This is a genomic window from Mycolicibacterium sp. CBM1, from assembly GCF_054073305.1.
Window position 1 is genome coordinate 285681 of the sequence record NZ_JBSXPP010000003.1, and the last position, 57671, is coordinate 343351.

Annotated in this window: 48 protein-coding genes, 1 tRNA gene and 1 pseudogene (2 of these 50 cut by a window edge); 33 read left to right on the plus strand and 17 right to left on the minus strand. The window is 68.0% G+C overall.

Annotated elements, in window-relative coordinates; translation table 11 throughout:
- Both ACXDF8_RS05875 and ACXDF8_RS05880 read right to left on the minus strand, forming a co-directional pair.
- Window positions 1–98 carry the beginning of a lipid-transfer protein gene (locus ACXDF8_RS05875; RefSeq protein ID WP_457222302.1) on the minus strand. The gene continues 1105 nt to the left of window position 1, outside the view, so 98 of the gene's 1203 nt are visible here — the first part of the coding sequence; its start codon is at window positions 96–98; its stop codon lies beyond the left edge, outside the window.
- Window positions 95–547: a Zn-ribbon domain-containing OB-fold protein gene (locus tag ACXDF8_RS05880; RefSeq protein WP_457222303.1), complete on the minus strand. Its 453-nt coding sequence runs from the start codon at window positions 545–547 to the stop codon at window positions 95–97. Before ACXDF8_RS05880 ends, ACXDF8_RS05875 begins: the two co-directional genes overlap by 4 nt.
- A gap of 217 nt (window positions 548–764) precedes the next feature.
- Between ACXDF8_RS05880 and polA the strand changes: the two genes are divergently transcribed.
- Window positions 765–3428 carry a DNA polymerase I gene (gene polA / locus ACXDF8_RS05885; protein WP_457222380.1) on the plus strand — a complete coding sequence of 888 codons (2664 nt, stop codon included), beginning with the start codon at window positions 765–767 and terminating at the stop codon, window positions 3426–3428.
- Window positions 3429–4103: 675 nt separating this feature from the next.
- Here the strand turns inward: polA and ACXDF8_RS05890 are convergent.
- The gene (locus ACXDF8_RS05890; protein ID WP_457222304.1) at window positions 4104–4817 is read right to left on the minus strand and encodes a trimeric intracellular cation channel family protein; all 714 of its coding nucleotides are present in this window, start codon (window positions 4815–4817) and stop codon (window positions 4104–4106) included.
- Between the two features lie 44 nt (window positions 4818–4861).
- A complete protein-coding gene (locus ACXDF8_RS05895) occupies window positions 4862–6004 on the minus strand; it encodes a PrsW family intramembrane metalloprotease (protein ID WP_457222305.1) in 1143 nt (380 codons plus the stop codon).
- A gap of 201 nt (window positions 6005–6205) precedes the next feature.
- On the opposite strand from ACXDF8_RS05895, the gene rpsA reads away from it, so the two are divergent.
- Window positions 6206–7657: a 30S ribosomal protein S1 gene (gene rpsA, locus ACXDF8_RS05900; protein WP_457222306.1), complete on the plus strand. Its 1452-nt coding sequence runs from the start codon at window positions 6206–6208 to the stop codon at window positions 7655–7657.
- A 74-nt stretch (window positions 7658–7731) separates the two neighbouring features.
- A complete protein-coding gene (gene coaE / locus ACXDF8_RS05905) occupies window positions 7732–8907 on the plus strand; it encodes a dephospho-CoA kinase (protein WP_457222307.1) in 1176 nt (391 codons plus the stop codon).
- 3 nt (window positions 8908–8910) lie between these two features.
- Here coaE and ACXDF8_RS05910 read toward each other — a convergent pair whose 3' ends face one another.
- Both ACXDF8_RS05910 and ACXDF8_RS05915 read right to left on the minus strand, forming a co-directional pair.
- A complete protein-coding gene (locus ACXDF8_RS05910; protein ID WP_457222308.1) occupies window positions 8911–9489 on the minus strand; it encodes a hypothetical protein in 579 nt (192 codons plus the stop codon).
- Between the two features lie 59 nt (window positions 9490–9548).
- Entirely contained in the window at window positions 9549–10019 is a 471-nt protein-coding gene (locus tag ACXDF8_RS05915; protein WP_457222381.1) for a ribonuclease FAU-1 family protein, read from the minus strand.
- A gap of 128 nt (window positions 10020–10147) precedes the next feature.
- Here ACXDF8_RS05915 and uvrB point away from each other — a divergent pair, with 128 nt between their 5' ends.
- From uvrB to ACXDF8_RS05940, 5 genes are all read left to right on the plus strand, one after another.
- A complete protein-coding gene (uvrB, locus tag ACXDF8_RS05920; RefSeq protein ID WP_457222309.1) occupies window positions 10148–12322 on the plus strand; it encodes an excinuclease ABC subunit UvrB in 2175 nt (724 codons plus the stop codon).
- A 48-nt stretch (window positions 12323–12370) separates the two neighbouring features.
- On the plus strand, window positions 12371–13774 hold the full coding sequence (locus ACXDF8_RS05925; protein ID WP_457222310.1) for an MFS transporter: 1404 nt from the start codon (window positions 12371–12373) through the stop codon (window positions 13772–13774).
- Between the two features lie 235 nt (window positions 13775–14009).
- Window positions 14010–14080, plus strand: a tRNA-Cys gene (locus ACXDF8_RS05930).
- Between the two features lie 306 nt (window positions 14081–14386).
- Window positions 14387–14767, plus strand: coding sequence for an STAS domain-containing protein (locus ACXDF8_RS05935; RefSeq protein ID WP_457222311.1), 381 nt, complete (start codon window positions 14387–14389; stop codon window positions 14765–14767).
- 182 nt (window positions 14768–14949) lie between these two features.
- A complete protein-coding gene (locus tag ACXDF8_RS05940; protein ID WP_457222312.1) occupies window positions 14950–15201 on the plus strand; it encodes a hypothetical protein in 252 nt (83 codons plus the stop codon).
- 275 nt (window positions 15202–15476) lie between these two features.
- On the opposite strand, the gene ACXDF8_RS05945 is transcribed toward ACXDF8_RS05940, so the two are convergent.
- Window positions 15477–15716, minus strand: coding sequence for a hypothetical protein (locus ACXDF8_RS05945; protein WP_457222313.1), 240 nt, complete (start codon window positions 15714–15716; stop codon window positions 15477–15479).
- Between the two features lie 26 nt (window positions 15717–15742).
- On the opposite strand from ACXDF8_RS05945, the gene ACXDF8_RS05950 reads away from it, so the two are divergent.
- Window positions 15743–16627 (plus strand): hypothetical protein, encoded by an 885-nt coding sequence (locus tag ACXDF8_RS05950; protein WP_457222314.1) that lies wholly within the window; start codon window positions 15743–15745, stop codon window positions 16625–16627.
- Entirely contained in the window at window positions 16624–18690 is a 2067-nt protein-coding gene (locus tag ACXDF8_RS05955) for a hypothetical protein (protein ID WP_457222315.1), read from the plus strand. The genes ACXDF8_RS05950 and ACXDF8_RS05955 overlap by 4 nt, the downstream gene beginning before the upstream one ends.
- A 60-nt stretch (window positions 18691–18750) precedes the next feature.
- Here ACXDF8_RS05955 and ACXDF8_RS05960 read toward each other — a convergent pair whose 3' ends face one another.
- A complete protein-coding gene (locus tag ACXDF8_RS05960; RefSeq protein WP_457222316.1) occupies window positions 18751–20301 on the minus strand; it encodes a glycosyltransferase family 39 protein in 1551 nt (516 codons plus the stop codon).
- 362 nt (window positions 20302–20663) lie between these two features.
- Here ACXDF8_RS05960 and ACXDF8_RS05965 point away from each other — a divergent pair, with 362 nt between their 5' ends.
- Both ACXDF8_RS05965 and ACXDF8_RS05970 read left to right on the plus strand, forming a co-directional pair.
- Window positions 20664–21110, plus strand: a complete 447-nt coding sequence (locus ACXDF8_RS05965) for a universal stress protein (protein WP_457222317.1) — start codon at window positions 20664–20666, stop codon at window positions 21108–21110.
- A gap of 49 nt (window positions 21111–21159) precedes the next feature.
- Window positions 21160–22170, plus strand: a complete 1011-nt coding sequence (locus ACXDF8_RS05970; protein WP_457222318.1) for a magnesium transporter CorA family protein — start codon at window positions 21160–21162, stop codon at window positions 22168–22170.
- Window positions 22171–22209: 39 nt separating this feature from the next.
- Here ACXDF8_RS05970 and ACXDF8_RS05975 read toward each other — a convergent pair whose 3' ends face one another.
- Complete coding sequence (locus tag ACXDF8_RS05975) at window positions 22210–22887, minus strand: MBL fold metallo-hydrolase (protein ID WP_457222319.1); 678 nt, start codon at window positions 22885–22887, stop codon at window positions 22210–22212.
- A gap of 118 nt (window positions 22888–23005) precedes the next feature.
- Between ACXDF8_RS05975 and uvrA the strand changes: the two genes are divergently transcribed.
- Together uvrA and ACXDF8_RS05985 are read left to right on the plus strand one after the other, a co-directional pair.
- Complete coding sequence (uvrA, locus tag ACXDF8_RS05980) at window positions 23006–25906, plus strand: excinuclease ABC subunit UvrA (protein ID WP_457222382.1); 2901 nt, start codon at window positions 23006–23008, stop codon at window positions 25904–25906.
- Window positions 25907–25987: 81 nt separating this feature from the next.
- Window positions 25988–26170: pseudogene (locus ACXDF8_RS05985) on the plus strand (SbtR family transcriptional regulator); the annotation flags it as partial.
- 1 nt (window position 26171) lies between these two features.
- On the opposite strand, the gene ACXDF8_RS05990 reads toward ACXDF8_RS05985, so the two are convergent.
- From ACXDF8_RS05990 to ACXDF8_RS06005, 4 genes are read right to left on the minus strand one after another with little or no spacing between them, the layout of a single operon-like run.
- Complete coding sequence (locus ACXDF8_RS05990) at window positions 26172–26417, minus strand: hypothetical protein (protein WP_457222320.1); 246 nt, start codon at window positions 26415–26417, stop codon at window positions 26172–26174.
- Window positions 26418–26422: 5 nt separating this feature from the next.
- Entirely contained in the window at window positions 26423–27910 is a 1488-nt protein-coding gene (locus ACXDF8_RS05995) for an alpha/beta hydrolase (RefSeq protein ID WP_457222321.1), read from the minus strand.
- A 52-nt stretch (window positions 27911–27962) separates the two neighbouring features.
- The gene (lysX, locus tag ACXDF8_RS06000; RefSeq protein ID WP_457222322.1) at window positions 27963–31280 is read right to left on the minus strand and encodes a bifunctional lysylphosphatidylglycerol synthetase/lysine--tRNA ligase LysX; all 3318 of its coding nucleotides are present in this window, start codon (window positions 31278–31280) and stop codon (window positions 27963–27965) included.
- Window positions 31281–31324: 44 nt separating this feature from the next.
- A complete protein-coding gene (locus ACXDF8_RS06005) occupies window positions 31325–31696 on the minus strand; it encodes a DUF1844 domain-containing protein (protein WP_457222323.1) in 372 nt (123 codons plus the stop codon).
- A 296-nt stretch (window positions 31697–31992) separates the two neighbouring features.
- Between ACXDF8_RS06005 and infC the strand changes: the two genes are divergently transcribed.
- The 4 genes from infC to ACXDF8_RS06025 are packed head-to-tail and all read left to right on the plus strand — an operon-like array spanning window position 31993 to window position 34082.
- Window positions 31993–32595, plus strand: coding sequence for a translation initiation factor IF-3 (infC, locus tag ACXDF8_RS06010; protein WP_457222383.1), 603 nt, complete (start codon window positions 31993–31995; stop codon window positions 32593–32595).
- Window positions 32596–32607: 12 nt separating this feature from the next.
- Window positions 32608–32802, plus strand: a complete 195-nt coding sequence (gene rpmI / locus ACXDF8_RS06015) for a 50S ribosomal protein L35 (RefSeq protein WP_457222324.1) — start codon at window positions 32608–32610, stop codon at window positions 32800–32802.
- Between the two features lie 48 nt (window positions 32803–32850).
- Complete coding sequence (gene rplT / locus ACXDF8_RS06020; protein WP_457222325.1) at window positions 32851–33270, plus strand: 50S ribosomal protein L20; 420 nt, start codon at window positions 32851–32853, stop codon at window positions 33268–33270.
- A complete protein-coding gene (locus tag ACXDF8_RS06025) occupies window positions 33267–34082 on the plus strand; it encodes a TrmH family RNA methyltransferase (protein ID WP_457222384.1) in 816 nt (271 codons plus the stop codon). Before rplT ends, ACXDF8_RS06025 begins: the two co-directional genes overlap by 4 nt.
- On the opposite strand, the gene ACXDF8_RS06030 is transcribed toward ACXDF8_RS06025, so the two are convergent.
- Window positions 34065–35867 (minus strand): helix-turn-helix domain-containing protein, encoded by a 1803-nt coding sequence (locus tag ACXDF8_RS06030; RefSeq protein ID WP_457222326.1) that lies wholly within the window; start codon window positions 35865–35867, stop codon window positions 34065–34067. The two genes, ACXDF8_RS06025 and ACXDF8_RS06030, sit on opposite strands and share 18 nt — an antisense overlap.
- Window positions 35868–36031: 164 nt before the next feature.
- Between ACXDF8_RS06030 and ACXDF8_RS06035 the strand changes: the two genes are divergently transcribed.
- From ACXDF8_RS06035 to ACXDF8_RS06075, 9 genes are read left to right on the plus strand one after another with little or no spacing between them, the layout of a single operon-like run.
- The gene (locus tag ACXDF8_RS06035; RefSeq protein WP_457222327.1) at window positions 36032–37531 is read left to right on the plus strand and encodes an aldehyde dehydrogenase; all 1500 of its coding nucleotides are present in this window, start codon (window positions 36032–36034) and stop codon (window positions 37529–37531) included.
- 39 nt (window positions 37532–37570) lie between these two features.
- Window positions 37571–38953, plus strand: a complete 1383-nt coding sequence (locus tag ACXDF8_RS06040; RefSeq protein ID WP_457222328.1) for an MFS transporter — start codon at window positions 37571–37573, stop codon at window positions 38951–38953.
- On the plus strand, window positions 38950–40140 hold the full coding sequence (locus tag ACXDF8_RS06045; RefSeq protein WP_457222329.1) for an FAD binding domain-containing protein: 1191 nt from the start codon (window positions 38950–38952) through the stop codon (window positions 40138–40140). Before ACXDF8_RS06040 ends, ACXDF8_RS06045 begins: the two co-directional genes overlap by 4 nt.
- A 20-nt stretch (window positions 40141–40160) precedes the next feature.
- Window positions 40161–40625, plus strand: a complete 465-nt coding sequence (locus ACXDF8_RS06050; protein WP_457222330.1) for a cupin domain-containing protein — start codon at window positions 40161–40163, stop codon at window positions 40623–40625.
- Window positions 40622–41629, plus strand: coding sequence for an amidohydrolase family protein (locus tag ACXDF8_RS06055; protein WP_457222331.1), 1008 nt, complete (start codon window positions 40622–40624; stop codon window positions 41627–41629). The genes ACXDF8_RS06050 and ACXDF8_RS06055 overlap by 4 nt, the downstream gene beginning before the upstream one ends.
- Window positions 41626–42714 carry an NADH:flavin oxidoreductase/NADH oxidase gene (locus tag ACXDF8_RS06060; RefSeq protein ID WP_457222332.1) on the plus strand — a complete coding sequence of 363 codons (1089 nt, stop codon included), beginning with the start codon at window positions 41626–41628 and terminating at the stop codon, window positions 42712–42714. The genes ACXDF8_RS06055 and ACXDF8_RS06060 overlap by 4 nt, the downstream gene beginning before the upstream one ends.
- Window positions 42714–44981, plus strand: a complete 2268-nt coding sequence (locus tag ACXDF8_RS06065) for a xanthine dehydrogenase family protein molybdopterin-binding subunit (protein WP_457222333.1) — start codon at window positions 42714–42716, stop codon at window positions 44979–44981. Before ACXDF8_RS06060 ends, ACXDF8_RS06065 begins: the two co-directional genes overlap by 1 nt.
- A complete protein-coding gene (locus tag ACXDF8_RS06070) occupies window positions 44981–45520 on the plus strand; it encodes a (2Fe-2S)-binding protein (protein ID WP_457222334.1) in 540 nt (179 codons plus the stop codon). The genes ACXDF8_RS06065 and ACXDF8_RS06070 overlap by 1 nt, the downstream gene beginning before the upstream one ends.
- The gene (locus ACXDF8_RS06075; protein WP_457222335.1) at window positions 45520–46506 is read left to right on the plus strand and encodes an FAD binding domain-containing protein; all 987 of its coding nucleotides are present in this window, start codon (window positions 45520–45522) and stop codon (window positions 46504–46506) included. Before ACXDF8_RS06070 ends, ACXDF8_RS06075 begins: the two co-directional genes overlap by 1 nt.
- A 42-nt stretch (window positions 46507–46548) precedes the next feature.
- On the opposite strand, the gene ACXDF8_RS06080 is transcribed toward ACXDF8_RS06075, so the two are convergent.
- A complete protein-coding gene (locus ACXDF8_RS06080) occupies window positions 46549–47784 on the minus strand; it encodes an acyl-CoA dehydrogenase family protein (protein WP_457222336.1) in 1236 nt (411 codons plus the stop codon).
- A 12-nt stretch (window positions 47785–47796) separates the two neighbouring features.
- On the minus strand, window positions 47797–48831 hold the full coding sequence (locus ACXDF8_RS06085; RefSeq protein WP_457222337.1) for an oxygenase MpaB family protein: 1035 nt from the start codon (window positions 48829–48831) through the stop codon (window positions 47797–47799).
- A 106-nt stretch (window positions 48832–48937) separates the two neighbouring features.
- Here ACXDF8_RS06085 and ACXDF8_RS06090 point away from each other — a divergent pair, with 106 nt between their 5' ends.
- On the plus strand, window positions 48938–49858 hold the full coding sequence (locus tag ACXDF8_RS06090; protein ID WP_457222385.1) for an adenylate/guanylate cyclase domain-containing protein: 921 nt from the start codon (window positions 48938–48940) through the stop codon (window positions 49856–49858).
- Window positions 49859–49861: 3 nt separating this feature from the next.
- Window positions 49862–50677 (plus strand): rhomboid-like protein, encoded by an 816-nt coding sequence (locus ACXDF8_RS06095; RefSeq protein WP_457222338.1) that lies wholly within the window; start codon window positions 49862–49864, stop codon window positions 50675–50677.
- On the opposite strand, the gene ACXDF8_RS06100 is transcribed toward ACXDF8_RS06095, so the two are convergent.
- The gene (locus tag ACXDF8_RS06100) at window positions 50678–52258 is read right to left on the minus strand and encodes an FMN-binding glutamate synthase family protein (protein ID WP_457222339.1); all 1581 of its coding nucleotides are present in this window, start codon (window positions 52256–52258) and stop codon (window positions 50678–50680) included. It abuts the gene before it with no gap.
- Between the two features lie 145 nt (window positions 52259–52403).
- Here ACXDF8_RS06100 and pheS point away from each other — a divergent pair, with 145 nt between their 5' ends.
- The 4 genes from pheS to argJ all read left to right on the plus strand — a co-directional run.
- Window positions 52404–53447 carry a phenylalanine--tRNA ligase subunit alpha gene (pheS, locus tag ACXDF8_RS06105; RefSeq protein ID WP_457222340.1) on the plus strand — a complete coding sequence of 348 codons (1044 nt, stop codon included), beginning with the start codon at window positions 52404–52406 and terminating at the stop codon, window positions 53445–53447.
- Window positions 53447–55942: a phenylalanine--tRNA ligase subunit beta gene (pheT, locus tag ACXDF8_RS06110; protein ID WP_457222341.1), complete on the plus strand. Its 2496-nt coding sequence runs from the start codon at window positions 53447–53449 to the stop codon at window positions 55940–55942. Before pheS ends, pheT begins: the two co-directional genes overlap by 1 nt.
- Before the next feature lie 112 nt (window positions 55943–56054).
- Window positions 56055–57104: an N-acetyl-gamma-glutamyl-phosphate reductase gene (argC, locus tag ACXDF8_RS06115; RefSeq protein WP_457222342.1), complete on the plus strand. Its 1050-nt coding sequence runs from the start codon at window positions 56055–56057 to the stop codon at window positions 57102–57104.
- A 35-nt stretch (window positions 57105–57139) separates the two neighbouring features.
- Window positions 57140–57671 carry the start of a bifunctional glutamate N-acetyltransferase/amino-acid acetyltransferase ArgJ gene (gene argJ, locus ACXDF8_RS06120; RefSeq protein WP_457222343.1) on the plus strand. 689 nt of this gene lie beyond the right edge of the window, so 532 of the gene's 1221 nt are visible here — the first part of the coding sequence; the start codon lies at window positions 57140–57142; its stop codon lies off the right edge, out of view.

Here is a 57671-nt window from a genome sequence, read left to right on the forward strand (position 1 = left end):
CGGGCGGCGACCACGCCGTACTCGGTGAAGTCGCGGCCCCACTTGCCCCAGGGGTGCATGCCGGCGCCGAGGAGGTAGACGGGGTCCGGCGTGCTCATTCAGCGACCTTCCAGGCGTAGGTGAGGCGTTCGACGCCGTCGTCGTCGGTATAGAGCGGCATCGTGGTCAGCTCGACCTCCATGCCGACCTTCAGGTCGGCGGCCAGGGTGCCTTCGACGACCTTGCCCAGCACGATGAGTCCCTCGTCGGCCAACTGCACGGCGGCGACGGCGAACGGTTCGAACGGGTCCGGAGACGGATACGGCGGCGGGGGTGCGTAGCGGTTCTCGGTGTAGCTCCACACCGTGCCGCGCCGGGAGAGCGCGACGGGCTCGAGGACGTCGCTGTCACACCCGGGGTTGGGGCAGTTGTTGGCGCGCGGCGGAAAGACGTAGGTACCGCACTGGGGGCACTTCGCGCCGATCAGATGGGGGACACCGGCATCGTCGTGGTCCCACCACCCCTCGATGGCCGGTAGTTGGGCGGGCGCGTCTGGAGAAGCTGGCACGAGGCCATCGTAAGCGATCCGCGGCGGCGAACTGAAACATGTTCCAGTTCAGTAGGACCTCGCGCCGTCACGCCGGCGAGCAGCGCGCAGATCGCCCGACCGGAGCGGGACCGCCTCGGTGTCGGGCCGGTTGCCTAGAGTTGGGTGCGTGAGCCCCACCAAGACAGTCGCAGCGGCACCCCAGGCGAAGCCCGGCGTCGACACCAAACCGACGTTGATGCTGCTGGACGGCAATTCGCTGGCTTTCCGGGCGTTCTACGCGCTGCCCGCGGAGAACTTCAAGACTAAGAACGGGCTGACCACGAACGCGGTCTACGGCTTCACCGCCATGTTGATCAACCTGCTGCGCGACGAGGGGCCCACCCACATCGCCGCGGCCTTCGACGTCTCGCGCCAGACCCATCGCTCGGAGAAGTTCCCCGAGTACAAGGCCAACCGGTCGGCCACCCCGGACGAATTCCGCGGCCAGATCGACATCACCAAGGAAGTCCTTGTCGCGCTGGGCATCACAGTGCTGGCCGAGCCGGGTTTCGAGGCCGACGACATCATCGCCACGCTGGCCACCCAGGCCGAGAACGAGGGCTACCGGGTGCTGGTCGTCACCGGGGACCGCGACTCGCTTCAGTTGGTCAGCGACGACGTCACGGTGCTCTACCCGATCAAGGGTGTCAGCGAGCTGACCCGGTTCACCCCCGAGGCGGTCGAGGCCAAGTACGGGCTGACCCCGCGGCAGTACCCGGATTTCGCGGCGCTGCGCGGCGACCCGAGCGACAACCTGCCCGGCATCCCCGGCGTGGGGGAGAAGACCGCCACCAAGTGGATCGCCGAGTACGGCTCGCTGCAGTCGCTGGTCGACAACGTCGACGCGGTGAAGGGCAAGGTCGGGGATGCTCTGCGCGCCCACCTCGGCAGTGTCGTACTCAACCGCGACCTCACCGAGCTGATCAAGGACGTGCCGCTGGCGCAGACGCCGGACACCCTGCGGATGCAGCCGTGGGACCGCGACCAGATTCACCGGCTGTTCGACGACCTGGAGTTCCGGGTACTGCGCGACCGGCTGTTCGACACGCTGGCCTCGACCAACCCCGAGGTTGACGAGGGCTTCGATGTCCGCGGTGGTGCGCTCGAACCCGGGACCGTCGCGGCCTGGCTGGCCGAACACGCATCCAGCGGGGCGCGTTCCGGGCTGGCGGTGGTCGGCACGCACCTGGCGTACGACGGTGACGCGACCGCGGTCGCGATTGCCGCTGCCGACGGTGAGGGCTGCTACATCGACACCACGACGCTGACCGCCGAGGACGAAGCGGCGCTGGGTGAGTGGCTGGCCGCGACGGATCGGCCCAAGGCGTTGCACGAGGCCAAATTGGCCATCCACGACCTGGCCGGCCGGGGCTGGTCACTGGCGGGAGTTACCTCCGACACCGCGCTGGCGGCGTACCTGGTGCGTCCCGGTCAGCGCAGCTTCACCCTCGACGATCTCTCCTTGCGGTACCTGCGCCGTGAATTGCGCGCCGATGCGCCTGAGCAGCAACAGCTTTCGTTGCTCGACGACAGTGACGGCGTCGATGACCAGGCCGTGCAGACGCTGATTCTGCGGGCCCGGGCCGTCACCGACCTGGCCGATGCGCTCGACGAGGAGCTGGCCCGCATCGATTCGGTGGCGCTGCTCGGCGAGATGGAACTGCCGGTGCAGACGGTGTTGGCTGGCCTGGAGTCGATCGGTATCGCCGTCGATCTGGACCAGCTCAAGCAGCTGCAGAGCACCTTCGGTGACGCGATCCGCGACGCCGCCGAAGCCGCTTACGGCGTCATCGGCAAGCAGATCAATCTCGGTTCGCCCAAGCAGCTGCAGGTCGTGCTGTTCGACGAGCTGGAGATGCCCAAGACGAAGCGCACCAAGACCGGCTACACCACCGACGCCGACGCGCTGCAAGGCCTCTTCGACAAGACCGGCCACCCGTTCCTGCAGCACCTGCTGACCCACCGCGACGTCACCCGCCTCAAGGTCACCGTCGACGGGCTGCTGAATTCCGTTGCCGCAGACGGCCGGATCCACACCACGTTCAACCAGACGATTGCGGCGACTGGCCGGCTTTCGTCTACCGAACCGAACCTGCAGAACATTCCCATCCGCACCGAAGCCGGTCGGGAGATCCGCGACGCGTTTGTCGTCGGGTCGGGTTACGCCGAGCTGATGACGGCCGACTATAGCCAGATCGAGATGCGGATCATGGCGCATCTGTCCAAGGACGCCGGACTCATCGAGGCGTTCAACACCGGCGAGGACCTGCATTCGTTCGTCGCGTCGCGGGCTTTCGGCGTCGAGATTTCCGAGGTCACCCCCGAGCTGCGCCGCCGGGTCAAAGCCATGTCCTACGGTCTGGCCTATGGGCTGTCCGCGTACGGGCTGGCCACCCAGCTCAAGATCTCGACCGAAGAGGCCAAAGACCAGATGGACTCGTACTTCGCCCGATTCGGTGGGGTGCGCGACTATCTGCAGTCCGTGGTCGACCAGGCCCGCAAGGACGGCTACACCTCCACGGTGCTGGGCCGACGCCGCTATCTGCCGGAGCTGGACAGCAGCAACCGCAACGTGCGGGAGGCCGCCGAGCGGGCCGCGCTCAACGCGCCGATCCAGGGCAGCGCCGCCGACATCATCAAGGTCGCCATGATCCGGGTCGACGAGGCGCTACGCGGCTCGGACTTGAAGTCCCGGATGCTGCTACAGGTGCACGACGAGCTGCTGCTGGAAGTGGCGCCCGGCGAGCGCGACGCGGTCGAGCAACTGATTCGCGAGAAGATGGGTGACGCCTACCCGCTGGACGTGCCGTTGGAGGTGTCGGTCGGTTACGGCCGCAGCTGGGACGCAGCGGCGCATTAGACACCGTCAGTGGCGGGTGCGACGTTCCTCACATCCGGCCTGTCGAGCTAATTAACGTCTGCGAACTATTTGCGCGACTGCCGCTGTGGATGCATCGCGGCTCTGTCGATCGCGAATGCCCGGTCGACAGCTATCGCCGTAGTCGGGTGGTCGTATCGCTGCAATAGACATATCCCCGTTTGCTGGCCTGTCAGCAAAATGTTTGTGTGTGCGGTATCTGATGGCCGACCGGTGCCCGACGGTGGACTCCGTCGGGCGCACGAGATTTCAGCAACGGCGTTGTTGGCAAGCTCTCGTGCCGACTTCCCGATATTTCCCACGTGCAGGTAAAGAAACTTTGCCGCAGCCCAGTTAACGTCGAAACACTTGCGGTACCAACGGCTTCGTTATTGGGGACGGTCTCATGTCAGAGCCTTTACACATCGCATCCGAATGTCGATGCGGACCTGAATGTTCGGAGGAGCAAGCCAAACAGGCGCTCCTCGGGGCGATCAGGCAATTGGCATCGAGGTGCGGCAACGTCAGCGCGCTCGCGCCACTGGTTCACGCCTACGCCGTCGTCATCGGTGCCGCACCGGGTACTTTCCCCGGTGCGGCGCCGATGACGACGTTCCGCGGTCCACGTGGCACGGCTTTCGAGGATGAGCCGAACGACGGGTCACACCTCCGGCGGGTCTAGCGAGCGCTGCGCCGGCTGCCTATCCGCTGGTTGTCGGTCGGCGACGGCCGCAGCTGGGGTGTAGCGGGGCACTGCTCTTCGCTGCCCGGGACGGGATTCGCATGCAGTTCGCGCGGGCCGGTGGGCAAACGCCAGTGGAAGGTGATCGCGGCCAGCCGCAAGAGGGTCGCCACGAGCGAACCGATCGCCACGCCCAGCCATTGGGAGCCGATCGAGTCGATCACGACATAGACGACCGCACCCAGCATCGCGGGTGCGGCATACATGTCGTCGGGACCCATCACCATCGGGACGTCACGCGCGACGATGTCGCGCATGATCGTGCCGGCGATCGCCGACACCATGCCGAGCAGCGCGGCGGCGAAGTAACTGGCACCGTGATCGACGGAGATCGCCGCGCCGGTGGTTGCGAAGAACCCCATCCCGATGGCGTCGAGGACCACGACGAGCTGGTTCAGCTTGATCACGAGCTTGGCGAACGCGGTGGTGAGCAGGGCAGCCACGAAACACACCGTGATGGGGGCCCAGCGCTGAAGCGACGCCGGTGGGAACACGCCGAGCAATACGTCACGCAGGAGGTTGCCCCCGATGCCCGTCAGCGCCGCGAGTACGGCGATGCCGAACAGGTCGAACCCTTTGCGTATGCCGACCACCGCACCGGACGTCGCGAGGACCCCGATCCCGGCGTATTCCAGGATGTGCTGGATCATGCCCGCGAAGTTAGGTCGCGAAGCTAGGAATCGGCTGGCAGGTGCTATCGCACGGACGGACGAAATCCGTCCATCCAGTGCAATGCCGGGCCGGCCGCGACACGCGCTGCGGCGAGGTTGTCGACTTCTTCCTGAAGTAGCGCTGACACCCGTGCGTCGCCGAAGCCACGATCGATCCGATCTCGTACGAAGGCCAGTTCGACGACCTGCACGGCGAACCTCTTGACGCCGCCGCCCGCGGCGCGCCCCCCGATCCGGGCGGCGGCGGCGACCGCCTGCTTACGGGTTCGCAGCGATCCCAGCCAGGCTGCCTCGGCGGGCGTCACGAGATTGGCAGTGACCATCCCGGGCAACTTCTCGGCGACGATCCGCTGCTCACGCCGGCGGCTGTGCACCGCCAGGGTGATCGCCAGGCCGAACATCGGCATCATCCACAGCACATAGATCCCGAAGTAGGCCTCGGCACCGACCAGTGCCGAGCCGTTCCACAGACCGTGCATGATCACCGCGGCCAGATAGCCGGCCAGGACCCAGCCGATCTTGGCCGATGTGGTGCGTTGCCGGAGCGCGAAATACACGCCGAGGCCGGTGAACGTCGTGAACAGCGGATGGGCGAACGGTCCCATCACCAGGCGTATCGCGGCGGTGCCCAGTGAACCGGCGAGCGAGCCGCCGTCTGCGATGTAGAAGATGTCCTCCAACCAGGCGAACCCGGCGGCTGTCACACCCGCATACACCAGGCAGTCGGTCAGCGAATTCAGCTCGTTGCGTCGTACGCCGGTCATCATCACCAGCAGGAAAAGACCCTTGGCGGCCTCTTCGATCACCGGTGCGGCGACGGCCACGGTGAAGAAGCTCGCGTTCTCCCCACCCGGATTCGCCGCCGACTCCACGGCGAGCTCGAGCACCACCGACGCCAGCACCGCCACCGACGCCCCCCAGAGGAAGGACAGCACCAGCAGCCGGGGCGGTTCCGGTTCCCAGCGATCCAGCCACAGGTAACACAGGAGCACCAGGCTCATCGCGACGGTCGACAAGACGAAGCCGATGGTGGTGCGTGCCGGATTCACCGCGGTCAGCAGGGTCAGGATCAGCCCCGACAGGGTGCCGAGGGCGATGATCACCGCCAATGGGGCACCGACCTTGCGGACCGCCCGGGGTAGCGGCGGCGTGAGGGCATAGGGCACGTCAGGAGGGTATTACGGCGACTTCGTGCGGCGGGTCTTCCTGAAGGGTCTTCCTGAAGACTCCCGACCCGGGTTTGTCCAGCGTGCGCCTGGTCGAGTACGCTCGGAAGGCACCTGTGTGCGTACCTACGGGCACACTGCGGGTGCAGCATCGCAAAACACTGTCCCTACGATTCAGCCTGTCCGGAGCAACCCAACAATATGCCAAGTCCCACCGTCACCTCGCCGCAAGTAGCCGTCAACGACATCGGCTCGGCTGAGGACTTCCTCGCCGCCATCGACAAAACCATCAAATACTTCAACGATGGCGACATCGTCGAGGGCACGATCGTCAAGGTCGACCGGGACGAGGTTCTCCTCGACATCGGCTACAAGACCGAAGGGGTCATCCCTTCCCGCGAACTTTCCATCAAGCACGACGTCGACCCCAATGAGGTTGTGTCCGTCGGCGATGAGGTGGAAGCCCTCGTCCTCACCAAGGAGGACAAGGAAGGCCGCCTGATCCTGTCCAAGAAGCGCGCTCAGTACGAGCGTGCCTGGGGCACCATCGAGGCACTCAAGGAGAAGGACGAGGCCGTCAAGGGCACCGTCATCGAGGTCGTCAAGGGCGGCCTGATCCTCGACATCGGCCTGCGTGGCTTCCTTCCCGCGTCGCTGGTCGAGATGCGTCGCGTCCGCGATCTGCAGCCGTACATCGGCAAGGAGATCGAGGCCAAGATCATCGAGCTGGACAAGAACCGCAACAACGTGGTGCTGTCGCGTCGCGCATGGCTGGAGCAGACCCAGTCCGAGGTGCGCAGCGAGTTCCTCAACCAGCTGCAGAAGGGCGCCATCCGCAAGGGTGTCGTGTCCTCGATCGTCAACTTCGGCGCGTTCGTCGACCTCGGTGGGGTCGACGGCCTCGTGCACGTCTCCGAGCTGTCCTGGAAGCACATCGATCACCCCTCCGAGGTGGTCGCGGTGGGCGACGAGGTCACCGTCGAGGTGCTCGACGTCGACATGGACCGCGAGCGGGTTTCGTTGTCGCTCAAGGCCACTCAGGAAGATCCGTGGCGTCACTTCGCCCGCACTCACGCCATCGGGCAGATCGTTCCCGGCAAGGTCACCAAGCTGGTGCCGTTCGGTGCGTTCGTCCGCGTCGAGGAGGGCATCGAGGGTCTGGTCCATATCTCCGAGCTGGCCGAGCGCCACGTCGAGGTGCCGGATCAGGTCGTGCAGGTCGGTGACGACGCCATGGTCAAGGTCATCGACATCGACCTCGAGCGTCGCCGCATCTCGCTGAGCCTCAAGCAGGCCAACGAGGACTACACCGAGGAGTTCGATCCCTCTAAGTACGGCATGGCCGACAGCTACGACGACGCGGGGAACTACATCTTCCCCGAGGGCTTCGACGCCGAGACCAACGAATGGCTCGAGGGCTTCGACAAGCAGCGCACCGAGTGGGAAGCCCGCTACGCAGAGGCCGAGCGCCGGCACAAGATGCACACCGCGCAGATGGAGAAGTTCGCCGCTGCCGAGGCGGAGGCCGCGAGCCGGCCGGCCACGGCCAACGGCTCCTCGTCTTCGTCGAGCTCGGGTGAGTCGGCCGGCGGTTCGCTGGCCAGCGACGCCCAGCTGGCTGCGCTTCGCGAGAAGCTGGCAGGCAACGCCTAACTAATTCACGACCGACGCCCCGGCTCATCCGAGCCGGGGCGTTCGTCGTCTCGGCTGCCTGAAATACTGGTGCGGTGCTGCGTATTGGACTCACCGGCGGTATCGGCGCCGGAAAGTCGACGGTGTCTGCGACATTCTCCGAATGTGGCGGCATCGTCGTCGACGGGGACGTGATCTCCCGGGAAGTCGTCGAACCCGGGACCGAGGGGCTGTCCAAGCTCGTCGACGCCTTCGGTGAGCAGATCTTGCGATCGGACGGCGCGCTGGACCGCCCGGCGCTGGCCGCCATCGCGTTCAGCGACGAGGGCAAGCGGCAAACGCTCAACGGCATCGTGCACCCGCTGGTGGCGACCCGCCGCTCGGAGCTGATCGCCGCGGCAGCCGAGGATGCGGTCATCGTTGAGGACATCCCGCTGCTGGTCGAATCCCAGATGGCCCCGATGTTCCCGCTCGTCGTCATCGTCAACGCCGACGCCGAACTCCGGGTGCAGCGGCTCATCGAGTACCGCGGCTTCACCGAGGCCGATGCCCGGGCGCGGATCGCGGCGCAGGCCACCGAGGAGCAGCGCCGGGCGGTCGCCGATGTGTGGCTGGACAACTCCGGCACCCCGGGTGAGCTCGTCGAGCAGGCTCGTGGCCTGTGGTACGAGCGCATCCTGCCGTTCGCCCACAACCTCACCGCCGGTACCCCGGTGCACACCGCACCGCGGTTGGTGCCGGCCGACCCGACCTGGCCCGACCAGGCCCGCCGGATCCTTTCCCGGCTGAACACCACCTGCGGGCACCGCGCGGTCCGCATCGACCACATCGGGTCGACGGCGGTGCCCGGCATGGACGCCAAGGATGTCATCGACGTCCAGGTCACGGTCGCCTCGCTGCAGGTTGCCGGCGAACTCGCCGAGGACTTGTTGCGCGCCGGCTATCCGAGGGTTGCGGCCATCAACACCGACGTGCCGAAGGCCGGTACCGATCCGGCGTTGTGGCACAAGCGTTTTCACGCCTCCGGCGACCCGGGGCGGCCCACCAATGTGCACCTGCGGGTGGACGGCTGGCCCAATCAGCGATTCGCGCTGTTGTTCGTCGACTGGCTGGCTGCCAACCCCGGCGTGCGGGCCGATTATCTGGCGGTCAAGCGCTCGGCGGCACAGCACGGCGACGTCGATCGCTACGCCGACGCCAAGGAGCCGTGGTTCCTGGATGCCTATCGACGGGCGTGGGCCTGGGCGGACGCCACCGGGTGGCGCCCGTAGGGCTTAGCCCTGCGCGGGTGGCGCCGGCTCTTCGGGGGCGTTCTGCGTCGCAGCGGGGGTGGCGGCCGGGTCCGACGGTGTGGGGTTCGGTACGCCGGCGACCGGCGCCTCGCAGATCAGTGCCCCGTAGTCCGGGTCGTCTTTGACGGGCAGCACGCGCGGTGCGATGAAATCGTCGGCCTGGGCGACGATCGCGTCATCGACCAGGATCTCGCAGTGCAGGTTGGCCGAGTAGGGCCACTGGATGGACACCCGCATGTCAGCCTGCGCCGTGGCGGGCAGGACGGTGTTCGCTTCAAAGACGCGCCCCGGCACCATCGTCGGGTTGGCGGTCTGGGTCTGGTTGTCCTGCGCGGAGTAGGTGATGGTCGCGCCCCGCGAGACACCGTCGATGCGGGCCCGGTAAGTGATGTTGTGCAGCACTTCCTGGGGGGCCTGCCCGGCAGCGGTCGGAGTCGGTGTCGGAGGCGGGGCCGGGTCGGCCAGCGCCGGGGCCAGCCCCGGACCCACTGTTAACTGGGAACCCGTCGCCACAGCCACCGCGGCTGCGATAGTCAACCATCCGCGCTTGATGGGGCTCATGTCTAGTGAGACTACCCTTTCGGTCGCACGGTGCCGATTCGTTGCCGGTCGGCAGCGGCTCATCGCCAGGTCAGCGTCATCCCGTCGGCGGCGAGCCAGGCGGTGAGGTCGTGGCGGTGGCCGGCGAGGCCAGCCACGGCGGCCACCGCCCGCTGCAGCGCCGACTCGGCGGTCGCGGTCGTCAGCAGTCCGTGCTGGTGTGCCTCGAGAAGTTCGTCCCCGTCGAGGAGGTCGGTGCGGTCACCGGTGTAGACCACCAGATCGAGGTAATGGTCCTCGGCCGTCCACTGGGTCTGCCCGGCGACGATGTGCGCGACGTCGAGGTAGTAGTCCTGATCCCGTTCGTAACCGGGGTTGAAGTGGAAGACGTTGGCCCGCAGCCCGCGCGACGGCAGCAGCCAGGACTCCAGGTAGTGGAACTGGGCGCGCCCCGGCGTGGGGCGGGCCATGTAGAGCCCCCAGGGGTGCACGACGTACTCGTCGACGTCGCGCACGATGCCCTTGGGATCGGTGTTGGTGTAGGAGACCAGGTCGAATGTCTCACGTTTGGGGGGATGGACCCCGGTCGTCGCGGGCGGATCGGCCACGGCGTCAGCGTACGGGCCGGCCGATTCGCGCGGGGAATGAATGTGTCGGTGGGGACGCTTAACCTGGTCGTATGGCATTCGCTACCGAACACCCGGTGATCGCGCACTCGGAGTACCGGCCCGCCGCCGACGCGGTCGACGGCCTGGTGCGTGCCGGTGCGCGGTTCGAGGTGGTCAGCCCCTACCAGCCGGCCGGCGATCAGCCTGCCGCGATCGAAGAGCTGGAACGCCGGATCCGCGCCGGGGAGCGCGACGTGGTGCTGCTCGGCGCCACAGGCACCGGCAAGTCGGCGACCACCGCCTGGCTCATCGAACGGCTGCAGCGGCCCACCCTGGTGATGGCACCCAACAAGACATTGGCCGCGCAGCTGGCCAACGAGCTGCGAGAGATGTTGCCGCACAACGCCGTCGAGTACTTCGTCTCGTACTACGACTACTACCAGCCCGAGGCGTACATCGCGCAGACCGACACCTACATCGAGAAGGACAGCTCGATCAACGACGACGTCGAGCGGTTGCGGCACTCGGCCACCTCGAGTCTGCTCTCCCGGCGCGACGTGGTGGTGGTCGCCTCGGTGTCCTGCATCTACGGCCTCGGTACTCCGCAGTCCTACCTGGACCGGTCGGTCGAACTGCAGGTCGGCAGCGAAGTGCCCCGCGACGGGCTGCTGCGGCTGCTGGTCGACGTCCAGTACACCCGCAACGACATGTCGTTCACCCGCGGCTCCTTCCGGGTGCGCGGCGACACCGTCGAGATCATCCCGTCCTACGAGGAGCTGGCCGTCCGCATCGAGTTCTTCGGCGACGAGATCGAGGCGCTCTACTACCTGCATCCGTTGACCGGTGACGTTATCCGCAAGGTCGACTCGCTGCGGATCTTCCCGGCCACCCACTACGTCGCCGGCCCGGAGCGGATGGCCCTGGCGATCTCGACCATCGAGGCCGAACTCGCCGAGCGGTTGGCCGAATTGGAGAACCAGGGCAAACTGCTCGAGGCCCAGCGGCTGCGGATGCGCACGAACTACGACATCGAGATGATGCGCCAGGTCGGCTTCTGCTCGGGCATCGAGAACTACTCGCGGCACATCGACGGCCGAGCCGCCGGCTCGGCGCCGGCGACGCTGCTGGACTACTTCCCCGAGGACTTCCTGCTGGTCATCGATGAATCCCACGTCACGGTCCCGCAGATCGGCGGGATGTACGAAGGGGACATGTCGCGCAAGCGCAACCTCGTCGAGTTCGGGTTCCGGCTACCCTCGGCCGTCGACAATCGGCCGTTGACGTGGGAGGAGTTCGCTCAGCGGATCGGCCAGACGGTGTATCTGTCGGCCACGCCGGGCCCCTACGAGCTCAGCGCGACCGGCGGCGAGTTCGTCGAGCAGGTGATCCGGCCGACCGGCCTGGTCGACCCGAAGGTGGTCGTCAAGCCGACCAAGGGTCAGATCGACGACCTGATCGGGGAGATCCGGACCCGCACCGAGCGGGACGAGCGGGTGCTGGTCACCACGCTGACCAAGAAGATGGCCGAGGACCTCACCGACTACCTGCTCGAGATGGGCATCCGGGTGCGTTACCTGCACTCCGAGGTTGACACGCTGCGCCGCGTCGAGCTGTTGCGCCAGCTGCGCCTCGGTGAGTACGACGTGCTGGTCGGCATCAACCTGCTGCGGGAGGGTCTGGACCTGCCCGAGGTCTCGCTGGTGTCGATCCTCGACGCCGACAAGGAGGGATTCCTGCGGTCGACCCGCAGTCTCATCCAGACCATCGGCCGCGCGGCCCGCAACGTCTCCGGCGAAGTGCACATGTATGCCGACAAGATCACCGACTCGATGCGAGAAGCGATCGACGAGACCGAACGCCGCCGCGCCAAGCAGGTCGAGTACAACGTGGCGCACGGCGTGGATCCGCAACCGTTGCGCAAGAAGATCGCCGACATTCTCGACCAGGTCTACAGCGAGGCTGACGATACCGACGCGACCGTTGGCGTGGGTGGTTCGGGGCGCAATGCCTCCCGCGGCCGGCGTGCGCAGGGTGAGCCGGGCCGCGCGGTCAGCGCCGGCATTATCGAGGGCCGCGACACCTCGAACATGCCGCGGGCCGAACTCGCTGACCTCATCAAGGACCTCACCGCGCAGATGATGACCGCCGCCCGCGACCTGCAGTTCGAATTGGCTGCGCGAATCCGCGACGAGATCGCCGACCTGAAGAAGGAACTGCGCGGGATGGACGCCGCCGGCCTGAAATAGCCGGGCGCGCTTGAGCTCAACCGTGGTTGAGGCTCTACGGTGATCGACATGACCGAGACGACAGCCTCCGCGGCGGGTAGCTGGCGGGAGCTGCTGGGGCAGCATCTCGGTGCCGCGGTGGTACTCGCCGGTGGCGTGGCCATCTACGCCATCAACGAGTTCATCACCATGAGCCTGCTGCCCAGTGCGGTCGCCGACATCGGCGGTCAGCGGCTCTACGCGTGGGTGACGACGGTCTATCTGGTGGCGTCGGTGACCGCGGCGACCACGGTCGGGCCGGCGCTGACCCGATTCGGGCCCCGTGCGGCCTATCTCGGCGCCCTGTTGTCGTTCGCGGTGGGCAGCGCGTTGTGCGCGCTGGCCCCGACGATGCAGCTCCTGCTCGTCGGCCGGGTGGTGCAAGGGCTGGCCGGCGGCGTGCTCGCCGGCCTTGGTTATGCCGTGATCAGTGCCGCATTGCCCGACCGGTTGTGGACGCGGGCATCGGCGGTGGTGTCAGCGATGTGGGGGATTGGCACCCTCGTGGGTCCGGCCACCGGCGGCCTGTTCGCCCAATTCGGTTTCTGGCGAGGCGGATTCGGCCTGCTTGCCGCACTGGCGATCGCCATGAGTGTGCTGGTGCCGATGGTGTTGCCGGCCCGTGCGGCGTCGGACTCGACGGACACCCCTCGCACCCGGATTCCGGTGTGGTCGCTGCTGCTGTTGGGAGTCGCGGCGCTGGCGGTCAGCGGCGCGGTGATACCGAGCAACCCCGCGGCGATCGCCGGGTTGCTGGCCGCCGGCATCGTCCTGGTGCTGGTGTTCATCGCCGTCGACCGGCGGGCAACCGCTGCGGTGTTGCCGCGCATGGCTTTCGGGCCCGGCCCGTTGAAATGGATCTACTTGAGCCTGGGCCTGCTGATGGCGGCGACGATGGTCGACATGTATGTCCCGCTGTTCGGTCAACGGCTGGGCTCGCTGGCGCCGGTGGTCGCGGGGTTCCTCGGCGCGGGGTTGTCGGTGGGCTGGACAGTCGGTGAGATCGCCAGCGCCTCGGTGACCAACGTGCGAGCCACGGTAAAGATCGTGGCGGTCGCGCCGCTGGTGATGGCCTCGGGCCTGGCTCTGGCCACGTTCAGCCAAACCGACCACGCGACAACGGGAGTCGTCGTGCTGTGGGCGATGGCGCTGGTCGTCACCGGGTCCGGCATCGGTATGGCGTGGCCGCACCTGTCGGCGTGGGCGATGGGGGCGGTCGTCGACGACTCGGCGCAGCAGGCGGTGGCGGCGGCCGCCATCAGCACTGTGCAGCTCATGTGCGGAGCGTTCGGCGCCGGCCTGGCCGGGGTGGTGGTGAACGTGCGGGCCGCACCCGACGCCTCGGCGAGCAGATTGATGTTCGGCGCGTTCGCGGTGCTGGCGCTCGTCGGCTGTGTGGCGTCGTATCGCTCCGGACGCGGACAGCTCCGCTAGCGGCTCTTCATCCTTTTCGTCGAGCCGCCGCGTTCCGGCTCGTAGGTCACCCGTGGCCGCACCGAGCCGGCCAACTGAGCGGTCAACGGCCCTGCCCGGTCCGCGGAACAGGGGCGGATCAGCCAACCAGGTCTGCATTCCGCAACGGTCGGCCATCGCAGGTGACGAGGGTTCGGGATCACGCTGAGTCAAAGGGTGTGCAGCGCGCTGTGCCGGTGGCAGTGTCGTAACTGCTGCGGGTGTGGCTGAGTGGCTAGGCACCGGCCTGCAAAGCCGTTTACACGGGTTCGAATCCCGTCACTCGCTCGTATGTTGGGTTTCGCGTCGGCTTGCATGCGAAGGCCCCACTGACTAACCATCGCCGGCATTTGCGCTGCTCCAGCGTTTGACAGGGTGCCGGTGATGGGGTGTGATGGGAAGCGCTATAAAGCTAGCCGGCCTGGGGTCGGTGTCGCCGCCCATGGGGGTCCGCGGCACGGGATTGATCACCGCCCAGAACCCTCTTCCGCCCTCGTAGTTTGCAGCCGCTCCCATGAGCGGTTTCCATTCGGATTTCAGCTCTCGCCGAGAGACTGACGTCGACGAGGTTCGAGCAATGAACAGAGCATCGTTATGACCGTTCAGCAGCTTCGGGTAGCAATCCCAGCGAATACACGTGGCCCAGAATCCCCCCGGTACCTGGAGATCGGCAATCGCCGAGGCAGCATGAGTGCGTGCTGTCGCGACGCCGAGACGGTGGTGACAATCGCTGGCGATATCGATGCCGCAAATGCGGACGAGGTACTCGACTTCGCCAACCTGTTCATGCCGCTTGCCGGCACTGCAACCCTCGATCTGAGTGGGGTGGGGTTCTTTGCCGCCCAATGCATCTCGCTGTTGAAAAATGTCGAGGAGCTGTGCCGTACCGCAGGAGTGTCGTGGGAGGTAATTCCCAGTGACGCGATCAGGCGCGTGACCCGGCTGCGCACAGCCAGCGGCGTTTCCGACGCATGACACGAGGCGTCGGAGCTCGTGCTCGCTGTCTACGCTTGATGACTAGGTGTCTCACGGGGCTCCCCGCCGGCACAAGCACAAGGTGTTGGGCCGCGCAAGCGCCCTAAGTCCAGCGCATACACGCCGACCGCACCCATCGCGTCGGTCGCTACGTCGGCAACCACGGCGTGTAGCTGTGGCCGTTGATCGCCATCGTTGAAGAAATCAAGACCTACCCCGGCGTGTGGTCCGCCAAGGTCCGAATGATCGGCGACGCAGCGAGCCCCGAACCGGCGACCGAAGCCGGCTTGGAACACACCGCCGACCCCGCCACGTTACGTCACCGTGTCGAGACCAATGCCGTCGCCCACCTCAGGCAAGCTGTGGGCGACCCTTGCCTTCCGGTAATCCTCGACGTCACCATCTGCGAGCGCGAGAGTCGCGCCCTGTCCTGACTATCGGACCAGCAATTTGTCGGCGAAGTAACTGCCGCGGCACTGCTTCGCAACAGTTCGGTAACCGCCAGAACGCCCTGCACTCCCCGTACTTACACGTCTGTAGTTTGCCCTCAGGGCCTTCACAGAAACGGGGAAATGATGTCACGGACCACCTCTCGCGTGGCGGCGGTCACCGCCATGGCGACTGCGGGGTTTTTCTGGACTGCGCCGCTGTTCAGTCCCCGCGCGGCTGCCGACTTCGGCAGCCCGGGTGTTCCGTGTGCCGACATCATTCACCAGGTCGCGTCCAACCCGCCGAGCTTCACCCCGGGCGAGCCGGGCAGCGTGACCTCGATCTTCACCAATAACCCGCCGACCGCCGGCGGGCCGGTTCCGCCTGCGACGGTACCCGGCAGCGTCCGCATTCCGCCTGCCAGCGCCCCCGGCTCGCCCGGAATGCCCGGCACCAACAGCGTCACCGTCCCGCCCGCCTCGGTTCCCGGCTCGCCCGGCACGAGCGTGGCCCGCAGCATCCCCACACCGCCCGCCGCGGTTCCGGGTGCTCCCGGTGGTGGTGGCGGTGGTGGTGTGCCGACTCCTCCTGCTGCGGTTCCGGGTGGTCCGGGTGGTGGTGGCGGTGGTGGTGTGCCGACTCCTCCTGCTGCGGTTCCGGGTGGTCCGGGTGGTGGTGGCGGTGGTGGTGTGCCGACTCCTCCTGCTGCGGTTCCGGGTGGTCCGGGTGGTGGTGGTGGCGGTGGTGTGCCGACTCCGCCCGCCGGCGTCCCCGGCGGTCCCGGTGGTGGTACTGGCGGCGGCGTGCCTGCTCCGCCTGCCGGTGTACCGAGTGCTCCCATCGCGGATGCCGCCGGCATCCCCGCCGGTGATGCCGGTGCGGCCGGTGCCCCGATCGCCGACGCGGCGGGCGCTCTGCCCGCAGACGCAGGCGCACCCGTGGCTGACGCCGCAGCAAGCCTGGCCGGTGCCGGCGGTGGCGCCGGCGCGGGTGGCGGGGCCGGTGCCGGTGCTGCGGGTGCCGTCGGTGCACCGGTGGCTGACGCCGCCGGTGCCGTGCCGCTCGCCGGACCCGACGGTGCTCCCATCTCCGATGCCAGCGGACTCGTGCCGCCGGCTGCTGCTGCTGACGTTCCCGCCGCCCCGCTGGCCGATGCGGCCGGTGCGGTACCGCCGCCCGCGGCAGCGCTGCCGAACGGCCCGATCGGCGGCGGTGGTGACACGCCACCCGGCCCGCCTGCCGGCGTCCCCGGTGGTCCCGGTGGCGGTAGCGGTGGTGGTGTGCCGACTCCTCCTGCTGAGGTCCCGGGTGGTCCTGGCGGTGGTGGCGGTGGTGGTGTGCCGACTCCTCCTGCTGAGGTCCCGGGTGGTCCTGGCGGTGGTGGCGGTGGTGGTGTGCCGACTCCTCCTGCTGAGGTCCCCGGCGGCGTGACGAACGAATCCCTCAACACCCCACCGGTTCCGCCCGCCGCTGTCCCCGGCGCGGAGATCCCCGGCTCGTCGGGCACCCCGGGCGTTCCTCCGGCAGCTGTTCCCGGCGACGTGGCGACCGATTCCGTCAGCACTCCGCCCGCCGCGGTACCGGGCGGCCCGGGCTCGTCGACCGAAACGGTCATCAGCACCCCGCCGGTTCCCCCGACCATCACACCCGGCAACGTGATCAACGACTCCGCCGCGACGCTGCCCCCGCCGGGTGCGTCGGTGCCCGGTGCGCCGGTCGGCGGCGGAACGCTCGAGGTTCCTGGTACGCCCCCTATCAACCTGGGCGGCGTTCCCAGCGCGGCGTCCATCCCCGGCGTGAGTACACCGCCCGCCGCGGTTCCGGGCACTCCGGGTGCACCGGTCAATGTGTCGGTGCCTGGAACGCCCGCAGCGGTGCCAGGCACCCCCGGCACGCCCGGTATGGAAATCCCCCCGACTCCGCCGTCGGTGGTCCCCGGCACCCCGGGCACCCCGGCGGTCGAGGAGCTGTCCACTCCGCCCGCCGCGGTTCCGGGTGCGCCCGGTGAAGGTGGCGGTAGCGGCGTTCCGACGCCTCCCGCGGCCGTCTCGGGAACACCTGGTGGCAGCACCGTCGAAACCGGCATGACGCCGCCCGCCGCGGTCCCCGGCGCTCCCGGTGCCGGCGGTGGCGAAGGTGTTCCGACTCCGCCGGCCGCGGTTCCGGGTGGTCCTGGTGCTGGCGGTGGCGAAGGTGTTCCGACTCCGCCGGCCGCGGTTCCGGGTGGTCCTGGTGCTGGCGGTGGCGAAGGTGTTCCGACTCCGCCGGCCGCCGTCCCCGGTGGTCCCGGTGCTGGCGGTGGCGAAGGTGTTCCGACTCCGCCGGCCGCCGTCCCCGGTGGTCCCGGTGGTGGCACCGGCGGTGGGGTTCCGACCCCGCCCGGCGCCGTGCCCGACGTTCCGCTCGGTGGTGGCGAGGGACTGCCCGCGCCGATCGCCGATGGTGTTCCCGCCGCGCCGATCACCGACAACTCCGGTTCCGAAGTGCCCGCCGCGGCGCTGTCGGATAGTTCCGGCACCGCGGGCGCGGCCCTGGCCGGCGTCCCCGGCGCGGGTGCCGGTGCTGGGGCTGGTGCAGGGGCCGCGGTAGGAGCACCCATCGCTGACGCCTCCGGTGTCGTCGCGCCGTCGGCCGGGGTCCCGGCCGAGGCCATTGCCTCAGCGGCAGCCGGCGTGCCCGCACCGGCGGACGCGCTGCCCGCCGCCGCACTCGGCGCAACCGGCGGCGGTGTGCCGACCCCGCCCGCAGCCGTTCCCGGCGGTCCGGGCGGTGGCACCGGTGGTGGTGTGCCGACTCCGCCGGCTGCGGTTCCGGGTGGTCCGGGCGGTGGCACCGGTGGTGGTGTGCCGACTCCGCCGGCTGCGGTTCCGGGTGGTCCGGGCGGTGGCACCGGTGGTGGTGTGCCGACTCCGCCGGCCGGCGTTCCCGGCGGTCCGGGTGGCGGTACTGGCGGCGGCGTTCCGACTCCGCCGGCTGCGGTGCCGGGAACACCGTTCACCAACAGTGTCGTCACGCCCGGCACCCCGCCGGCCGCGGTTCCGGGTGGTCCCGGTGGCGGTGGCGGCGGGGGAGTTCCGACTCCGCCGGCGGCCACTCCCGGCACACCGAGTGTGAACCGGGCGGCGACCCCGCCGACCCCGCCGACCGTGGTTCCGGGTGGTCCGGGTGCCTACATCCCGCCTTCCCCGGGCGGCCTGGGCAGCCTCATCCCCGCGGCCCCGATCTCCGACGCGGCCGGCACCCTGCCGACCCCGCCGGCGCAGCTGTTCCCCGTGATGGCTCAAGGCATTTCGACCCTGCTGTCACCGCCGCAGGTGACGATCCCCGGAATCCCGGGCTTCGGTATCCCACTGCCGTCGACGATCTCGACGCCAAAGGACCTGCTGTGCGTCGGGACCGGGTGGTCGGCCAAAGCGGGCATCGCGACCGGCGCCCCGGCAGGTGCGGTGCTCGGTGCCGAATTGCCCAGTGCGGGAAGGTGGTTCGATGACTAGGACGGTGGTCCGCCGCCCGAGCAGTCCCGCTGCGAACCCGCTCTCAGGCAGGATGGCGCCTCATCGGATGGATTTGGTGACCTGCGCGAAGCTGAACTGCCAACGCTCGACGACGTGGAACCCGAACCGGCTGGGGACCTGATAGGCCATCGTCCGGCCAAGGCGTGGTCCGGCCGGCAGCGACGAGGCACGCTGGTGGGCGGGCAGTGTCGCGTCCCGTTCGGTGACCGTCCAGACCGCCGGGCAGCCCCACAGCTTGTCCGACCAACGCCAGATCGGAATATGACTGTCCCACAGCATATTTCGCTGAATTGCTGTTTTGCCGCGGCCATAATCGTGCAGTTTTGCGAACGCGGCAGGCCGCGCGGCGAGCAGCGGGCGGATCGGTCCCGGTTTCCAGGCGGCCGTGTTGTCCATGATCAGGCAGTCGCCGGACGCCGCGTAGCGGGTGATGACGTCGGCGACCTGGCTGTAGTCCATCGCCTCTTTGGCGTACTGCCCGCGCTGAGCCAGATAGTTGGGGGTGGCGGCGAGGCCGAAAAGCAGCAGCACGACGGTGATGCCGGCGGAGGAGCGGCCGACGGCCACGATGCACAACGCCAGGAGCAGAGCGATGGCCGGAACGGTAAAGGACAGGTAGCGCGGGTAGTAAACCGGGTGGCGCAGAACCGAATAGAGCACCAGTGCCGCGGTCGGGATGACGATCCATGCTAGTGCGATGAATATCAGGTGGACCGGACCGGGCGTCCTCGGGCCCTCTGGCAGCGGGAACCGGCGCAGCAATGCCGTGGCGATCACCGCCCCGGCGAGGATCGCGAACGGCGTTGCGTGGTCGAAATATTGGTTCTGGAGCACCTCGCCGACGGTGCGGCCGCTCAGCGGTGAGATCCAGCCGACCTGGAACAGCTGACCCTGTGCAAAGACCAGAAATGGTGCGACCACCGCGGCGGCCCCTGCCGCGACAGCCGTCCACCACCGCCGCACCGATCGGGAATCCGTCAGTACAGCCACCAGCACCGCATGCGCGGCCAGCAGCAACACCAGGAACACGTTGAGTAGGACGGCGACCGCCATCAGCGCCGAATACGTCAACCACCACCGCGCGCGGTTGCGGCGCAGCGCGACCACGCACAGCACCGTCAGCCAGGCGCCGGCCACCAGCGACAGCGCATACGAGCGGGTCTCCATGCCGGCCCAGGTGACCCGGGGCAGCACTGCGAAGACCATCCCGGCGGTGACAGCGACGGCTCGGGTGGACAGCAGCCGTCCCAGCACCACCACACCGGCGGCCGCCACGCCGACCGCCAGCGAGCTCGACACGCGCGACCAGAATTCGGTGGCCGGGAACACGCTGAACCAGCCGTGCATCAGCAGGTAGTAGAGGCCGTGGACGGCGTCGATGTTGCCCAGTAACCGCCACAGATCAGGGACCGGACGGGTGGAAGCCGAGATCGTTGCCGCTTCGTCGAACCAGAACGACGGCCGCGCCGCTCCGGCGGCACTGAACGCCGTGGCGAACAACCCCACCCACACGGCGTCGAACGGTCGGGCCAGACGACCCGACGACATGCCGTCGCCGGTGACCGGCTCCACTCGAACGGTGATACTCACTTGGGCCGTCCTGTACCCGTCTCGTTTGGTGACCCAAACGGTAACCTGCAGTTCACCCTGCCGCGCGCCGTGCTAGCCGTGGCACGTGCGACCGGCCAACCCGCGCATTTGTCATCTCCAGGATTTTCGCCATTGGTCGTCTTTGCTGTGGCAGCCCCGACATTCGGAAATACGGTGCGATCTGGATTTGCAATTGAGGCGGCTGTCAGCAAGCTCACGCGGCAGCCGGCGAGGACATTGTCGCCGGTAGAGTGGCGTCGCGCGGTATTTCGGAATTACCACGTCGCGTGAATCGCGTCCCGGCGTCGTGCCGAGGCGATAGGGTTCCGGATGGCGTTGCAATTGAAGACTGGAGGGTACGAATGGGCGGTTACAAGACCGTGGTCGTCGGCACGGACGGCTCCGATTCCTCGCTGCGTGCAGTCGACCGGGCGGGTCAGCTCGCCGGCGGTGCGGATTCGAAGGTCATCGTGGCAACCGCCTACTTCCCGGCTTCGGAAGACAGCCGCGCGGCCGACCTGCTGAAGGACGAGGGCTACAAGATGGCGGGTAACGCCCCCATCTACGCGATCCTGCGCGAAGCGCGCGATCGGGCCAAGGCCGCAGGCGCCGCCAATGTCGAAGAGCGCGCCGTGGTCGGGGCTCCCGTCGACGCGCTGGTGGACCTCGCCGAAGAGGTCGGTGCCGATCTGCTGGTCGTCGGCAACCTGGGGTTGAGCACCATCGCGGGCCGTCTGCTCGGGTCGGTGCCGGCCAACGTGGCGCGCCGGTCCAAGACCGACGTGTTGATCGTCCACACGACGGGTTAGTCGGCTGGGTTAATCGGGCCTGGCGCCTTCCGTCGCGCAGAATGGACTGATGACCCACTGCCGAACACGACTGTGGGTCGACGGCGATCTCAAGGCCGAGGATTTTCCCCTGGGGGAGGTCTCCGATCATCTCGATGAGGACGGCTCACTGGTCTGGGTGGACATGTGCAACCCGGACCACCAGGTGCTCGCCGAATTGGCCGGTGAATTGGGCTTCGATCAGCACGCCGTCGAAGACACCGTCGCCAATGCCGAACGCACCAAGGCGACGCGCTACACGAGCCATACCTTCCTGACCGTGTACGCGACGGGCCTGGGTCCGCCCGGCGCCGACGACCTGGATTCGCGGCTGCTGACCACCCGGGTCTCCATTTTCGTGCTGCACGCCGGGATCGTCACGGTGCGGCACGAAAAGGACCCGCTGCGACCGGTTTTCGACATCGACGAGGTCGTGCGCCGGTGGGACGAGAACGCCGATCTGCTTCGGTTGGGCGCCCCGGCGCTGCTGCACGGGTTGCTCGACGTGATCGTCGACGGTCAGTTCGAGACGATCCAGGATCTCGACGACGCCATCGAGTCACTGGAGGACGGCCTGTTCGACGACCGCGCGCCGACGCGCACGATCCAACGCAACACCTACCGCCTGCGTAAGGAACTGGTCGAACTACGCCGCATCGTGCTGCCGATGCGGGAGGTGATCAACACGATCATGCGGCGCCGTGCCGAGCGGGGCGACACCGTCGAGTTGGACAGCTGGTACGCCGACCTCTACGACCACGTCATCCGCGCCGCGGAGTGGACGGAGTCGTTGCGCGACATGATCACCACGGTGTTCGAGACGAATCTGTCCCTGCAGGACGCTCGGCTCAACACGATCATGAAGAAGCTCACCGGTTGGGCGGCCATCATCGCGGTGCCCACCGCCGTCACCGGCTGGTACGGGCAGAACGTGCCGTACCCGGGGTTCCAGAGCGCCGGCGGGGTGGCCACCAGCGCCCTGGTGATCGTCTCGACGTCGGGTCTGCTCTATGTGACGTTCAAACGCCGCGGCTGGCTCTGAGCCTCAGCTCACCGCGAAAATTAGCGGCCAGTTCGCGGGTTACCAGCCGCGTTCGCGCCACTGGGCCAAGCTCGGCCGCTCGGCACCGAGGGTGGTGTCGTCACCGTGGCCGGGATAGACCACCGTCGCGTCGTCGTAGGCGTCGAACAGTCGCGTGCTCACATCGTCGAGCAGCTGCTCGAACGCACCCGGCTCCCATGTCTTGCCCACTCCGCCGGGGAACAGGCAGTCGCCGGTGAACAGCTGGGTCGGCGTCGAGCCGTCGGTCGGCCGCAGCGCCAACGCCACCGAGCCCGGCGTGTGGCCGCGCAGATGGATGACGTCGAACACCAGATCGCCCACGGTGACGGTGTCGCCGCCGGACAGGATCCGGTCGGGTTTAATCGGCAGCGGCTCGGCGTCGAGTTGGTGGGCGGCGGTCGGGGCCCCGGTGGCCTCGGCGACCGCTTCCAGGGCCTGCCAGTGGTCGAAGTGCTGGTGGCTCGTGACGATGAGGGCGAGCTTGGGAGCGTGCTCGCGCACCAGGTCGACCAGCAGTTCGGGGTCGTTGGCGGCGTCGATCAACAGGCTTTCCCCGGTCCGGGAACACGTCACGAGGTAGGCGTTGTTGTCCATCGGGCCCACCGACATCTTGACGATGGTCGCCCCGGGCAGCGTTCGGCGGGCGGCGGTCCGCGGCTCGACGTGGCCGGTGTAGGTGTCGTCGACGACAGTCATGGTCGCCACGTTACTTGTCGGTGGGTCGACATAGCATGGGGGTCAATGAGCCGCGCGCGAGATGACCTGTCCTCTCGGAGGCTTCGTCGTGCCCGTAAACCCGCAGGAAGGGGAGCTGGTGGCTGACCGGCTGATCGTCAAGGGCGCGCGTGAGCACAACTTACGCAGTGTCGACCTGGACCTGCCTCGCGACAGTCTGATCGTGTTCACCGGGCTGTCCGGATCGGGAAAATCCTCGCTGGCGTTCGACACCATTTTCGCCGAGGGTCAGCGTCGCTACGTCGAATCTCTGAGCGCCTATGCCCGTCAGTTCCTCGGGCAGATGGACAAACCGGATGTCGACTTCATCGAGGGACTCTCCCCGGCGGTGTCCATCGACCAGAAGTCCACCAACCGCAACCCGCGATCCACGGTGGGCACCATCACCGAGGTCTACGACTACCTGCGGCTGCTCTATGCCCGAGCCGGCACCCCGCACTGCCCAGTCTGCGGGGAGCGCATCGCGCGCCAGACCCCGCAGCAGATCGTCGACCAGGTACTGGCGATGGACGAAGGTATCCGGTTCCAGGTGCTGGCCCCGGTGGTTCGCACCCGCAAGGGGGAGTTCGTCGACCTGTTCGACAAGCTCAACAGCCAGGGCTACAGCCGGGTGCGGGTCGACGGTGTGGTGCACACCCTGACCGATCCGCCGAAGCTGAAGAAGCAGGAGAAACACGACATCGAGGTGGTGGTCGACCGGCTCACGGTCAAGGCCAGCGCCAAGCAGCGGCTGACCGATTCGGTGGAAACCGCGCTCAACCTCGCCGACGGCATCGTCGTGCTGGAGTTCGTCGACCGGGAAGACGACCACCCGCATCGCGAGCAGCGGTTCTCCGAGAAGCTGGCCTGCCCCAACGGCCACCCGCTGGCCGTCGACGATCTGGAACCGCGGTCGTTCTCGTTCAACTCGCCCTACGGCGCCTGCCCGGAGTGCAGTGGTCTGGGCATCCGTAAAGAGGTCGATCCCGAGCTCGTAGTGCCCGATCCGGACCTGACGCTGGCCGAGGGTGCGGTCGCGCCGTGGTCGATGGGGCACACTGCGGAGTACTTCACCCGGATGATGGCGGGGCTGGGTGAGTCGATGGGCTTCGACGTCGATACCCCGTGGCGCAAGCTTCCGGCCAAGGCTCGCAAGGCGATTCTCGAGGGCTGCGACGAGCAGGTGCACGTCCGTTACAAGAATCGCTACGGCCGCACGCGCTCCTACTACGCCGAGTTCGAGGGCGTGATGGCGTTTCTGCACCGGCGGATGGAGCAGACCGATTCCGAGCAGATGAAGGAGCGCTACGACGGCTTCATGCGCGACGTGCCGTGCCCGGTGTGTGACGGCACCCGCCTGAAGCCGGAGATCCTGGCGGTCACGCTGGCCGCCGGTGACCTCGGTGCCAAGTCGATCGCTCAGGTGTGTGAGCTGTCGATCGCCGACTGTTCGGAGTTCCTCAACGAGTTGACGCTCGGGCACCGCGAACAGGCGATCGCCGGGCAGGTGCTCAAGGAAGTGCAGTCGCGACTGGGCTTCCTGCTCGACGTCGGCCTCGATTACCTGTCACTGGCCCGCGCGGCCGGCACCCTGTCCGGTGGTGAGGCGCAGCGCATCCGGCTGGCCACCCAGATCGGGTCGGGTCTGGTCGGCGTCCTCTACGTCCTCGATGAGCCGTCGATCGGTCTGCACCAGCGCGACAATCGCCGGCTCATCGAAACCCTCACGCGGCTACGGGATCTGGGCAACACCCTCATCGTCGTCGAGCACGACGAGGACACCATTGCGCACTCGGACTGGGTGGTCGACATCGGACCGGCGGCCGGCGAGCACGGCGGTCAGGTCGTGCACAGCGGGCCGTACGCCGACCTGCTGCGTAACCCCGATTCGATCACCGGGGCATACCTGTCGGGCAAGCAAACCATCGACGTCCCGGCCATTCGCCGCCCGATCGACCGGCGTAAGCAGCTGACGGTGATCGGCGCGCGTGAGCACAACTTGCACGACATCGACGTCGCGTTCCCGCTCGGAGTGCTGACGGCGGTCACGGGGGTGTCCGGTTCGGGTAAGTCCACTCTGGTCAACGACATCCTGGCCTCGGTGCTGGCCAACAAGCTCAACGGGGCCCGCCAGGTCCCGGGCCGGCACACCCGGATCAACGGACTTGACCACCTCGACAAGCTGGTCCGGGTGGACCAGTCGCCGATCGGGCGCACCCCGCGCTCCAACCCGGCCACCTACACCGGGGTGTTCGACAAGATCCGCACGCTGTTCGCGGCGACCACCGAGGCCAAGGTGCGCGGCTACCAGCCGGGCAGGTTCTCCTTCAACGTCAAAGGCGGCCGCTGCGAAGCGTGTTCGGGTGACGGCACCATCAAGATCGAGATGAACTTCCTGCCCGACGTGTACGTGCCCTGCGAGGTCTGTCACGGTGCCCGCTACAACCGGGAAACCCTCGAGGTGCATTACAAGGGCAAGACCATCTCCGAGGTGCTCGACATGTCCATCGAGGACGCCTCGGAGTTCTTCGAGCCGATCAGCAGCATCCACCGCTACTTGAAGACCCTCGTCGACGTCGGACTCGGCTATGTGCGGCTCGGTCAGCCGGCGCCCACCCTGTCCGGCGGCGAGGCGCAGCGGGTCAAGCTGGCCGCCGAATTGCAGAAACGCTCGACCGGCCGGACCGTCTACATCCTCGACGAGCCGACCACCGGCTTGCACTTCGAGGACATCCGCAAGCTCCTGAAGGTCATCAACGGCCTTGTCGACAAGGGCAATTCGGTGATCGTCATCGAGCACAACCTCGATGTCATCAAGACTTCGGACTGGATCATCGACATGGGTCCCGAAGGCGGCTCTGGAGGCGGCACCGTCGTCGCCCAGGGCACACCGGAGGACGTGGCCGCGGTGCCGGAGAGCTACACCGGCAAGTTCCTCGCCGACGTGCTCAACGCCCCGGCACCCAAGCGCAGTTCTCGGCGCCGCAAGGTCAGTGCCTGAGTCAACCCTGAACCGTCGGGCGGATGGTGATGTCGCCGATCTCCACCGCCCGCGCCAGTCGTCGGGGCGCACAGCGAAGGTTCCATCGCCGCAGCGATCACCGCACTGCTGGAGGCGGGCAAGGCCGCGGGCAGCGTGCGCGCCGACGTCGACGCGCGCGACGTCGTCTTGTTACTGGGTGGGCTGATGAAGATCGACGACGATGAGTGGGACAGCCGCGTCGATCACTTGATCGCCATCATCCTGGCCGGACTGACGGCGTAACTCAGGAACCGTCCGGCTCGCGCATCGAGGCGCGGATCTCCTCAAGCCGTTGCGCCGCGGCCTTCTGGCGCTCCTCGAACTGTTGCTCGACACTGCGCCCCTCGGGCGTCTCGGCGTCCAGTTCCGCTGCGCCCAACGCCGTCCCGAACCGCGTCTCGATCTTCTCCCGCACCGACTCGAACGTCGGAACTCCCGCCGGGGTGTAACCCGTCTCGGCCGGGGGTTCGGTGGTGGGTTCGTCGGCCATGGACGTCACCGTACTCCGGGCGGACCTCCCGCGGCCGCGATCGTGACCGGTCCGAGCGGCGGGGCCGGCGGACCCGGCAGCGCCACGGTCGGGACGCCCGGGGTGCCGATCTGGCCGGCCAGCCACGGCAGTGCCGTGGTGAACGCGCGGGCCGCGAACGGCCAGTCGTGCTTGCCCTGCGCGGAGACCACCGAGCAGTTGATCCCGTTGGCGCTGCCCAGCGCACACAGTGTGTTCGCCGCCGAGGTCTGATCGCCCGGGTTCTGCGCGGCGTCCCGGCCGCCGAGGCCGGTGGCGCCGGCGGCGACGACCGCGGGTGTGCGGTGTTGCGCCGACGGATTGCCGGAGATCGCGAACCATCCTGAAACACCTTGGTAGGGGCCGTGTCTGGTGATTACGGTGGCGGGGTCGAAACTGGCGTAGGCGATGGCGTCGCCGCCGAACAATCGGTCGATCGTCTGCGTCCTGGTGCCCGAGTTGGGTGCGAGGTCACCGGCGATGTCCTCGAAGGCGCTGAACATGTCGGGGTGCATCGTGGTGAGGTCGACCGCGCAGGTGCCGCCCATCGACCAACCCACTACACCCCAGTTGGCGCGGTTGGCGCTGACCCCGAAGTTCGACTCCATGAACGGCACAACGTCTTTGGTCAGATGGTCGGCGGAGTCGCCGCGCGGGCCGTTGACGCACTCGGTGTCGTTGTTGAATGCCCCACCGGAATCGACGAACACGAACACCGGGGCGTTGCCGTGGTGGGCCGCGGCGAACTCGTCGATGGTCTTGACGGCGTTGCCGGCTCGCAGCCAGTCGGCCGGAGTGTTGAACTCGCCGCCGATCATCATCACGGTGGGCAGTGGCGGCGGCGGGTTGGTGGCGAAGTAGGCCGGTGGCAAGTAGACGAACTCACTGCGGTGCTTGAAGTGCGACGCATCCGACGGGATATTTACCGAGACAACGGTTCCGGTGGCCGGGATCGCGTGCCGGACCACCATCGCGGTCACCGTGGCGCGATCGGTCTGATCGGGCAGTGGGCCCGCGGTGAGCTGATTCCAGGCGGTGGCAACGGTGGGGAGGTAACCGACCCACAGGTTGAGCATCAGCGCCGAGGACAGTGCGCACAGCGGTACCGCCAGCACCGACACCCCGCGCCGCCACCAACGGGCGCTGCGCCAGCCGGCGATCGCCACGATCGCCGCCAACCCGGTCAGCCCGATCCACACCCACAACTGATCGGGGGCGGGGTCGCCGGCAAGGCCGTCGTCGGCGATGCGCCAGTACGTGTAGCCCGCGACGGCGGCCCCGACGTGGGCGGCCAGCGGCAGCCACAGCAGTCGCCACCGGCGGGTCCGCCAGCCTACCGCCGCGACCAGGGCAAGTCCGGCCGCGATTTGCACCGTCAGGGGCACCCAGCCGTGCGTCAACGAAATATGTTGGCTAGTGAGGCTCGTCGCGTCTGCCAGCAGCGTGTCGGCGACCATCGTCGTCGAGGATGTCACGCCCTATATCGTGACCAAGGTTCCTTGGCAGCCGCTGTGAGCCCGCTGTCAGCTAACGCGGTTTGGCCAGCGGGAAGGGCAGCGTCTCGCGGATGCTGCGACCGGTGATCAGCATGACCACCCGGTCGACACCGACGCCGAGGCCCCCGGTAGGCGGCATGGCGTATTCCATTGCCTGCAGGAAATCCTCGTCGAGTTCCATCGCCTCGGGATCGCCGCCCGCGGCGAGCAGGGACTGCTCCTGGAGTCGGCGACGCTGTTCCACCGGATCGGTGAGCTCGCTGTAGGCGGTTCCCAGCTCGACACCCCAGGCCACCAGATCCCAGCGCTCGGCGACGCCCGGCTTGCTGCGGTGCGGACGCGTCAGCGGCGACACCGACGTCGGGAAGTCGGTGTAAAACGTCGGAGCCTGCGTGCGGTCCTCGACGAGGCGCTCGTAAAGTTCGAGGATCACCGCACCAGCGTCCCAATGCGACAGGTACGGAATATGGGCGGCGTCGCACAACCGGCGCAGCGTCGCCAGATCGGTCTCGGCGTCGATCCGTTCACCGATGGCTTCGGATACCGCGTCGTGCACCGTCTTGACGGCCCAGCTTCCCGAGATGTCGACGGGTTCGAGCGTGTCGTCGTCGCCGTCGCGGGGCCGCATCACCACTGCCGAGCCGTTGGCCGCGATCGCCGCGTTCTGGATCAGCTCCCGGCATCCGTCGATCCACATCCGGTAGTCGGCGTGGGCCTGATAGGCCTCGAGCAGGGTGAACTCCGGGTTGTGGCTGAAGTCCACTCCCTCGTTGCGAAATGCCCTGCCCAGCTCGAAAACTCGCTCGACCCCGCCGACACACAACCGCTTGAGGTAGAGCTCGGGGGCGATCCGCAGATACAGGTCCAGGTCGTAGGCGTTGATGTGGGTCTTGAACGGCCGGGCGTTGGCACCGCCGTGGATCTGTTGCAAGATGGGCGTCTCGACTTCGAGGAAGTCTTTGGCGAACAATGTTTCCCGAATCGCGTGCAGCACATTGCTGCGGGCGCGGATCAGGTCCCGGGCCTCAGGGTTGATCGCCAGGTCGACGTAGCGGGCCCGCACCCGGGCTTCGGGATCCTGCAGGCCCTTCCATTTGTCCGGCAAGGGGCGCAGGCATTTTCCGAGCATGCGCCACTGCTTGACCAGCACCGAGCGGGTCCCGTTCTTGCTGTAGCCCATGTGGCCGGTGGCTTCGACGAGGTCCCCGAGGTCGACGGCCGCGAAATCCTCGGCGGCACCGTCGAGGTCGGCTTTGTCGAGCAGCAACTGGACGTCACCGGACCAGTCACGCAACTGGGCGAACACCACACCGCCATAGTCGCGGGTGCGCAGGATCCGGCCTGCGACGCTGAGCGTCACATCATCGGCGGCCACCAGTGCTTGCGCGACGGTGTGGGTCGGCGGCGTCCCCACCGGATACGCGTCGACTCCGTTGTCCTGCAGCGTCTTCAGCTTGGCCATCCGCACGCGTACCTGGTCGGGCAGCCGCGACTCGGCGGTCTTCACCGGTTCGGTAACCGGCTCGGCGCGATCCGGGGCGCTGCCGTCTGCGTGTAGGCGCCCGGTGGCGACGAGGTCGTGTGGTACCGACGAGTGGTGGCCGGTGTGCTGTTTGGTCCGCCGCGAGAACGGCAGCACGAGAAAACCTTCGGCGATGACCGAGGCGACGCCGACGCGAGGGATCAACCGGGCGTCCTCGTAGCAGGCGTAACGCGGCACCCACTGGGGCTGGTACTTCATGTTGGAGCGGTACAGCGTCTCCAGCTGCCACCATTTGGAGAAGAACACCAGCACCGCCCGCCACAGCCTGGCGACCGGTCCGGCGCCGAGCTGGGCGCCCTGCTCGAATGCCGACCGGAACATCGCGAAGTTCAACGAGATGCGGCTGACCCCGATGTCTTCGGCGTTCTGCGCGAGTTCGGTGACCATCAGTTCGATGGTTCCGTTGGGCGACTTCGGGGAGCGCCGCATCAGGTCCAGCGACAATCCGTTGGCGCCCCACGGCACCAGCGACAGCATGGCCACCACTTCGCCTGACCCCGGGGCCTGCCCGCCGCCCTGGGTGTCGACCGCTTCCACCAGCAGGCAGTCGCCGTCGGCGGCGTCCCCGAGCCGGCCGAGCGCCATCGAGAACCCGCGCTCTGTCTCGGTGTCGCGCCAGGTGTCCGCGCGCTTGACCACCTCGGCCATCTCCTCGGCGCTGAACTCGCGATGCCGGCGCATCCGCACCGTGAGCCCGGCCCGCCGGGCCCGGGTCACCGCCTGGCGGACGGCGCGCATGTCCGAGCCCGACAGGTGGAACTGGTCGGGATAGAGGATCGCCTCGTCGCCCAGCTGCAGCGCGTTGAGGCCGGCCTCCCGGTAGGCCTGCGCCCCGGTCGAACTCGCGCCCATCACCCCGGGTGCCCAGCCGTAGTCCTGGCACAGGTCTAGCCATGCGGTGATCGCCTGCTGCCAGGCGCGCGGGTCGCCCACCGGGTCGCCGCTGGCCAGGCTGACACCCACTTCGACGCGGTAGGTGATCGCGGCGCGGCCGTTGGGCGCGAACACCACGGACTTGTCGCGGCGGGTGGCGAAGTACCCCAGCGAGTCGTTCTTGCCATAGCTCTCCAGCAGCCCGCGGATCGCGGACTCGTCCTCGCCCGTCAGTGCGTTCTCGGCGCGCTGGGACTGGAACAGCACGATGGCGGCCACCATCAGAGCCAGCGCGCCGAACAGGCCGAGCGCTGCGTTGACGAGGACATGCGGATGCCCACTGAATGATTCAGCGCCGGCACCGGCGAACGCGCCGACTCGGTTCAGGGCGTACCAGAACCGGTCGTCGCGGGCCAGCGAACCGGGGAAGAACTCCAGCAGGCCCCACCCGATCAGGGTGCCGACGGCCAGTCCGGCGACCAGGGTCAGCGCGGCCTTGAGCAGCGCGCCGCGTCGGACCCTGGCCCAGAACTCCTTGTAGGCGAGCAGCAGGAGACCGATTGCGGTCACGTGGAACACCAGGCCGATGACCTCGCCGGCGTCCACCACCGCCGACGAATCGTCGGAGATCAGGTCGACGATGTTCCACACCGACGCGGCGGCCATGTAGAAGACCAGGATCCACCAGGCGATCCGCTTGCGCGCCGCCAGTGCGGCGGCCAACAGCGCCAGGACGAACGCCCAGGCGAAGCTGGTGTCGGGGAAGTTGAACAGGTAGTCGTTGATGAACTCGCGCGGGATCCGGATGACGTGCCGCAGGATCGTCGACACACTCGAGAGCAAGGACAGCGTCGCGATGACGCCGATGATCCACCCGGCGGCGGCGGGCACCCACGGGAACTTCGAAGCTGGCCGACTCGTCGTGACGGTCATAGGGGGCGAGGATATGCGTTCGGCATCTGAATTGTCTGTGCCGGCTACCAGACCGGGCCGGTGTATTTTTCGCCAGGGCCGTGGCCGGGTTCATCCGGGGCGGCGCTGGCTTCCCGGAACGCCAGTTGCAGGCTCTTGAGCCCGTCGCGGATGGGTCCGGCGTGCGGGCCGAGGAATTCGGCCGAGGCGGTCACCAGCCCGGCCAGGGCGGTGATCAGGCGGCGCGCCTCGTCGAGGTCACGGTGCTCGCTGGTGTCGGGATCGGGGGAGGACAGCCCGATCTTCTCGGCGGCGGCGCTCATCAGCATCACAGCGGCCCGGGTGATCACCTCGACAGCGGGAATGTCGGCCAGGTCGCGAGCGGGCGGTTCGGTCCGGGGGTCGGTCGGAGAAGGCGATGCTGGAGAATCCGTCATGCCTGCTAGACTGGCATGCACGACCGTCCCGGCTTACGCCAGGGACAGCAAGTGGAGTCCCACTCCCACCGTCCGCCACGGAGTCTTCCGTAGGTACGACGGTCCGGTCACAGATACCGCAAGGGTATCTGTTCTGCGGTTTCGCAGGCGGCGACAGCCGTGATCGGTCGGCACGGGCCCTGCTTCATGCAGGGCTTTTCTGTTCTTGGAACAGAACGCTGATGGCGTGGCCCCTCTTGCTGATCCCGGTGTGACACCGCGGTGGTCCGCAGAGGAAACCGAACCAGGGAGGCCCCATCAGCACTGAGACCCGCGTCAACGAGCGCATCCGCGTACCTGAAGTCCGTTTGATCGGACCGGGTGGGGAGCAGGTAGGCATCGTGCGCATCGAAGATGCCCTTCGCGTCGCCGCAGATGCCGATCTCGATCTTGTCGAAGTAGCCCCGAATGCCAGACCACCGGTCTGCAAGATCATGGACTACGGCAAGTACAAATACGAGACGGCTCTCAAGGAGCGCGAGTCTCGCAAGAACCAGCAGCAGACCGTCGTCAAGGAACAGAAGCTGCGGCCCAAGATCGACGACCACGACTATCAGACCAAGAAGGGTCACGTCATCCGCTTCCTCGAGGCGGGGTCGAAGGTCAAGGTCACGATCATGTTCCGCGGACGCGAGCAGTCCCGGCCCGAACTCGGGTATCGGTTGCTGCAGCGGCTGGGCGCCGACGTCGCCGATTACGGCTTCGTCGAGACGTCCGCCAAGCAGGACGGCCGCAATATGACGATGGTGCTGGCACCGCACCGCGGCGCGAAGACTCGTGCCAAGGCGGCTCATGACGCCGACGTGCCCGCAGGGCGCCCGGCCGAGACGCAGCCCACCGAATCGCCCGACACCACGTAGAACTGAGGACACATGCCCAAGGCGAAGACCCATAGCGGCGCCAGCAAGCGTTTCCGCAAGACCGGCACCGGCAAGATCGTGCGGCAGAAGGCGAACCGTCGCCATCTGCTCGAGCACAAGGCGTCCAAGCGCACCCGCCGGCTCGACGGCCGCACCACCGTGTCGGCCAATGACACCAAGCGTGTCAACGCGATGCTGAACGGCTGAACACCGTAGCCCCCTTTGTTTTGACCGATCGAGAATAGGAAGACCGCAATGGCACGCGTGAAGCGCGCACTCAATGCCCAGAAGAAGCGGCGCACAGTACTGAAGGCGTCGAAGGGCTACCGCGGCCAGCGCTCGCGGCTTTACCGCAAAGCCAAAGAGCAGCAGCTGCATTCGTTGACCTACGCCTACCGGGACCGTCGTGCCCGCAAGGGTGACTTCCGCAAGCTGTGGATCTCCCGCATCAACGCGGCCGCCCGCGCCAACGGCATCACCTACAACCGGCTGATCCAGGGCCTCAAGGCCGCCGGTGTGGAGGTGGACCGCAAGAACCTCGCCGAGATCGCCGTCAGTGATCCGGCTGCGTTCACCGCGCTGGTCGAGGTCGCCAGGGCCGCACTGCCGGAGGACGTCAACGCACCGTCCGGAGCCGCTGGGTCGGCGACATCCGGCAGCGGTGAAGCCGCCTGACATTTCCCTTGTCGGAGGCACTTACCGAACGATCCGCCCGGGTGGTCGCTGCAGCCAAACTGCAGCGCCACACCGGGCGTCGTCGTGCTGGGCGCTTTCTGGCTGAGGGACCCAACCTGGTCGAGGCGGCGGTACGCAGCGACCTGGTGCTCGAAGTGTTCGCCACCGAGGCGGCCGCGGATCGCCACGCCGACCTGCTGACCGGCTTGCCCGTCCACGAGGTGACCGAGCGGGCCGCGAAAGCGTTGTCCGAGACCGTGACTCCGCCGGGCCTGGTAGCGGTCTGCCGGCTGCCGGAGGCCGACCTTGCCGATGTACTGGCGGCCCGGCCGCGGCTGCTGGTCGTTGCTGTCGAGTTGTCGGAGCCCGGCAATGCCGGCACGCTGATCCGGCTCGCCGACGCCATGGGGGCGGCGGCGGTGATCTTCGCCGGGCACGGTGTGGACCCCTACAACGGCAAGTGCCTGCGATCCTCGGCGGGCAGCATCTTCACGGTCCCGGTGGTGATCGACCCGGACACCGGAGCGACGGTGTCCCGGCTGCGGTCGGCGGGTCTGCAGGTGCTGGCGACAACACTCGACGGGGAGCTGAGCCTGGACGACGCTGACGCGGTGTTGACCGGGCCGACCGCCTGGGTACTCGGCTCGGAGGCGCACGGGCTGTCCGCCGAGCTGGCTGCGTTGGCCGATCACCGTGTGAGCATCCCGATGACGGGCGGCGCTGAAAGCCTCAATGTGGCTGCAGCCGCGGCGATCTGCCTCTATCAGAGTGCACGCGCTCAGCGGTCCGGTGCTTCAGGGCATGCCGGCTAGGTCATAGACGGTCAGCGCCGCGGTGTAATGCATGATTGCCGCGGGGTCGTCGATGTCGAGCTCGCACAGCTTCTCGATCCGGCGTAACCGCTGCGCCACCGTGTTGGGGTGGATCAACAGGGCGGTGGCGGTGGCGGTTCGGTCTCGCCGGCAGGCGAGGTAGGTGCGCAGTGTCGCAACGAGTTCGGTGCGGTGTTCGGCGTCGTAATTCACGATCGGCCGCAACGCACGCAGCGCGAACTCATGCAGTCTGGCCGAGTCGTCGATCTGCAGGAGCAGTCCGACGATGCCGAGATCGGCGACGGTGACCACCGTACCGCTACGCCCGGCCCGCACGGCGATCTGCAAGGCGCCCTTGGCAATACGATAGGACTCTGCATAGGTTGCGCTGCGCTCGTCGGACACCGCCACGGTCACCTCGGCGCCGGGAACGGCCATTTCCAGGGTGCGCAGGATCGCCGTGGTGAACGGTATGGGATCGGATTTCTCGATCGGTGCCGCGGACGGCGGCCATAACACGACCACCTGTCCGGCGTGCATGGCGACCAATGGCCGGGGGTGGTAGCCCGCGGCGAACCTGGCTACCTGAGACAGCGCCCGCTCGTAGGAACGCGGCTCGGATCGCCCGGCTGGCGCGGTCACCGCGGCCACCATCGCCCGGTGCGGCACCGTGAGATCGTGGCCCAGCCGTCGCGCCCGCTCCAGCAGGGCCTCAGGTGGTGTGGCCCGGCTGGCCAGCAGGTCGGCCAGCAGCTCGCCGCGCAGTCGGTATTCGACCTCGTCGGCCGTTCGGGCCCGCAGCAACTCCAGCGCCACCACCAAGCAGGCGTGTTCGACTGCGCGTGAGTCGATCGCGCCCAGCGGCGAGTCGTTGTCGGGCAACCAGAGTCGTGCCACGATTTCGCTGCCCAGCTGAACGGCGCTGACGAACCACCGGCTACCGGTGGTGTCGTCGGCGAGGGGAACCGGTGTCGAACCGGCCGTGTCGTCGGCACCGACCGCCGCGGCCCGCCAGGCTGCGGTCGGGAAGACGGTGCTGTCGCCGGCGAGCACCCCGTGTCGGGCATCCTCGATGAGCACGGACCTGCCGAGCAGCTCTCGGAGTGTCGCCGCGATGCCGTCGAGACCGCCGGATCGCAGCGTGACGCCGAGCAGTCGTTGGTGGATCTGTTCGGAGCGGCGCAACATATCCCGCTGCTCGAGCAACGACACATTGAGGGCGCGCAACTCCTCGAGCCGGCTGGCTGAGGTCAGCGCGATGGCAGCGTGATTGGCCAGCAACGACATTCGTGCGACGGCGTGCTTGGTGAACGTGTGGACCGGGGCGTAATAGCCGTTGAGGGTGCCCAGCACCTCGTTGTGGGCGACCAGCGGAACCGCGATCACGGCCCGGTACCCCTGCTCGCGGGCGATCCCGGCCCACAGCGCGAACTCCGGCTCGGCCGTGACGTCGCGGATCGCCACTGCCGTCCCGGTGTGAAAGGCGCGGCTCGACGGCGAGGTGCTGTCCAGATCCAACTGGATCGGCCGGTCGGAGTTGACCCGCTGCACATACTCGTCGGACAGCCCGCTCCACCCGGCGATCCGCAGCCGCTGGCGGTCGTGGTCGGGGACCAGCACACCACAGAAGTCGAAACCGAGCAGCGTCCTGGCCGTATCGGCGACCAGTGTGAGCACCTGACCGACATCGGTATCGGTCGCCGCCGCCGCACTCAGCACGCCCAATGCATCGAGCCAGGTCAACAACTCCAACCCGGACCGCTGCGGGGCTGATTCCTCGACCATCCCGTCATTGTGCCCCGACTAGATGTTCTGGAGAACACTTAGTTGGCAGATTTATGTCTCAGGAGACATTGAGGGTTGGCAGGTGTGTGACCACACTCATAGTCAGTGCGCCCGGACGGCGGACGGACCACCGACCAACCGAAGCGAGCGGATGTGAGGACTTCATGAGCTACGCCAATACCCCGACGGCGACCCGCCCCCGAGCTGGCGGGCAGGACTCGCCGGCGGTCCGTGACATCGTCAACCCGTCGACCGGCGCGGTCATCGCCACCGTCACCGAAGCCGGCGCCAGTGACGTGGATGTGGCGGTCGCCCGGGCGTTGGCGGCCTTCGAGAACGGCCCGTGGCCGGCCATGGTGCGCAGTGAGCGCGCAAAGCTGTTGCTGCGCATGGCCGACGCCGTCGAAGCGGCCGCCGAGCGGCTCTACACTCTGGAAGCCCAGAACAACGGCAGGCCGATCACCGAGACTCGCGCCCAACTGTCCCGGGTGCCGGAGTGGTTCCGTTACAACGCCGGCCTGCTGGCAGCACAGCGCGCGGCCGTGCTGCCCGGCGACGGTCCGTATCTGACCTACCAGCAGCGGCTTCCGCTGGGGGTGTGCGGCATCATCACCCCGTTCAACCACCCGATGCTCATCCTGGCCCGCAGCCTCTCCGCGGCGCTGGCCAATGGAAACACCGTCGTGGTCAAGCCGTCCGAACTGACCCCGCTCACCACCATGGCACTGGCCGACATCCTCGCCGAGGCCGGACTTCCCGACGGCGTGCTCAACGTCGTCACTGGCGGCCGGCCCGCAGGCGAACGGCTCACAGGTCACCCCGACATCGCCAAGATCACCCTGACCGGCGGCACCGAGGCCGGCCGCGCGGCAGCGGTCGCGACGGCATCGCGGTTCGCCCGGATCACCGCCGAACTCGGCGGGAAAACCCCGGTTTTGGTCTTCGATGACGTCGATCCCGTTGCCGCCGCGGAGGGAGCGGCTTTCGCGGCCTTCGTCGCCGCCGGTCAATCCTGCGTCGCCGGTTCACGTTTCCTGGTCCACCGCAGGATCTACGACCGGTTCGTCGAAGCGTTGGCCGAGCGCGCGCGGGCCATCCGGCTCGGTGATCCGACCCTGCCGGCCACGCAGATGGGCCCGCTGATCAGTGCCGTTGCGCGGGACAAGGTTGCGGGGATGATCGACGCCGGCCTGCGCGAAGGAGCCCGACTGGCCGCTGGCGGCGGCACCCCGGACCTGCCGGCGCATCTGGAAGACGGCTTCTTCCTCGAACCCACCGTCCTGGCCGACGCCACCATGGACATGTCCGTCGCCACCACGGAGATCTTCGGACCGGTGGCCGTGGTGATCCCGTTCGACGACGAAGCCGAGGCCGTCCAGATGGCCAACAACAACCGCTACGGGCTGGGCGCCGGGGTGTGGACGACGGACGTCGCTCGGGCGCATCGGGTGGCCGAACGCATCGTCGCCGGGATGGTGTGGGTGAACGACCACCACCGGTTGGAGCCCTCGCTGCCGTGGGGTGGCGTCAAGGAGTCTGGCCTGGGCAAGGACGCGGGCACCGAGTCGTTCGAGGACTTCTCCTGGGTCAAAACCATCGTCGTCCGGACCGCCGCCGAACCGGTCGACTGGTACGGCGACCGGCAGAACGACCGGCTGAACTAATCCGACATGACCAAACCACAACGCAGTGAGGGGAATTCGATGGCAACCGCAAGCGGGGGACCACCCACGGCAGGCGCCGGCTGGCGGCGGGAGATCACCCGCACGCAATGGCTGGTGCTAGCCGGAACCACCCTGGGCTGGGGCCTCGACGGATTCGCCGGCAGCCTCTACGTCCTGGTGCTCGGCCCGGCCATGACCGAGCTACTGCCGCACAGCGGAATCGACGCCACCCGCGCCACGATCGGAATGTACGGCGGCCTGACGATGGCTCTGTTCCTGGCCGGCTGGGCGACCGGCGGCATCCTGTTCGGGATGCTCGCCGATTACTTCGGACGTACCCGAGTGCTCTCGGCGGGCATCTTGACCTACGCGGTGTTCAGCGCCGCGGCCGCCTTCGCCGACAACTGGTGGCAGCTGGGCATCCTGCGGTTCGTCGCCGGCCTGGGGTCGGGCGTCGAGGCGCCGGTCGGTGCCGCCCTGATCGCCGAGACCTGGCGAAACCGCTTCCGCGCCCGCGCCGGTGGCGTGATGATGTCCGGCTACGCCGCCGGGTTCTTCGCCGCCGCGGGTGCCTACGCACTGATGGGCAGCCAGGGCTGGCGCGCCATGCTGATGCTCGCCGGGCTGCCCGCGTTCGTCGTCTGGTTCATCCGGCGGTTCGTGCCCGAACCGCCGGAGATCAGCGCGCACCTGCACTCCCGGCGTCAGCGTAAAGCGCAGGGCACCAACAGCGCTCATGATCGATTCGTGCTGTGGCGGTTGTTCGCCCCGCCGCTGCGGCGACCGATGCTGGTGTGCACTGCCCTGGCGACCGGCGCGCTGATCGCCTTCTGGAGCGTGTCCACCTGGTATCCGCAGATCATCCGGCAACTGACCGCGGCGGCGAACCTGCCGTCGGCGCTGGCCGACCACCGGGTCGCGGTCGCGGCCATGGTATTCAACGCCGGCGGTGTCGTCGGCTACGCGTCGTGGGGCTTCATCGCCGACCTGATCGGCAGGCGCAAGACCTTCCTGATGAGTTTTGTCGTGTCCGCCGTCGGCATCGTCTGGACGTTCCCGTTCGAGCGCAGCTATCCCGAATTCCTCCTTGCCATGCCGATTCTGGGCTTCGGCCTCTTCGGTGCACTGTCGGGCACGTTCATCTACGCCCCGGAACTGTTCCCGCCCAGCGTGCGGGCCACCGCACTCGCGGTGTGCAACAGCGTCGGGCGCTACGTCACCGCGCTGGGGCCGTTGAGCGCCGGGGTCATCGCCACCAGCTGGTTCGGTGGGAATCTGGGCCAGGCCACCGCCTGGGTCTCGGCGCTGGGACTGATCGCCGTCGTCGGCCTGGCTTTCGCAGCCGAGACCCGAGGTGCGCCGATGCCGGCCGACCCAGTCGCCGAACACGCCGTCCGCTACGCCGAAAAGAGCCAGTCGTGAACGAATACTCCGGTGCCACAGCCGTCGTCGTCGGCGGATCCATCGGTGGCCTGACCGCGGCCCTGCTGTTGCGCGATCTCGGATTCGCAGTCGAGGTGTACGAACGGACACCGACACCGCTCGACGGGCGGGGCAGCGGCATCGTTCTCCAGCCGGACACGGTGCGCTGGTTCACCGAGCGCAGCAGCCAGAACCTCGCCGACCTGCAGACCCGTACCTCCTATGTTCAGTACCTGCAGCGCGATGGTGGGGTCGCGCACCGGGAGGAGGCCACCTGGACCTACACCTCGTGGGGGACCTTTTATCGCGCGCTGCTCGCCGACTTCGGCACCGAGCGCTACCACTACGGCGAATACGCTTGCGGATTCAGCCAGGATGCCGACCGAGCGACCGTCAGGTTCGTCAGCGGGACCACGGCCTCGGCCGACCTGGTGGTCTTCGCCGACGGCATCACCTCCACCGCGCGGGAACGTTTCGACCCGCACGCCACCCTGAGCTACGCCGGCTACATCGGGTGGCGCGGCACCGTGGCCCGCTCGGTCCTGACCCCGCAGACCCGGGCGGCGCTCGACGACGCGATCACTTACGCCGTGGTGCCGCACTCACACATCACCATGTACCCGATACCGGGCGAGCACGATCTCGACGCAGCGCATGGGCTGATGAACTACGTCTGGTACCGCAACGTGCCCGCGGGCCCGGAGTTGACCGAGATGCTGATCGACAAGCGGGGGTTCCACGGGTCGGTGTCGGTGCACCCGGGCCAGGTGCAGGATCGCTATGTCGACGAGATGTGCTGTGCCGCAGAAGAACTGTTCGCCCCTGCAGTGGCCGAGGTCGTGCTCGCCACCGAAACCCCGTACCTGCAAGTGCTCTCCGACGTCAGGTCGTCGCGCATGGCGCAGGGCCGGGTGGCCCTCATCGGCGACGCGGCATGCGCGTCACGTCCACACGCCGCAGCCGGGACCGCCAAGGCGGCCGCCGACGGCTGGGCACTGGCCGCCGCGCTGCGCGATGCCGGCGGCGGCATCCCGTCGGCGCTGACCAAGTGGGAACCGGGCCAACTCCATCTCAGCGACACCCTGCTGCGGCGGGTGGTCGACATGGGGGAGCGGTCCCAGTTCCACAACACCTGGATTCCCGGTGACCCCGATCTGCGCTTCGGCCTCTACGGCCCCGGACGCTAACCACCCCGAAAGGAAAACCCATGACCGACAACAAGTTCCTGGCCGATCTGCCGCTGGCGGGCGAACTCGTCGCCACCGACTTCGAAACCTGGCCCGACTGGCTGCGCACGGAGTTCGCCGAGCACGCCTATGACGGCAACGTCGGGTCACGGCTGCTCAGCGAGAACGATCGGGTCAGGGTGTGGGAGATCCGCCTTTCCCCGGGCGAACGCTGGCACGCGCACCGACATGTGCTGGACTACTTCTGGACCGCGGTCAACGCCGGACGAAGCCGGCAGCACACCCACGACGGGACCGTGCGTGAAGTGTCCTACCAGGCCGGCGAGACGCGCCACTTCCATTTCGGGCCGGGCGAGTTCCTTTTGCATGACATCGAGAACATCGGCGACGATGATCTGGTGTTCACCACCGTCGAGCATCTCGACAGCGCCAACACCGCGCTGGATCTCGAGGGTTCGGCCGCCGGCCGGAGCGCTGCCCGGTGATCCGTACCGCACTGGCCGACGGCGTCGTCGACGTCCATGCGCACTGGCTGCCGCGGGAGCTCTTCGGCTTGCCGCCGGGAGCACCCTACGGGGCCATGCACGACCGCGACGGGCAGCTCTATCTCGGTGAGCTGCCGCTGTCCATCGCCGCGGAGGCCATGAGCGATCATCACGTCGCGCTGACCGATATGGATCGGACCGGCGTGGGCGTGCGCGTCCTGTCGGCGCCGCCGTTCGCCTTTCCACTGGTCGATGCTCCCGGTGCCGCCGGGTACGCCGACGATTTCAACGCAGCGCTGGCGCAGCTGGTCGCCGGTTCCGGTGGCCGGCTGGCCGGCCTGGGCATGGTGGCGCTCGGCGATGCCGGCCAGATGACCCGGCAACTCGAAATGCTGGCGGACACCGAGGGCATCGCCGGCGTTGCGATCCCGCCCCTGATCGACGGGCGGTCCGTGGACAGAGATCCGTTGCGGCACGTCCTCGCCGAGGCAACCCGGCTGGATCTGGCGGTGCTGGTGCACCCCATGCAGCTGCCGCGTCCGGAGTGGTCGAGTTACTATCTGGCCAATCTGATCGGCAATCCCGTCGAATCGGCGACCGCCGTGGCCACCCTGCTGCTCAGTGGACTCGTCGACGAGCTGGCCGGCCTACGCATCTGTTTTGTGCACGGTGGTGGTTGCGCGCCGGGCCTGCTGGGGCGCTGGAACCACGCCTGGTCGGCACGTACGGACGTCAGCGCGCGCGCGGCGCGACCGCCGGTGGAGTCGTTCGGCGACCTGTACTTCGACACCGTCACGCACGGTAGTGCGCAGCTGGCGCTGCTGGGTGAGCTCACCGGCAGGGACAAGATCGTCTGCGGCAGTGACTATCCCTTCGACATGGCCGAGGCGGAGCCGGCCCGGTTCGCCACCGAGCACGGGCCGGGAGTGGGCTCGCTGGACCGCGCGGCCCGAGCGTTCCTGGGTCTGGGTTCCGACCGTCGCGTACAGCGGGTCGCGTCGTGAGCATGTTGTTCAGCCCGTTGACAGTGCGTGAGGTGACTTTTGCCCACCGGGCCTGGATGTCGCCGATGATGCAGTTCTCCGCCGTCCCGGAAGGGACGGACGTGGGCTCGCCCACCGACTGGCACCTGCAGCACCTCGGTTCCCGGGCGGTCGGTGGCGCGGCGTTGGTGATGGTCGAGGCCACTTCCGTCGACCCGGCCGGCCGCAGCAGCATCTACGATGTGGGGCTCTGGAATGACATCCAGGCCGCCAACTTTCGGCGTATCACCGGCTTCATCTCCAAGCAGGGGGCAGTGCCCGGGATTCAGCTCGTCCATGCCGGTCGCAAGGCCTCGACGGGGCGGCCGTGGCCCGACCCGCTGCGGGCCCCGCGCAGCTGGCCGACGGTGGGGCCCAGCCCGGTACCGTTCGGGCGGTTGCCCGCCCCGGTCGAACTCGACACCGCCCAGATCGGCTCGATCGTCTCATCATTCGCCGCCGCGGCACGCCGCGCAGCGGAGGCGGGGTTCCGCGTACTCGAATTGCACGGCGCCCACGGGTATCTGATCCACCAGTTCCTGTCGCCGCAGTCCAACACCCGCACCGACGGCTACGGCGGCAGTCTGGAGAACCGAATGCGGTTCGCGCTCGAGGTGGTCGCCGCGGTTCGGGGGGAGTGGCCGCAGGAACTGCCGCTGTTCTTCCGGGTCTCGGCCACCGACTGGCTCGCGGGCGATACTGATGACCCGAGACCCGGGTGGACGCTGGCGGAGACCGTGCTGTTGGCCGCGAGGCTCAAGGAGCTCGGGGTGGATGTGATGGACGTCTCCACCGGCGGGCTGGTGCCCGATGCGAAGATCCCGGTGGGTCCGGGGTATCAGGTTCCGTTCGCTGAGGCGGTGCGCACCAAGGCGCAGATCCTCGCGTCCGCGGTCGGGATGATCACCGAACCCGAGCAGGCCGAACGGGTGATCGCCGACGGGCAGGCCGACGCGGTGTTCCTGGCCAGGGCTCTGCTCCGCGAACCGATGTGGGCCCGGCGCGCCGCCGCTCGGCTCGGCGCCACGCTGGACCACCCGCCTCAGTATGCGAGAGCATTCACGTGATGACGAACGCACGCCAGATCGGCCGGCCGGTGACACGGGTCGAGGGCCGAGACAAGGTGACCGGCCGGGCCCGCTACACGGCGGACACTGCGGTCGACAATCTGACCTACGCGGTCATCGTGCAGTCCGAAGTAGCACATGGCACCGTAACCGCAGAGTCATTGCGGGACAGCAGCACTCGTGCGCAAGCCGTCGAGGGTGTGCTTCATGTCCTGACGCCGCTGAATTGCCCTGCGCTGCACAGGCTGCCGGTTGACATGACATTCGATCTGCCGATGGAGCGCCGACCTCCGCTGTCGGATCTCAGCGTGTCCCACGTCGGCCAGCACATGGCGGTGATCGTCGCGGACACCCCGGAGAACGCTACCCACGCCGCGTCCCTGTTCGGCCTGCGCTATGACACCCGGCCGGCGCAGCTGAATGTCGAGGACGTGCTCGCCGGTCCGGTTCCGCCGGACGAGAAGGACGGCGAGATCCGGTACGGCAGCTATCTTCCCGATCATTTCGTCAAGCTCGCGGAGGAGAAACTCCAGGACCGTCGCGGCCCGGCGGACGAGCCGAACCTGCCGGTGCGCGTGAAGGCGCGGTACACGACGCCCCTCAATGCGCACTACCCGATCGAGCTGTCGGCCACCATCGCCGACTGGGACGGCGATCTGCTCACGATCCACGACGCCACCCGGTGGATCACCGGGGAGCGTGCCGCGCTGGCGGCTTACCTTGGGCTCTCCGAGGCGAATGTGCGGGTGATCTCGCCACTCGTCGGCGGTGCGTTCGGCTCCAAAAGCTTCCTCTGGATGCACGTCGTGTTGTGTGCCGTCGCGGCCCGCGAGATCCGCCGGCCGGTCAAGCTCGTGCTGACTCGCAATCAGATGTTCTCCTCGACGGGGCACCGGCCGCGGACCTACCAGGACCTGACACTGGTCGCCGACGACACCGGCACGCTGGGCAGCATCGAACATCACACCCTGACCGAAACATCCACAGTGGCGCATTTCTGCGAACCGGTCGGGCTCTCCAGTAGATTCCTCTACCAGTCGCCCCGGTTGGTCGTTTCGCATCGAGTGGCCCGGATCAACGCGCCGACACCGTGTTTCATGCGTGGCCCGGGGGAGGCGCCGGGGTTGTTCGCGCTGGAGTCGGCCATCGACGAGCTCGCGGCAGGACTCGGCATGGACCCGCTCGATCTGCGCGTCCGCAACCACGCGGAGACCGACCAGGCCAGTGGCAAGCCGTGGTCGGGGAAGCACCTGCTGGAGTGCTACGAGCGTGGCGCGCAGCGGTTCGGCTGGGGTAAGCGGCCGGCCGCGCCGCGTTCGCTGTCCAGCGGTGGCGTGCAGATCGGGTGGGGCATGGCGACCGCGACGTATCCGGGCAGACGCATGCCGGCATCGTGCCGCGTCGCCACCGCTGGCGACGGTTCGGTGCGGTTCGCGTCGGCAACCCACGAGATCGGGACCGGCGTGCGCACGGCGATGAGCCAGGTGGCCGCCGACGCCAGTGGTCTGTTGCCGAACCAGGTGAGCTTCGATTCCGGTGATTCGCTTTTCCCAGACGCCCCGTACAGCGGTGCCTCGCAGACCACCGCGACGGTGGGTTCGGCGGTCTTCGCCGCGGCGTCGCAATGGGCCACCCGACTGGTCGAGCTGGTCAGTGCCGACCCGGCCTCCCCATTCCACGGGCGTGCGCGCGGGCAGATCGCGGTCACCGGCGGTGAGGTCGTCTCCGGCGACTTCCGCTCTAGCGTGGCCGAGGTGATCGCCGCAGGCGGGCGGCGCTACCTCGACGAGCTGAGCTTCACCGCGTCCGTCGACGGGGGCGCACAACGCCACCTCGTGTCCCAGTCGTTCGGCGCGCACTTCTGTGAAGTGGAAGTCGACGAGGCGATCGGGCGTGCCACGGTGACCAGATGGGTCGCGGTGATGGACTGCGGACGGGTGCTCAACCCGGCGCTGGCCCGCAATCAGGTGATGGGCGGCATCACTTTCGGGGTCGGGATGGCGTTGCTGGAGCAGGTGCCCTACGACAGTCGCAGTGCCCAGTTGATCGGCGAGTATTACGTGCCCACCCATGCCGACCGTCCGGACTACGACATCACGTTCATCGACGAGCCGGACTACGGCTTGGACCCGATCGGTGTGCGCGGCATCGGGGAGATCGGTGCGTGTGGCGTGGCGGCCGCGGTCGCCAACGCGATCTTCCACGCTACCGGCCGCCGATTTCGGGACTTGCCCATCACCGTCGAACAACTGATGCAGGAGCAGTGATGGGCACCGGCCGCCATCGCGGTATCACGTTGATTATCAATGGAACCGAACACCAGCTGATGGTCGACGTGCGGACCACTCTGCTCGATCTGCTGCGGGAGCGCCTCGGGTTGACCGGCACCAAGAAGGGCTGCGATCACGGCTTGTGCGGTGCCTGCACAGTGGCTGTCGACGGCGAGCGGATCGTCAGCTGCCTGGCGCTGGCGGTATCGATCGACGGGTCGACGGTGACGACCATCGAGGGCCTTTCCTGCGGTGACGACTTATCGCAGCTGCAGGAGGCCTTCCTCGAGCACGACGCGTTTCAGTGCGGGTATTGCACGCCGGGGCAGATATCCTCGGCACACGCCATGTTGCGTGAGCATGCCCGCGGGGATCTGTCGGCGGCTTCGTTCGACCGCGATCGGCGGTCCGCCCTCGACGGATGTCCGGCCCTGACGCACAACGAGATACGCGAGCGGATGGCCGGCAACATCTGCCGCTGCGGGGCCTATGCCAACATCGTCGACGCCATCGCCGCGGCCGCCGAAGGGGAGTAGTGAGGGCCTTCGAGTTCGGGCATGCGCTGTCGGTGGCCGAGGCGATTCGCTCGGTGGCCGATAGTGGGGGTGCCTACCTGGCGGGCGGCACGAATCTGGTCGACCTGATGAAAAATGGTGTGCTGCAGCCGCCGGCACTCGTCGACATCCGCCGGCTCGGGTTGACCACGGTCACCGTCACCGCCTCGGGTGGGGTGCGCATCGGGTCAGGGGTTACCAACAGTGCGTTGGCCAACCATCCGCTGATCCGCAGTCAGTACCCGGTGCTGTCGCAGGCCACTCTCAGCGGCGCGACCACCCAGTTGCGCAACATGGCGACCGTCGGTGGGAACCTCGTGCAGCGCACGCGGTGCCCGTACTTCATGCAGCCGGAGTTCGATCAATGCAACAAACGACTGCCTGGTTCGGGATGTGCCGCACGCGAGGGATTCAACCGCGAGCACGCGATCTTCGGCGCCAGCGAGAACTGCGTGGCGACCAACCCGTCGGACATGGCGGTGGCCTTGGCGGCGCTCGACGCCAGTGTTCACCTTCAGGGGCCCGACGGGTCCCGGGAGGTTCCGCTGGCCGAGTTCTTCGTTCTGCCTGGCGACACCCCGGACGTGGAGAACTGTTTATTGCCAGCCGAATTGATCGTCGCTGTCGAGTTGCCCCCGTCGCCGTATGCGGCCCACTGTTGGTACGTGAAACTGCGTGACAGGCACAGCTACGCGTTCGCGCTCGTCTCGGCGGCGGTGGGTGTCGCGGTGACCGACGGTGTCATCTCGTCGGCGACGATCGCGCTCGGTGGGGTGGCGCCGCAGCCGTGGCGGGTGCCCGCGGCGGAGTCGGTGTTGATCGGTGCGCGACCGGACGAGGCTGTGTTGGGGGCGGCGGCGCGGCAGGCTTTGTCGGGAGCGGAGCCGTTGAGCCAGAACGGGTTCAAGGTTGCGTTGGGACGCAGCGCGGTATTGCGTGCGTTGACCCGCGCGCTGGACGGGGACTAGAGCGGTGGTCGATTTTTGCCCGTCCCGGCCCCGCGAACACCGCTACCCGCTGAGCAACCCCTTCGCCACATGCGTGATCTGGACTTCGTTGCTCCCGGCATAGATCATCAACGACTTCGCGTCGCGAGCGAGCTGCTCCACGCGGTACTCGGTCATATACCCGTTGCCGCCGAACAGCTGGACGGCCTCCATCGCCACGTCGGTCGCCGCCTGCGAACAGTAGTACTTCATCGCCGACGCCTCCGCCAGCGAGATCGGGGTACCGCTCTGGCCGCATTCGATCACCCGGAACAGCATGTTGCGGACGTTCATCCGGGCCACCTCCATGTTGGCCAGCTTCAGCTGGATCAACTGGAACTGGCCGATCTCCTTGCCCCACAACGTCCGCGTCCTGGCGTAGTCCACACACAGCCGCAGACACTCCTCGATCACCCCGTAGGCCATCGCCACCACGCCAACGCGCTCGGCAGCGAAGTTCGATCGGGCACTCGACCGGCCGTCACCGGAGGCGTTGTCCTCGGTCTCGCCCAGCAGCCGATCGCGCCCGAGCCGGACGTTGTTGAAGAACAACTCGCCGGTGCGCGAACTGTGAATGCCCATCTTGCGGAACGGCTTGGCCTGGACGAAACCCTCCATCCCGCGGTCCAGCACGAACGTCAGCACCTTGCGATCCCGCTTGTCCACCGACGCGTCGCCCTCGTCCAACTTGGCGTAGACGACCACCACGTCGGCGTCCGGACCGTTGGTGATGAACGTCTTCTGCCCGTTGAGGATGTAGTCCTCACCATCGCGAACCACGTAGGACTTCATCCCGCCGAACGCATCCGACCCCGAATCCGGCTCGGTGATCGCCCACGCGCCGATCTTCTCGTAGGTCACCAGCCCAGGCAGCCACCGCTCCTGCTGGGCCAGTGTGCCGCGGCCCTGAATGGTCGGAACCGTCAGCCCGAGGCTTACGCCCATCCCGGTGACCAGCCCCATGCTTACCCGACACAACTCGGCCAGCACCACGAAACCCATACCGCCCGAACTACCTTCGCCGAACATGCCGCCGCCGCCGGACTTCGAGGCCGCACCGTCGCGCAGTTGTGCCAGCCGTTTGGTCAGCGACTCGCGCGCCATCTCATCGATCCCGAACGTGGCGAACAGCTTACGAACGATGGGGTAGGGCTCCATGTCGCCGCTCTCGAGCTCGTCGATGTGCGGCCGCACCTCTTTGTCGACGAACTCCCGCACGGCATCACGCACAGCAAGGTCGACGTCGGACCATTCGATCATCGGTTCTCCGATTCAGGCGGCAGTGGAACGTCCTCGGGCGGGCCGCAGACCGGCAAGGGAGAACGTCGTGTGGACCAGTGAGCCCGCACGCGCGACGAGACTCTTGTGTCGAGGGAAATAGTGCATGGGCAGCCCGCGCCGGTCCTTGGGGGGTGCCATGAAACCGGGTGGCTCGGCCAGCGGCGCGTCGGCCGGGATCTGCCCGGCGGCCCGCCGATAGGCCGACAACGCCCGTGGGTGCAGCCGGATCTCGTCGGGCACTGCCCAGAACGCGACCTCCACGGCCTTGCCGAACAGCCGCAACAAGGCCTCGTCGCCGGGCGTCCAGTGCATCCCCGCCTTCTCGCGCACCACCGGGTCGAACAATCCCGCCGCGATCCAGCGCTGCCCGGCCACCATCGGCTTGAACAACTGGTCCCACAACGGCGTCGGCATCAGCACGAATTTCGGCTTCGGGATCCGGATGTCGAAGATCTCCAGTGTCGCCGGGTTGATCTCCAACTCCTCGCGGCACACCCGATCCCAGTAGGCGCAGAAGTCCTCCCAGGACTCCGGCACAGGCCGCATGCTCATGCCGTACATCCGGTACCACTGCACGTGCTCGGCGAACAGCTGACGCTTCTCGGCTTCGGTCAGCCCGCCGCAGAAATACTCGGCGACCTTCACGATGAGCATGAAGAAGGTGGCGTGCGCCCAGTAGAAGGTCTCGGGATCCAGCGCGTGGTAGCGGCGGCCGGTCTTGTCGACACCCTTGATACCGCGATGAAAGCCCTTGATCTGCTCACCGGTCTGCCGGGCGCGGTCGCCGTCATAGACCACCCCCATGATCGGGTACACCGAGCGTGCCACCCGCTGTAGCGGCTCACGCAGCAGGATGGAGTGCTCTTCCACGCCGGCGCCGAGCGGCGGATACATGTTCTGCAACGACCCGATCCACACGCCGAGCATCCCGGTGCGCAGATCCCCGAAGTACTTCCACGTCAGCGAGTCCGGCCCGAGTGGATCCGGCTGGCCGGCGGATGTGGTCGTCGTTGACCTCATCGTCATCACGATAGGACTGACAACGGGTGTTGTCCACGGTGGCGACGAAGCTGTGACCACACCTTCGGCATAGCGATACGTTGGCCGCGTCACACCGCCCTGGCCGGTCGGAATTCGCTTCCCTAGGCTGGACGCCGTGGACGTCGAGCCGATCGACGATCAACCCGTTCCCCTCGTTGACGTCAGCCGAACGCAGCCCGGGCGTGGTCCCGCGGCATGGTGGCACAACACCAATCACAACCCGGGCATCATTGCCCTAGTTCGTCGTGCCCGCCGAGCCCTGCCGGGTGACCCCGACTTCGGTGATCCGCTCTCCGCCGCCGGGGAGGGCGGTGCGCGTGCCGCCGCTCGTGCCGCCGACCGGCTGCTGCGCGACCGGGAAGCCGCCACTCGGGAGGTGAGCTTGGCCACCCTTCAGTTGTGGCAGGCGCTGACCGAGCGGGTGTCCGGGCGGCCCGCCAACCGCGAGGTGACCCTGGTCTTTACCGACCTCGTGGGATTCTCCAGCTGGTCACTCGAGGCCGGCGACGATGCCACCCTGCGCCTGCTGCGCCGCGTCGCCCAGGTGGTCGAGCCGCCGCTGCTCGACGCGGGCGGCCACATCGTCAAGCGGATGGGTGACGGAATGATGGCGGTGTTCTCCGATCCGGCCACTGCCGTGCGAGCCACCGTCGCCGCCCGGGAGGCGGTGAGAACTGTCCAGGTGGACGGCTATACGCCGCGGATGCGGGCCGGTATTCACACCGGGCGGCCGCAGCGGATCGGCTCGGACTGGCTCGGGGTCGACGTCAACATCGCCGCCCGCGTCATGGAGCGGGCCGCCCGAGGCGGCCTGATCGTCTCGGAGAAGACCATCGAACTGATCGAACCCGCTGAGCTGGAGGCGCTGGGCGTCACCATCAAGCGGGTCCGGCGCGCGGTCTTCGCCCCGCGCACCACCGGCGTGCCCACCGACCTGGTGATGTATCGACTGAGAACCAGAAAAGATCTGCCAGTCGAGGACGAGGGAGACGACCTGGAAGTCCAGGCATAGTGGATGACGATGCTGACGTTCTTCTCGAGGTACTTCTCGCACCTGGCCCGGGTCCGGGTGACTCTCGGCTACACCGCCGCCCTGGTGATGGTGGCGGTCGTGCTGATGGCGCTCGGACCGCACGTTCGTGAGCAGGTGCTGCGGCACGCCAGCACCAATCTGCACAATCTCGGCGAGGGGCGGCTGGGCACGCTGATCGGCAGTGCTTTCGTCACCGAGGCCGGACCGCTCTACGTCTGGGTGCCCGGTCTGTTCGCGATTCTGGGACTGGCCGAACTGCTGTGGCGCAGCCGCCGGATGGCGGTGGCGTTCGTCGTCGGCCACGTGGGGGCGACGCTGCTGGTCGCCGCGGGCCTGGCTGCCGCACTGGCCGCCGGGCTGACGTCCTGGTCCATCGTCAACGTCACCGACGTGGGCATGAGCTACGGCGCTATGGCGGTGCTCGGGGCGCTGACCGCGGCCATACCCCGGCCGTGGCGCGCGGCGTGGACCGGCTGGTGGCTGGCCGTCGCGTTCGGTTCCGTGGTGAGCAGCGCCGGCGACTTCACCACCGTCGGCCACGGCGTCGCTATGGTCCTCGGCATGGCGGTCGGCACCCGATTCGGCCACCCCGCACACTGGACCACCGCGCGGTACGCCCTGCTCGCCGTGGCGGCGTCCTTCGGCTACCTGATCATGGCCAACACCGGGCCGTCGCTGATCGCCACCGCGTCGCTGGGGACGCTGGGTGCGCTGCTGGTGTCCTGGATCGACCGGAGGCGCACGGTGCGCCGGGCCCTGCGGGCGGTCACCGCGATGCCAGACGCGCTCCCCGCCTAGTCAGCGAAACTCGTCGGCGCTGGCCTCGATCCAATCCGAGAGCCACCCCTGCGGCGGCGTGTCCAGCAACTCGCCGGGCATCAGCCACTCGTAGATCTCGGCGTAGGTGCGGTTGACGGAGGAGTCGATGCGGCGGTTGAGCATCGACGGCTCGAGCTCGGCGAAGCTGTCCAGGCCCATCGACGCGACCATCTGCGCGGCGCTGGCCACCGTGGCCCGCTGGAAGTTGGCCACCCGTTCGATCTTGTCGGGCACGTACAGCGCGCGGGTGAGTTCCGGGTCCTGGGTGGCCACCCCGGTGGGGCACTGGTTGGTGTGGCACTTCATCGCCTGGATGCAACCCACGGCGAACATCATCGCGCGGGCGCTCAAGGTGAAGTCGGCGCCCTGGATGATGCGACGGACGATGTCGAACCCACTGGCCACTTTCCCCGATGCGCCGATCTTGACGTGACCGCGCAACCCCGTGCCCACCAGGCAGTTGTGCACCAGCATCAGGCCGTGGGTTAGCGGCATCCCGACGTGGTCCTCGAATTCCTGTGGCGCCGCTCCGGTTCCGCCCTCGGCGCCGTCGACGATGACGAAGTCCGGGGTGATACCGGTGTGCAACATCGCCTTGCAGATCGACAGAAATTCGGTGCGGGCACCGACGCACAGTTTGAAGCCGATGGGTTTGCCGTCGGACAGCGCTCGCAGGGTGGCGACGAAATGCATCAGCTCGGCCGGGGTGTGGAATGCGGTGTGCGCCGGGGGCGAGACCACGGTCTGCCCCACCGGCACACCGCGCGCGGCCGCGATCTCGGGGCTGACCTTTGCCCCTGGCAACACGCCGCCGAGCCCCGGTTTGGCGCCCTGCGATAGCTTGACGGAGATCGCCTTCACCGTGGGCAGCGCGGCCTTCTCGGCGAACAGCGCGGCGTCGAAATGCCCGTCGGAGTCCCGGCACCCGAAGTAGCCGGAGCCGATCTCCCAGATCAGGTCACCGCCATGCTTGAGGTGATACGGGCTGATCGCCCCCTCGCCGGTGTCGTGGGCGAATCCGCCGCGGGCGGCGCCCCCGTTGAGCGCTTCGATGGCATTTCCGGAGAGCGCGCCGAAGCTCATTGCCGAGACGTTGAGCAGCGCGATGTCGTAGGGCCGGGTGCAGTCGGCGCCGCCGAGACGAACGGTGGGCGCCGGTCCGGCCGCGGTCCGCGCCCGCAGCGAATGGCGCAGGAACTCGTAGCCCACGGCGTTGACGTCGCGTTCGGTGCCGAACGGCTCGTCACCCTTGGTGCCCTTGGCGCGGCCGTAGACGATGCTGCGGGTCTCCCGGTCGAACGGGGCGCCGTCGGTGTTGGATTCGATGAAGTACTGCTGTATCTCGGGGCGCATCAGCTCGGCCACGAACCGGACGTGGCCCACGATGGGGTAGGCGCGCAGCACGGAGTGTTTGGTCTGCGCGACGTCCCAGGTGCCGAGCGCGGCAACGGCGGCGACGACCGCCGCAGCCACCCACCACGCGCCATGTGTCATGAAGGCCAGTACGACAAGACCCGCGGCCGCCGCCCACACCGCGGCCACGATCAGCAACCTCGTCATCGGACCTCCCGGAAGGTCTCACCCCGGGTTGCTTCCGGGTGGGCGAAATGCCTGCGAGGCGTCATTGTGGCATCACCTATGATCGGCACTTGCGCCACGTCCGTGGCGCGGACAAACCTAGGCAACCGAAGGAGAGTCTCGCCGCGTGGGTGAGCAACCGGTCGACCTGTCCGAGGAGTCGTTGGCCCAAGCCGTCGGCGCGGCCCGGCATGCCTTCGACGCCGCCGCCGACCTGGACGCACTGGCCCGCGCCAAGACCGAGCACCTGGGTGACCGCGCGCCGCTGGCGCTGGCCCGCCAGGCCCTGGCGACGCTGCCCAAGGAAGACCGGGCCGAGGCCGGCAAGCGGGTGAACGTGGCCCGCGGCGAGGCCCAGGCGCGCTACGACGAACGGCTGGTGGCGCTGCGTGCCGAACGCGACGCGGCCGTGCTGGTGGCCGAATCCATCGACGTCACACTGCCCTCGACCCGTCAGCCCCTCGGTGCGCGCCACCCGATCACCATCCTGGCCGAACACATCGCCGACACGTTCGTCGCGATGGGCTGGGAGCTGACCGAGGGCCCCGAGGTCGAGGCCGAGCAGTTCAACTTCGACGCGCTGAACTTCCCGCCCGACCACCCGGCCCGCAGCGAGTCCGACACCTTCCACATCGCACCGGAGGGATCCCGCCAGCTACTGCGCACTCACACCTCACCGGTGCAGGTGCGGACCCTGCTCGACCGCGAGCTACCGGTCTACATCGTCTCGATCGGCCGCACCTTCCGCACCGACGAACTCGACGCCACCCACACCCCGGTCTTCCACCAGGTGGAGGGCTTGGCCGTCGATCGGGGGCTGACGATGGCGCATCTGCGGGGCACACTGGACGCCTTCGCCCGCTCGGAGTTCGGTCCGACGGCCCGCACCCGCATGCGCCCGCACTTCTTCCCCTTCACCGAACCGTCGGCCGAGGTGGATATCTGGTTCCCCAACAAGAAGGGTGGGGCCGGCTGGGTCGAGTGGGGCGGTTGCGGCATGGTCAATCCGAATGTGTTGCGGGCCGCGGGAATCGACCCCGAGGTGTACTCGGGCTTCGCGTTCGGCATGGGTCTGGAGCGAACCCTGCAGTTCCGCAACGGCATTCCCGACATGCGTGACATGGTCGAGGGCGACGTCCGGTTCTCCCTGCCATTCGGAGTCGGGGTCTGATGCGTCTTCCGTACAGCTGGCTACGTGAGGTCGTCCAGCGCGGCGCCCCGGGTTGGGACGTCGAGCCGCACGATCTGGAGCAGGCTCTGATCCGGGTCGGTCACGAGGTCGAAGACATCATCACCCTCGGGCCGGTGACTGGTCCGTTGACCGTCGGACGGGTCAGTGCGATCGAGGAACTCACCGAGTTCAAGAAGCCCATCCGCGCGTGCAAGGTGGATGTGGGTGAAGCGCAGGATCGCGACATCGTCTGCGGCGCAACGAACTTCGCTGTCGGCGATACGGTCGTGGTGGCGCTACCGGGAACCACGCTGCCGGGCGACTTCTTCATCGCGAGCCGCAAGACCTACGGCCGGCTTTCCGACGGCATGATCTGCTCGGCGGCCGAATTAGGCTTGGGTGCCGACCATTCCGGGATCCTTGTGCTGCCTGCGGGCACCGCGCAGCCGGGCGACGACGGCATCGCTGTGCTCGGCCTTGACGACGTGGTGTTCGACCTGGCGGTCACCCCGGATCGGGGCTACTGCATGTCCGTGCGTGGTATCGCTCGCGAGATCGCCTGCGCCTACGACCTGAACTTCGTCGACCCGGCCGACGTCACGCCGCTACCTGCCGAGGGTCCGGCGCTGTCGGTGACCATCGAGCCCGGCACCGGTGTCAGCCGTTTCGCGCTGCGTCCGGTCACCGGTATCGACCCGAAAGCGCTGTCGCCGTGGTGGCTTCGCCGTCGCCTGATGTTGAGCGGTATCCGCCCGATCTCACCGGCGGTCGACGTCACAAACTACGTGATGCTCGAGATCGGGCATCCGATGCACGCGCACGACCGTAGCCGTATCAGCGGTGGGTTCGTGGTCCGGTTCGCCGAACCGGGGGAGACCGTGGTCACCCTCGATGACGTCGAGCGCAAGCTCGATCCCGCCGACGTGCTGATCGTCGACGACGTCGCCACCGCCGCGATCGGCGGGGTCATGGGTGCGGGTACCACCGAGATCGACGACGAGTCCACCGACGTGCTGCTGGAGGCCGCCGTGTGGGATCCCGCCGCGGTGTCCCGCACGATCCGTCGCCTGCACCTGGTCAGTGAGGCCGGCCGTCGCTACGAACGCTCCGTCGACCCGGCGATCTCCGTTGCTGCCCTGGATCGGTGCTCGGCGCTGCTCGCCGAGATCGCGGGCGGCACAGTCGAACCCAGGCTGACCGATTGGCGCGGCGATCCGCCGCGTCAGGACTGGTCACCGGCGCCGGTGCGGATGCGCTTCGACCTCCCGGACCGGACGGCCGGTGTCGACTACGAACCGGGGGCCACGGTCAACCGGCTGACTCAGATCGGCGCGAACGTGGCCGAGGACGGTGACGATCCGGCGATCCTCGTCGTGACGCCGCCGAGCTGGCGGCCCGACCTTGTGCAGCCCGCCGACCTCGTCGAAGAGGTGCTGCGTCTGGAGAGTCTGGACAAGATCCCCTCGGTGCTGCCTGCCGCCCCGGCCGGACGTGGCCTGACCGCCGAACAGAAGCGCCGCCGCGCGGTCGGCAAGTCGCTGGCCCTGTCCGGGTATGTCGAGGTGCTGCCCACGCCGTTCCTGCCGGCCGGTGTCTTCGACACCTGGGGGCTGGCCGCCGATGATGCGCGACGGGCCACCACCTCGGTGCTCAACCCGCTGGAGGCCGACCGGCCGAGCCTGGCCACGACGCTGCTGCCGGCACTGCTGGAAGCCTTGTCCCGCAACGTATCCCGTGGTTTCGCCGACGTGGCGCTGTTCGGCATCGCGCAGGTGGTGCACCCGACCGCGCAGACCCGCCGTCACGAGCTGATCCCGACCCACCGCCGGCCCACCGACGACGAGATCGCGGCGCTGAACGCTTCGCTGCCGGATCAGCCGGTGCACGTCGCCGCCGTTCTGAGCGGGTTGCGTGAGCCGCGCGGCGCCTGGGGTCCGGGCCGCCCGGTAGACGCAGCCGACGCCTTCGAGGCGGTGCGGATCATCGCCCGTGCGTGTGGTGTCGACGTCACCTTGCAGGCCGCCCAGTACCTGCCCTGGCATCCGGGCCGCTGCGCCGAGGTGTTCGTCGACGGCCGGCTGGTCGGGCACGCCGGGCAGCTGCATCCGGCGGTGATCGAACGGGCGGGACTGCCGAAGGGCACCTGTGCGGTGGAGCTGAACCTCGGCGGCATTCCGATCGCCGAGACGCTGCCCGCCCCGCGGGTCTCACCGTTCCCGGCCGTGTTCCAGGACGTCAGCCTGGTGGTGAGCGGGGATGTCGCGGCCCAGGACGTGATCGACGCGGTGCGTGACGGGGCCGGCGAGCTGTTGGAGGATGTCGCACTGTTCGACGTCTACACCGGCCCGCAGGTTGGGGAGGATCGCAAGTCGCTGACGCTGGCGCTGCGGTTCCGTGCGCCCGACCGGACGCTGACCGAGGACGAGGCCAGTGCCGCGCGGGATGCCGCGGTGGCCGCGGCCGCCGAACGCGTCGGCGCCCAGCTCCGTGCCTGACCACCGTCCCCGCCGGGGTTCGCCCAAACCGACACACGGGCGAACTTATGCGAGTAGATCGCAGCATTTCGTCGAGCTCGATATTAATGAATTTGCATAGGGCTGCATAAACATGCAGAATTTCGGGGTGACTTCGGTAGCGATAGCCGGTGCCAGCGGGTATGCCGGCGGTGAGATCCTGCGCCTGCTGCTCGGCCATCCGGCCTATGCGGACGGCCGGCTGACGATCGGGGCGCTGACCGCCGCCGCCAGCGCGGGCACGCAGCTCGCCGAGCATCATCCCCACCTGCTGCCGCTGGCCGACCGAGTCCTGGACCCCACCGACGCCGACGTCCTCGCCGGTCATGACGTGGTGTTCCTGGGCCTGCCGCACGGCCATTCGGCCGCGCTGGCCGAGCAGCTCGGAGAGGGCACCCTGATCATCGACTGCGGCGCCGACTTCCGGCTCACCGACGCCGACGCCTGGCAACGGTTCTACGGCACGCCATACGCCGGCAGCTGGCCCTACGGACTGCCGGAACTGCCCGGCGGCCGCGAGCGGCTGCGGGGCACCACCCGAGTGGCGGTGCCCGGCTGCTATCCCACCGCAGCACTGCTCGCGCTGTTTCCCGCGATCGCCGACGATCTCGTCGAGCCGAATATCACGATCGTCGCGGTCAGCGGGACTTCAGGCGCCGGCCGGGCCGCCAAGGTCGACCTGCTGGGCTCGGAGGTGATCGGCTCGGCGCGGGCCTACAACATCGCCGGCGCCCACCGGCACACCCCCGAGATCGCCCAGGGCTTGCGAGGCGTGACCGAGCGCGACGTCACCGTCTCCTTCACCCCGGTGCTGATCCCCACCTCCCGCGGCATCCTGGCCACCTGCACCGCCCGCACCCAGGCGCCGCTGTCGCAGATCCGTCTCGCCTACGAGAAGGCCTACGGCGACGAGCCGTTCATCCATCTGCTGCCCGAAGGGCAACTGCCCCGCACCGGCGCGGTGATCGGCAGCAACGCCGCGCAACTTGCGGTCGCCGTGGATGCCGACGCCGGTGTTCTGGTCGCGGTGTGCGCGATCGACAACCTGGTGAAGGGCACTGCCGGCGCGGCGGTGCAATCGATGAACCTTGCCTTGGGCTGGACCGAAACCGAAGGACTGTCGATCGTGGGAGTGGCGCCGTGACGAGTATCGGAGGGCAGGAGCTGAGGAGCGCGGGAATGAACACAGATCAGGCCAAACTGGTTCACACCCAAGGGGTTACCGCACCCGCGGGTTTCCGCGCGACGGGCATCGCCGCCGGGATCAAGAAATCCGGTGCGCTCGACCTGGCGCTGGTGTTCAACGAGGGCCCCGACTACGCCGCGGCCGGCGTGTTCACCCGCAATCAGGTGAAGGCCGCGCCGGTGCAGTGGAGCCAGCAGGTGCTGACCACCGGCCGGCTGCGTGCGGTCCTGCTCAACTCCGGTGGTGCGAACGCCTGCACCGGCCCGGCGGGCTTCCAGGACGTCCACGCCACCGCTGAGGCCCTGGCCGGCGCGCTGAGCGACTGGGGCACCGAGACCGGCCCCATCGAGGTGGCGATCTGCTCGACCGGCCTGATCGGCGACCGCCTGCCGATGGACAAGATGCGCAAGGGAATCACCGAGATCGTCCACGAGCTCGCCGGCGGTCTCACCGGCGGCGAGGAAGCCGCACGCGCCATCATGACCACCGACACCGTTCCCAAACAGGTTGCGCTGCATCACTCTG

Coding starts and splice junctions, on each gene's coding strand:
- polA (WP_457222380.1), top strand. CDS start 765: ATGCTGCTGGACGGCAATTCGCTGGCTTTCCGGGCGTTCTACGCGCTG.
- ACXDF8_RS05890 (WP_457222304.1), bottom strand. CDS start 4,817: ATGATCCAGCACATCCTGGAATACGCCGGGATCGGGGTCCTCGCGACG.
- rpsA (WP_457222306.1), top strand. CDS start 6,206: ATGCCAAGTCCCACCGTCACCTCGCCGCAAGTAGCCGTCAACGACATC.
- ACXDF8_RS05910 (WP_457222308.1), bottom strand. CDS start 9,489: ATGAGCCCCATCAAGCGCGGATGGTTGACTATCGCAGCCGCGGTGGCT.
- uvrB (WP_457222309.1), top strand. CDS start 10,148: ATGGCATTCGCTACCGAACACCCGGTGATCGCGCACTCGGAGTACCGG.
- ACXDF8_RS05925 (WP_457222310.1), top strand. CDS start 12,371: ATGACCGAGACGACAGCCTCCGCGGCGGGTAGCTGGCGGGAGCTGCTG.
- ACXDF8_RS05935 (WP_457222311.1), top strand. CDS start 14,387: ATGACCGTTCAGCAGCTTCGGGTAGCAATCCCAGCGAATACACGTGGC.
- ACXDF8_RS05945 (WP_457222313.1), bottom strand. CDS start 15,716: ATGCTGCGGGCCACGCTCGTGCCGGGCGAGCCGGGAACCGAGGCGGGC.
- ACXDF8_RS05965 (WP_457222317.1), top strand. CDS start 20,664: ATGGGCGGTTACAAGACCGTGGTCGTCGGCACGGACGGCTCCGATTCC.
- ACXDF8_RS05970 (WP_457222318.1), top strand. CDS start 21,160: ATGACCCACTGCCGAACACGACTGTGGGTCGACGGCGATCTCAAGGCC.
- ACXDF8_RS05975 (WP_457222319.1), bottom strand. CDS start 22,887: ATGACTGTCGTCGACGACACCTACACCGGCCACGTCGAGCCGCGGACC.
- ACXDF8_RS05990 (WP_457222320.1), bottom strand. CDS start 26,417: ATGGCCGACGAACCCACCACCGAACCCCCGGCCGAGACGGGTTACACC.
- lysX (WP_457222322.1), bottom strand. CDS start 31,280: ATGACCGTCACGACGAGTCGGCCAGCTTCGAAGTTCCCGTGGGTGCCC.
- ACXDF8_RS06005 (WP_457222323.1), bottom strand. CDS start 31,696: ATGACGGATTCTCCAGCATCGCCTTCTCCGACCGACCCCCGGACCGAA.
- rpmI (WP_457222324.1), top strand. CDS start 32,608: ATGCCCAAGGCGAAGACCCATAGCGGCGCCAGCAAGCGTTTCCGCAAG.
- rplT (WP_457222325.1), top strand. CDS start 32,851: ATGGCACGCGTGAAGCGCGCACTCAATGCCCAGAAGAAGCGGCGCACA.
- ACXDF8_RS06030 (WP_457222326.1), bottom strand. CDS start 35,867: ATGGTCGAGGAATCAGCCCCGCAGCGGTCCGGGTTGGAGTTGTTGACC.
- ACXDF8_RS06035 (WP_457222327.1), top strand. CDS start 36,032: ATGAGCTACGCCAATACCCCGACGGCGACCCGCCCCCGAGCTGGCGGG.
- ACXDF8_RS06040 (WP_457222328.1), top strand. CDS start 37,571: ATGGCAACCGCAAGCGGGGGACCACCCACGGCAGGCGCCGGCTGGCGG.
- ACXDF8_RS06050 (WP_457222330.1), top strand. CDS start 40,161: ATGACCGACAACAAGTTCCTGGCCGATCTGCCGCTGGCGGGCGAACTC.
- ACXDF8_RS06065 (WP_457222333.1), top strand. CDS start 42,714: ATGACGAACGCACGCCAGATCGGCCGGCCGGTGACACGGGTCGAGGGC.
- ACXDF8_RS06070 (WP_457222334.1), top strand. CDS start 44,981: ATGGGCACCGGCCGCCATCGCGGTATCACGTTGATTATCAATGGAACC.
- ACXDF8_RS06080 (WP_457222336.1), bottom strand. CDS start 47,784: ATGATCGAATGGTCCGACGTCGACCTTGCTGTGCGTGATGCCGTGCGG.
- ACXDF8_RS06085 (WP_457222337.1), bottom strand. CDS start 48,831: ATGACGATGAGGTCAACGACGACCACATCCGCCGGCCAGCCGGATCCA.
- ACXDF8_RS06095 (WP_457222338.1), top strand. CDS start 49,862: ATGACGATGCTGACGTTCTTCTCGAGGTACTTCTCGCACCTGGCCCGG.
- ACXDF8_RS06100 (WP_457222339.1), bottom strand. CDS start 52,258: ATGACGAGGTTGCTGATCGTGGCCGCGGTGTGGGCGGCGGCCGCGGGT.
- pheT (WP_457222341.1), top strand. CDS start 53,447: ATGCGTCTTCCGTACAGCTGGCTACGTGAGGTCGTCCAGCGCGGCGCC.
- argC (WP_457222342.1), top strand. CDS start 56,055: ATGCAGAATTTCGGGGTGACTTCGGTAGCGATAGCCGGTGCCAGCGGG.